48 protein-coding genes (2 of these 48 cut by a window edge) are annotated in these 57,671 nt (G+C 51.1%); 8 read left to right on the top strand and 40 right to left on the bottom strand.

Annotated elements, in window-relative coordinates; genetic code table 11:
• A protein-coding gene (locus tag AC0YNZ_RS24670; RefSeq protein ID WP_110771605.1) for a DUF4956 domain-containing protein crosses the window boundary here: on the top strand, positions 1-400 show its 3' portion. Its footprint begins 317 nt before the window's first position; 400 of the gene's 717 nt are visible here — the last part of the coding sequence; its start codon lies beyond the left edge, outside the window; its stop codon occupies positions 398-400.
• A gap of 18 nt (positions 401-418) precedes the next feature.
• Positions 419-2,368, top strand: coding sequence for a CotH kinase family protein (locus tag AC0YNZ_RS24665; RefSeq protein WP_475829134.1), 1,950 nt, complete (start codon positions 419-421; stop codon positions 2,366-2,368).
• Positions 2,369-2,488: 120 nt separating this feature from the next.
• Here the strand turns inward: AC0YNZ_RS24665 and AC0YNZ_RS24660 are convergent, their stop codons facing one another.
• The 4 genes from AC0YNZ_RS24660 to AC0YNZ_RS24645 all read right to left on the bottom strand — a co-directional run bounded on the left by AC0YNZ_RS24660 (position 2,489) and on the right by AC0YNZ_RS24645 (position 3,897).
• Entirely contained in the window at positions 2,489-3,046 is a 558-nt protein-coding gene (locus AC0YNZ_RS24660) for a DJ-1/PfpI family protein (protein WP_475829133.1), read from the bottom strand.
• A 233-nt stretch (positions 3,047-3,279) separates the two neighbouring features.
• Positions 3,280-3,498 carry a hypothetical protein gene (locus AC0YNZ_RS24655; RefSeq protein ID WP_475829132.1) on the bottom strand — a complete coding sequence of 73 codons (219 nt, stop codon included), beginning with the start codon at positions 3,496-3,498 and terminating at the stop codon, positions 3,280-3,282.
• A gap of 34 nt (positions 3,499-3,532) precedes the next feature.
• Positions 3,533-3,694, bottom strand: a complete 162-nt coding sequence (locus tag AC0YNZ_RS24650; protein WP_200961509.1) for a hypothetical protein — start codon at positions 3,692-3,694, stop codon at positions 3,533-3,535.
• Positions 3,695-3,732: 38 nt separating this feature from the next.
• Positions 3,733-3,897 carry a hypothetical protein gene (locus AC0YNZ_RS24645; protein ID WP_475829131.1) on the bottom strand — a complete coding sequence of 55 codons (165 nt, stop codon included), beginning with the start codon at positions 3,895-3,897 and terminating at the stop codon, positions 3,733-3,735.
• A 128-nt stretch (positions 3,898-4,025) separates the two neighbouring features.
• On the opposite strand from AC0YNZ_RS24645, the gene AC0YNZ_RS24640 reads away from it, so the two are divergent.
• Positions 4,026-4,400, top strand: a complete 375-nt coding sequence (locus AC0YNZ_RS24640; RefSeq protein ID WP_475829130.1) for a hypothetical protein — start codon at positions 4,026-4,028, stop codon at positions 4,398-4,400.
• A gap of 147 nt (positions 4,401-4,547) precedes the next feature.
• On the opposite strand, the gene AC0YNZ_RS24635 is transcribed toward AC0YNZ_RS24640, so the two are convergent.
• The 19 genes from AC0YNZ_RS24635 to AC0YNZ_RS24545 all read right to left on the bottom strand — a co-directional run bounded on the left by AC0YNZ_RS24635 (position 4,548) and on the right by AC0YNZ_RS24545 (position 32,149).
• On the bottom strand, positions 4,548-5,300 hold the full coding sequence (locus AC0YNZ_RS24635) for a cyclase family protein (RefSeq protein ID WP_475829129.1): 753 nt from the start codon (positions 5,298-5,300) through the stop codon (positions 4,548-4,550).
• Between the two features lie 40 nt (positions 5,301-5,340).
• The gene (locus AC0YNZ_RS24630; protein WP_475829128.1) at positions 5,341-10,437 is read right to left on the bottom strand and encodes a GH32 C-terminal domain-containing protein; all 5,097 of its coding nucleotides are present in this window, start codon (positions 10,435-10,437) and stop codon (positions 5,341-5,343) included.
• A 157-nt stretch (positions 10,438-10,594) separates the two neighbouring features.
• A complete protein-coding gene (locus tag AC0YNZ_RS24625; RefSeq protein WP_475829143.1) occupies positions 10,595-11,596 on the bottom strand; it encodes a carbohydrate kinase family protein in 1,002 nt (333 codons plus the stop codon).
• Positions 11,596-13,098 carry a glycoside hydrolase family 32 protein gene (locus tag AC0YNZ_RS24620; protein ID WP_475829127.1) on the bottom strand — a complete coding sequence of 501 codons (1,503 nt, stop codon included), beginning with the start codon at positions 13,096-13,098 and terminating at the stop codon, positions 11,596-11,598. The genes AC0YNZ_RS24625 and AC0YNZ_RS24620 overlap by 1 nt, the downstream gene beginning before the upstream one ends.
• A gap of 21 nt (positions 13,099-13,119) precedes the next feature.
• Positions 13,120-14,577: a glycoside hydrolase family 32 protein gene (locus AC0YNZ_RS24615; RefSeq protein WP_475829126.1), complete on the bottom strand. Its 1,458-nt coding sequence runs from the start codon at positions 14,575-14,577 to the stop codon at positions 13,120-13,122.
• A gap of 25 nt (positions 14,578-14,602) precedes the next feature.
• Positions 14,603-16,177, bottom strand: coding sequence for a hypothetical protein (locus AC0YNZ_RS24610; RefSeq protein WP_475829125.1), 1,575 nt, complete (start codon positions 16,175-16,177; stop codon positions 14,603-14,605).
• A gap of 91 nt (positions 16,178-16,268) precedes the next feature.
• Positions 16,269-17,624 carry an ABC transporter substrate-binding protein gene (locus tag AC0YNZ_RS24605; RefSeq protein ID WP_475829124.1) on the bottom strand — a complete coding sequence of 452 codons (1,356 nt, stop codon included), beginning with the start codon at positions 17,622-17,624 and terminating at the stop codon, positions 16,269-16,271.
• A 139-nt stretch (positions 17,625-17,763) separates the two neighbouring features.
• Positions 17,764-18,723, bottom strand: a complete 960-nt coding sequence (locus AC0YNZ_RS24600) for a carbohydrate ABC transporter permease (protein ID WP_475829123.1) — start codon at positions 18,721-18,723, stop codon at positions 17,764-17,766.
• Between the two features lie 21 nt (positions 18,724-18,744).
• Positions 18,745-19,647, bottom strand: a complete 903-nt coding sequence (locus AC0YNZ_RS24595; protein WP_110771595.1) for a carbohydrate ABC transporter permease — start codon at positions 19,645-19,647, stop codon at positions 18,745-18,747.
• An 11-nt stretch (positions 19,648-19,658) separates the two neighbouring features.
• Positions 19,659-21,881, bottom strand: coding sequence for a DUF5696 domain-containing protein (locus tag AC0YNZ_RS24590; protein WP_475829122.1), 2,223 nt, complete (start codon positions 21,879-21,881; stop codon positions 19,659-19,661).
• A gap of 32 nt (positions 21,882-21,913) precedes the next feature.
• Entirely contained in the window at positions 21,914-22,546 is a 633-nt protein-coding gene (locus AC0YNZ_RS24585) for a Yip1 family protein (RefSeq protein WP_475829121.1), read from the bottom strand.
• Positions 22,543-24,012 carry a hypothetical protein gene (locus AC0YNZ_RS24580; RefSeq protein WP_475829120.1) on the bottom strand — a complete coding sequence of 490 codons (1,470 nt, stop codon included), beginning with the start codon at positions 24,010-24,012 and terminating at the stop codon, positions 22,543-22,545. Before AC0YNZ_RS24580 ends, AC0YNZ_RS24585 begins: the two co-directional genes overlap by 4 nt.
• A gap of 20 nt (positions 24,013-24,032) precedes the next feature.
• The gene (locus tag AC0YNZ_RS24575; protein ID WP_475829119.1) at positions 24,033-24,902 is read right to left on the bottom strand and encodes a carbohydrate ABC transporter permease; all 870 of its coding nucleotides are present in this window, start codon (positions 24,900-24,902) and stop codon (positions 24,033-24,035) included.
• A 16-nt stretch (positions 24,903-24,918) separates the two neighbouring features.
• Positions 24,919-25,818, bottom strand: a complete 900-nt coding sequence (locus tag AC0YNZ_RS24570; RefSeq protein WP_475829118.1) for a carbohydrate ABC transporter permease — start codon at positions 25,816-25,818, stop codon at positions 24,919-24,921.
• Positions 25,815-28,655 carry an extracellular solute-binding protein gene (locus AC0YNZ_RS24565; protein ID WP_475829117.1) on the bottom strand — a complete coding sequence of 947 codons (2,841 nt, stop codon included), beginning with the start codon at positions 28,653-28,655 and terminating at the stop codon, positions 25,815-25,817. The genes AC0YNZ_RS24570 and AC0YNZ_RS24565 overlap by 4 nt, the downstream gene beginning before the upstream one ends.
• A 691-nt stretch (positions 28,656-29,346) precedes the next feature.
• Positions 29,347-29,736: a hypothetical protein gene (locus AC0YNZ_RS24560; protein ID WP_475829116.1), complete on the bottom strand. Its 390-nt coding sequence runs from the start codon at positions 29,734-29,736 to the stop codon at positions 29,347-29,349.
• Positions 29,733-31,157 carry a hypothetical protein gene (locus AC0YNZ_RS24555; RefSeq protein ID WP_475829115.1) on the bottom strand — a complete coding sequence of 475 codons (1,425 nt, stop codon included), beginning with the start codon at positions 31,155-31,157 and terminating at the stop codon, positions 29,733-29,735. The genes AC0YNZ_RS24560 and AC0YNZ_RS24555 overlap by 4 nt, the downstream gene beginning before the upstream one ends.
• A 2-nt stretch (positions 31,158-31,159) precedes the next feature.
• Positions 31,160-31,555 (bottom strand): hypothetical protein, encoded by a 396-nt coding sequence (locus AC0YNZ_RS24550; protein WP_475829114.1) that lies wholly within the window; start codon positions 31,553-31,555, stop codon positions 31,160-31,162.
• 30 nt (positions 31,556-31,585) lie between these two features.
• Positions 31,586-32,149, bottom strand: a complete 564-nt coding sequence (locus tag AC0YNZ_RS24545; protein ID WP_475829113.1) for a hypothetical protein — start codon at positions 32,147-32,149, stop codon at positions 31,586-31,588.
• Positions 32,150-32,632: 483 nt separating this feature from the next.
• Between AC0YNZ_RS24545 and AC0YNZ_RS24540 the strand changes: the two genes are divergently transcribed.
• The 4 genes from AC0YNZ_RS24540 to AC0YNZ_RS24525 all read left to right on the top strand — a co-directional run bounded on the left by AC0YNZ_RS24540 (position 32,633) and on the right by AC0YNZ_RS24525 (position 37,194).
• Positions 32,633-34,594, top strand: coding sequence for a metallophosphoesterase (locus AC0YNZ_RS24540; protein ID WP_475829112.1), 1,962 nt, complete (start codon positions 32,633-32,635; stop codon positions 34,592-34,594).
• A 91-nt stretch (positions 34,595-34,685) separates the two neighbouring features.
• The gene (locus tag AC0YNZ_RS24535; protein WP_475829111.1) at positions 34,686-35,840 is read left to right on the top strand and encodes a HupE/UreJ family protein; all 1,155 of its coding nucleotides are present in this window, start codon (positions 34,686-34,688) and stop codon (positions 35,838-35,840) included.
• A 19-nt stretch (positions 35,841-35,859) separates the two neighbouring features.
• Positions 35,860-36,993, top strand: coding sequence for a tetratricopeptide repeat protein (locus AC0YNZ_RS24530; protein WP_475829110.1), 1,134 nt, complete (start codon positions 35,860-35,862; stop codon positions 36,991-36,993).
• Between the two features lie 42 nt (positions 36,994-37,035).
• On the top strand, positions 37,036-37,194 hold the full coding sequence (locus tag AC0YNZ_RS24525; RefSeq protein ID WP_475829109.1) for a hypothetical protein: 159 nt from the start codon (positions 37,036-37,038) through the stop codon (positions 37,192-37,194).
• A gap of 383 nt (positions 37,195-37,577) precedes the next feature.
• Here AC0YNZ_RS24525 and AC0YNZ_RS24520 read toward each other — a convergent pair whose 3' ends face one another.
• From AC0YNZ_RS24520 to AC0YNZ_RS24500, 5 genes are all read right to left on the bottom strand, one after another.
• On the bottom strand, positions 37,578-38,753 hold the full coding sequence (locus AC0YNZ_RS24520; protein ID WP_475829108.1) for a GGDEF domain-containing protein: 1,176 nt from the start codon (positions 38,751-38,753) through the stop codon (positions 37,578-37,580).
• An 87-nt stretch (positions 38,754-38,840) separates the two neighbouring features.
• Entirely contained in the window at positions 38,841-40,457 is a 1,617-nt protein-coding gene (locus AC0YNZ_RS24515; protein WP_475829107.1) for a response regulator transcription factor, read from the bottom strand.
• Positions 40,458-40,462: 5 nt separating this feature from the next.
• A complete protein-coding gene (locus AC0YNZ_RS24510; protein WP_475829106.1) occupies positions 40,463-42,247 on the bottom strand; it encodes a cache domain-containing sensor histidine kinase in 1,785 nt (594 codons plus the stop codon).
• A gap of 28 nt (positions 42,248-42,275) precedes the next feature.
• Positions 42,276-43,616, bottom strand: a complete 1,341-nt coding sequence (locus tag AC0YNZ_RS24505) for an ABC transporter substrate-binding protein (RefSeq protein WP_475829105.1) — start codon at positions 43,614-43,616, stop codon at positions 42,276-42,278.
• 215 nt (positions 43,617-43,831) lie between these two features.
• Positions 43,832-45,088: an MFS transporter gene (locus AC0YNZ_RS24500; protein WP_475829104.1), complete on the bottom strand. Its 1,257-nt coding sequence runs from the start codon at positions 45,086-45,088 to the stop codon at positions 43,832-43,834.
• 544 nt (positions 45,089-45,632) lie between these two features.
• Between AC0YNZ_RS24500 and AC0YNZ_RS24495 the strand changes: the two genes are divergently transcribed.
• Complete coding sequence (locus tag AC0YNZ_RS24495; RefSeq protein ID WP_475829103.1) at positions 45,633-46,274, top strand: 3'-5' exonuclease; 642 nt, start codon at positions 45,633-45,635, stop codon at positions 46,272-46,274.
• Here the strand turns inward: AC0YNZ_RS24495 and melA are convergent.
• The 12 genes from melA to AC0YNZ_RS24435 form a co-directional block, all read right to left on the bottom strand.
• Positions 46,271-47,767 (bottom strand): alpha-galactosidase, encoded by a 1,497-nt coding sequence (melA, locus tag AC0YNZ_RS24490; RefSeq protein ID WP_475829102.1) that lies wholly within the window; start codon positions 47,765-47,767, stop codon positions 46,271-46,273. The two genes, AC0YNZ_RS24495 and melA, sit on opposite strands and share 4 nt — an antisense overlap.
• 110 nt (positions 47,768-47,877) lie before the next feature.
• Entirely contained in the window at positions 47,878-48,810 is a 933-nt protein-coding gene (locus tag AC0YNZ_RS24485; RefSeq protein ID WP_475829101.1) for an AraC family transcriptional regulator, read from the bottom strand.
• A 25-nt stretch (positions 48,811-48,835) separates the two neighbouring features.
• Entirely contained in the window at positions 48,836-49,567 is a 732-nt protein-coding gene (locus tag AC0YNZ_RS24480; protein WP_475829100.1) for a nucleoside phosphorylase, read from the bottom strand.
• A gap of 3 nt (positions 49,568-49,570) precedes the next feature.
• Positions 49,571-50,245, bottom strand: a complete 675-nt coding sequence (locus tag AC0YNZ_RS24475; protein ID WP_475829099.1) for a sulfite oxidase-like oxidoreductase — start codon at positions 50,243-50,245, stop codon at positions 49,571-49,573.
• Positions 50,246-50,315: 70 nt separating this feature from the next.
• Positions 50,316-51,239, bottom strand: coding sequence for an ABC transporter permease (locus AC0YNZ_RS24470; protein ID WP_475829098.1), 924 nt, complete (start codon positions 51,237-51,239; stop codon positions 50,316-50,318).
• A gap of 1 nt (position 51,240) precedes the next feature.
• Positions 51,241-52,257: an ABC transporter permease gene (locus AC0YNZ_RS24465; protein WP_475829142.1), complete on the bottom strand. Its 1,017-nt coding sequence runs from the start codon at positions 52,255-52,257 to the stop codon at positions 51,241-51,243.
• Positions 52,258-52,282: 25 nt separating this feature from the next.
• Positions 52,283-53,782 carry an ABC transporter ATP-binding protein gene (locus AC0YNZ_RS24460; RefSeq protein WP_475829097.1) on the bottom strand — a complete coding sequence of 500 codons (1,500 nt, stop codon included), beginning with the start codon at positions 53,780-53,782 and terminating at the stop codon, positions 52,283-52,285.
• A 116-nt stretch (positions 53,783-53,898) separates the two neighbouring features.
• On the bottom strand, positions 53,899-54,936 hold the full coding sequence (locus AC0YNZ_RS24455; protein WP_475829141.1) for a BMP family lipoprotein: 1,038 nt from the start codon (positions 54,934-54,936) through the stop codon (positions 53,899-53,901).
• A gap of 144 nt (positions 54,937-55,080) precedes the next feature.
• Complete coding sequence (locus tag AC0YNZ_RS24450; protein ID WP_475829096.1) at positions 55,081-55,539, bottom strand: MarR family winged helix-turn-helix transcriptional regulator; 459 nt, start codon at positions 55,537-55,539, stop codon at positions 55,081-55,083.
• Between the two features lie 246 nt (positions 55,540-55,785).
• Positions 55,786-56,652 (bottom strand): urease accessory protein UreD, encoded by an 867-nt coding sequence (locus AC0YNZ_RS24445; RefSeq protein ID WP_475829095.1) that lies wholly within the window; start codon positions 56,650-56,652, stop codon positions 55,786-55,788.
• Entirely contained in the window at positions 56,652-57,380 is a 729-nt protein-coding gene (ureG, locus tag AC0YNZ_RS24440) for an urease accessory protein UreG (protein ID WP_475829094.1), read from the bottom strand. The genes AC0YNZ_RS24445 and ureG overlap by 1 nt, the downstream gene beginning before the upstream one ends.
• A 22-nt stretch (positions 57,381-57,402) precedes the next feature.
• Positions 57,403-57,671 carry the end of an urease accessory protein UreF gene (locus AC0YNZ_RS24435; RefSeq protein WP_475829093.1) on the bottom strand. It continues 424 nt past the right edge of the window, so 269 of the gene's 693 nt are visible here — the last part of the coding sequence; its start codon lies off the right edge, out of view — the gene reads right to left on this strand; the stop codon is at positions 57,403-57,405.

Genomic DNA, 57,671 nt, shown 5'->3' with positions numbered 1-57,671 from the left:
TAGAACGCCGATCAAGGATCCAACCGATCTGATCTTCCTCTTCTGGGCTGCGGTTGCAGGTATCGTAACGGGCGCGGGCTTCTTCCTGCTTGCGGTAATCGGTTCTGTCGTCGTCGGCCTTATTCTCTTCTTCTTCGTCAAAGGCGGTTCCGTTGAAACGCCATACCTGCTCGTCGTGAACTGCGACAGCGATGCAACCGAGCAGCTGGTTCACAAGCAAGTCGGTACATTAGTGAAGCGTTACAATGTGAAGCAAAAAACGGTGACGCAAGGCAATATTGAAATGACGCTTGAAATTCGTCTGCGCGACGAAACCGGCCGTTTCGTTAACCAATTGACAGAGCTGGCAGGCGTTCGCAATGCGGTGCTCATCAGCTACAGCGGGGATTATGTTTCCTAAAATTCGGGAGGTGCTCAAATGAAAGCGAAGACGCATGCGGTCTTGCTATACTTTTGCTCCATTCTCCTGATTATCGGATTGACCGGATGTGCCGTAGGCGGTACATCCTTCAGTCTCACTAGCTCGGGAATGGCAACGAGCGCAAGCGAGAAATCAGCGGATGAGCAAAAGCTCGATGAAACGGTATTTCCAAAGGATAAAATAGTTGATGTCAAAATCACGATTGATGAATCCGAGTTCCAAGAGCTGCTGGATAATGCCAGCGCCGAGGAATACAAAGAAGCAACCGTTGAATATAACGGGCAAACCTTTAAAAATGTCGGCATACGCGCAAAGGGTAATCTCAGTCTGAGAAGCGTAGTCAATATGCCAGACTCTGACAGATACAGCTTCAAAATATCATTTGACGAATATGTAAGCCAGACGTTAGAAGGAATAACAAAAATCAACTTAAACAATAATTACAGCGATGCATCGTATATGAGAGAGTTCCTTACTTACGAGTTAGCGGAGGAGATGGGGCTTCCGACTCCTAAATATTCATACGTAAACGTTTATGTTAATGATGAACGATGGGGCTTCTATTTGGCTGTTGAGCAAATCGGAGATTCTTATCTGGAGCGTAATTTCGACAATGCGTACGGCGCGCTTTACAAAGCGAACGGCGGAACCGGCAGCGAGCTGAACTGGCTGGAAACAATCAAATCCTATACGGGGCTCGACCTGAAATCCGACAAATCCAATGACGATATTCTGCTCGATTTGTTAGATAAGCTGAACAACGGAACAGAAGTTGCGAGCATACTTGATGTTGATGAAGCATTAAGGTTTATCGCTTTAAATGTGCTTACCGGCAACATGGACAGCTACTTAGGCCAGAATAAGCATAATTACTATTTGTACGAGGATGACGGCATATTCAATGTATTGCCATGGGATTATAATATGGCCTTCGGAGGCTTGGGAGGAACCGGTCTCTTAATCGATGAACCGACTTCCGGCACTTTAACGGATCGCCCTCTCGTGGCAAAGCTGCTGGCAGTAGATGAATATAAGGAAGCTTATCATCAAATCCTTTCAGAAGCCATTGAAGGCTACTTGTCCGATGACGCAATAGCAGCACGGGTGCAGGAAATCCGCGGCATGATTTCGGCCTATGTGAAAGCCGACCCTTCAGCCTTCTACACCTACGACGAGTATGAGAAAGGAATCACTTCCGTTCTAGCGTTTAATACAACGCAAACGACCAGTATCGCACAGCAGCTTGCCGGCACGATTCCTTCCTCCGGCGACGGAACGGGCAGCGGAAGCAGCGGGATGGGCGGCATGGTCGACGGTCGCGGCTTCGGCGGCAATCGTCAAAACGCCCGGCAAAATGCCGGACCAACCGGCGCAGCCGATCAAAATACTGCTGCGCCGGCAGCACAATCCGGCGAGCCGTCTGCGGCGGCTAAAGCGACTGGCGAGCCGGAAGCGCTGAAAAATACAGCTGCGGCTGCCGTTCAGAATGCCGATGACAACGGCATTTCGGCGGCAAATCGCCCAGCGGCTCTGAACGGCAGTGACACAGCGGCGACTAATAAATTGGCAGCCCAAGCCGATGCAGGCACTGCGGCAACTGACGGTCAAAATACGCAAAGCGATGCAGGCAACACGGCTGCTGACGGGCAAAATGCGCAAGGAAATGCAGCAACCGACGGGCAGAATATGCAAGGCGATCCAGGCATGTTCCCTCCTGACGGGCAGATGCCGGACCAGCAGGGCGGCATGCAGGGCGGATTTGGCGGCCAACGGCCAGACGGGCAAGGCGGTATGGGCGGTATGGGCGGCGGAGGCTTCGGGGGACCAGGCACACAAGTTGTTCAAGTCCAAGCCAGTCCTAAGGAAGCGGCGACTACCGGAATCGCGCTCGTGATCTTGCTGTTATCGTGTGCATTCATCGCATTCTATAAGCGCAAACGGCTATAAGGCATTAAAAAACGAAGAGGATCGCTCCATTCCGCTCCTATGGCGGATGGCTGGCGATCCTCTCGTTTTGCCGTCTGGAGTGCGAGCTTGAGCATGCCCTTGGCCATTATCTCCTCCCGCTTAGCGGAGGAGCTTTAGAAACTCTCTCATAAAGCCCGGCAGATCCGGCCACGCGTGTCCGGTTACCAGCTTGCCGTCCACATGAAGCGTATCCGGTGCATAACGGGCACCCAGCTGCTCCACATCGAGCTTGCACGCGGTGTAAGCCGTCATCGTGCGCCCTTCGAAGAAACGATTGTCCTTCAACGCGGCGAACACTTGGGCGGCGTGGCAGATCGCGCCGACCGGCTTGTCCGATTCTAGAAAATGGAGGATAAGACGCGGCAAATGCTCATTTGTCCGAATATACTCCGGCGCCCGGCCGCCCGGGATGATCAGCCCGTCATACTCAGCGGGATCGACGTTCTCAAACGCAATATGGGCCTGCAGTTGATGAGCCGGCTTCTCTGTATACGTCTCCCAGCCGTCCACGAAATCGTGGACAACCGTATGTAGCACTTTCTTCGTCGGTGCCGCTATCACGGCCTCGTAGCCTTCCTCCAGAACGCGGTAATACGGGTAAAAGACTTCCAAAACCTCTGCACCGTCACCAGTCAGAAACAAAATTTTCTTCGGCATGGAATCACTCCTTGGAAATAGTTGGAACCATATTTATTATGATCGCTTGCGCTGTTTCTTGTAAATGGGTACAAATGCATATGAATGTCATAGACCCCTTCGTCCGGGGAATAATCCGAAAATCTAAAATATATTATTTCATTGAAACCTGATCTATATAAAAATGTACATATCATAACTCAAGGCCTCTTCCTATTAAAAAGACACCTGCAAAGGTGTCTTTTTCTGTCTGCTTATTCAAGTTCCCGGCATTGTTCTTCTTTGCCTTTAAGCTCCTCTTCCGAGCCAAATTCCGTTCCTTCCAGGTCCTGCCTCTCAATATGGCCCTTTACTGCAGCGATCGCATCCACGTCAGAATTTTCGATCGGATCCGTGCCGTCTTCGACGATTCGGGATTCATCATATCGATCATTACGTCTAGTTACGTTAGCATAGATTTCCTTGTCATTCATTTGAAATTCAATCCTTTTTATTCAATTGACATTCTTAAAGGCCGCCGCATGATCCCTTGTATCCGTCATTCTCCTGCATCTCCTTGAGATGTTCGCGAATTTCAGGATCCTCCGGCATTTCTGCCACGATCTTTACTTCCGGAACCTGGTCCGTTGTTTCGATTCTCTGATTCTTTGCCTGATTTCGGTCTGCCATAGCACATCTCCTTATCGGGAAAAAATGCCGAGCGGTTATTACTCTTCTTTAGCCTCTGTAGCTCGGTTTTGCTGGAAAGCTTTTGCCGCTTCTTCTGCGGGCTCTGCGGAAAACTCCGTATCTTCTTCGTTTGCCACAGGCATTTTATTCATTTCGGTCGTCTGCACTTCTGCTTTGGACGCTTGGTTATGCTGCCTTGCCATGGATAACACCTCCTTAAAGATAAAAGCAGACCCCTGTAGATTGCGTATTTTCATGGATTATATGCAATTTATGCATAGTTAGATTGATCGAAGTTCAAGCTATTGAGGAATCGAAAGGAGGTCAGATAATGGCAGAGAAAAATATACTTGCTTTCTTTAACAGTCCCGAACAGGCGAAGGACGCGCTGCAGCAGCTAAAGGGGTTGAATCTTATCGATACATCAATAGACCGGGTTAACGCCTACCCCGGAAGCGGAAGCGACCATTTATCAAACCCGATCACCGGAGATATTCCAAGCCTCGGTTATCTCACTTTAGGCGGTGATTTCAACGACCGGAATGCCGGAATTTTAGCCGCCACCAGCGTCAGCGCGAGCGGCATGAGCGCAGGCGGTCCCGACAATACAGTTACCGGAAAAGACACCGTTCTTACGATCGTTGTCGATGAAGCCGATTTCGAGCAAGCATTAAAGACTGTTCAGAAAGCCGGAGCTCTCGTTTAATATTTTTAAATAAAAGAGACGAATGACATGTTTTTCATTTAGAGATAGATGTTCTTGTCCAAGCTAAAGTGTGACATAACAGCCTTGTGCGGAAATTGCCGCGCAAGGCTGTTACATTGTGCCGTTTTCGTCTTTCCCTGCTTATTCCTACACGATAGCGACCGGACGGGTCCATCCTCCGCTCGCCTTTTCCACTTTCACCGGAAAGCAGCAAACTTTAAAGCCGAATGGCCGTGGAATTTGGTCTAAATTGGCCAGTTTCTCGATCTGGCAGTATTCGTGGTCCTTACCGACAAAGTGCGCGGCCCATAGGACGTCATCCCGCGGCACTTGTTTGTATGATTCGGCTTGCAAGTTGAGCGGTATATCCCAGCCCCAGCCATCGGTGCCGACCACCTTGATGCCCTGATTCAGCAGCCAGCGCGTCGCTTCGGCCGATACCCCTGCGTGAAGGAACGCATAATGTTCGTGGTAGAGCCGCTTGTCCGCATCGCACCGGATGAGAACGATATCAAACGGTTTGAGCGTGTATCCGATCCGCTGAAGCTCGGCGATAAGGTCATCCGTTGTAATCTCGTAACCCGGCGTCTTCGCGCTGAAATCGAGCAGTACTCCGTCTGAATAAAACCATTCGAGCGGGAGCTCGTCAATCGTTCTTGACGGTTTCCCTTCCGAAGTCGGCCAGTAGTGCCACGGCGCGTCGATGTGAGTGCCCGTATGTGTACTCAGCGTCACCGTTTCCGTTGCCCATGCCCGGCTTTCCGGGAAATCGTCCGGCTTGAGGCCGAGAATCGCAGCAGCTTGCTGCGCCCCGTCCTCATGGCTCGCATAGTTGATCTTTGCCGGAAGCGGCTCCCGGATGCTAGGACTGAGCGGTACGCTCAAATCGATAAGCTTCATCACTTTCCCTCTCCTTCATACCAGATTCATGCTTATTATATCATTTTGGAGGGATGCCATTTACCGCGATCGCAACTAGCGTATACATCGGGCTGTCGTTCCGATCCGTTACTCTCGCATAATTGCTTCCGTCAATAGACTCTATAACAGTCGGCAAAGGGGAGATCGATCCGTCGGCATAAACAGCTGCCGCAGTCGACAGCTTGGAGACGTCCGTCTGTGCAGGAATCGCTATAAATTTGATTGTTTTCCCTTTCTCCATCACATCGATTTCGCGTCCGCCGTAGCGGAGTGACAGCTTAAAGCTGATCGGATCCACCAGCAGCTCATAGCCGCCTTTATCGGCAGCCGCTTCCGCCAGCTTCCGGATCTGCTCGGATGCTTTGCCGGTCGATACGCTCACTTTAATGTCCGCCGGCGAAGCCTCCTTGCCGAACGGCCGCACGGCAGCCTTCCAATCCTTGCTCCCTGCCACCGGAAATATGCCGTATGCCGTTTGAAGCGTCAAGCTGGACCGGCTGCGGCTAAGCAGCGCCATGTCCAAAACGGATAAGCCTTCAAGCCGGACCTCCCCTGCTGCAGGAGCATGGATAGTCAGCTTATGACTGCTGCCCTGCTCTAGCAAGGACTGCAGCTTGCCGGCATCGACCGTAATGACGGTCAGCTCGCCCGCTTCCGTCAGCTCGGTCGTTCCGTCAGCAAAGTCCGCCTCCGTCCCGTCGATTCGGGCAGTGATAATCACACTGCCGGCAGGGTTTGGACTCGGAATACCGGTTTCGCCGCCATTAGGAGCCTCGCCTGTATTTCCGCCTCCACCTTCACCAGCGCCTTCCTCCGCACTGCCGCCCGAGCCTTCAGCCCCATTGCCGCTGCCGCCCTCCGGCTGCGGGACAATCTCGACAAGCGTCCATTTTTGCGCGGCAAATGCATTGCGTTCCCACAGCTGGACCTGCGTACCGTCTGCCGTACCGCCGTTATCGACATCGAGCGCCTTGCCGCTGTTTACTGCGACAATTGCAACCGTGCCGTCCTCATTCTCAGGCATCGTCCAGCGCTGGTTTTCGTAACCGAAATTGCGCCAAATTTGCAATGGCGAGCCGTTATCCGTGCCCGATGCGTCAAGCGCTTTGCCGCTCACCGCTCCGCGGATGGTAAAACTGCCGGCACCCGCCTCCTCCACATACCATTTTTGGCTGTCGGCTCCTGAATCGGTCCGAATTTTTACATGAGCGCCATTCGCCGCATTATCAGCCTCGAGCACTTTACCGCTGTTTGGATTAACGATTTTGTAGACCGTCTCCTGCACCGGCTCGGTTACTTCAACAAATACGTTTTGATAATAAGCTCTGCCGCCAAACACATTAATCCCAAAATAACCTCTTGCAAAGGTTACATCATTCACATCTATTACAGGCTCGCTGCTGCCGTCCAAATAAATTTTTATATTCGTGCCGTTCGCCGCGATTTTGACATGATACGTCTTGCCGGGCGCAATAAAGGCAGGCACCTTCGCAAGCAGCTGATCGTCCTGGAAAGAGCCGTTATCCTTAAAAAATAACCGCAGAGCCTTCTTGTTCGGATCGATGTTGAAGTAATACCCGCTTGAGCCGTCGCTGTTTGCGCGGAACAGCATCGAAGCGGCGCCTCCGGCGGGATCCAGCTTCACGTCCACCTCATAAATGAAGTTTCGCGCGCTTTCCGCAGACATATAGTTGGCATCCTTATCGAACATGCCGGAAGTACCGTCTGTTGTCGTCAGCCACTGTCCTTTGGATGCCGCATGCCAGCCCGTCAGGTTCGTTTGGAAGCTGCCTACCGTTACGAGCGTCTGACCGACGATATTTCCGTCCTGCGTTGCTGCTGTTATGACTGCTCGCCCCTCAGCGGCCGCTGTCACTGCCCGGCTTCGCGAATTTGCGCCGGACACGGTTGCAACGGCAGCATTGCTTGTAGTCCATGTCAGCTCTTTATTGTCAGCCGTATGCGGAAGCACCGAAGCGTACAGCGTATGCGTCTGGCCGGCAGCAAGCTCAAGCTTGCTAACATCCATCACAACCTTGTCCGGTGATGGTCCATCAATCACATCGTCACGCCATATGTTCGACAGCGGGTAAACGTTCAGCGATACGACATTGACATTTCCGCCCTCGGTGTAGAAGCTCATGCCGTCCCGCGCCGCACCCGGGAAAATCAGGCTCGAAATAACGGCCTCGCCATCGTTGCCGAATACTTCAACCGATGATTCATCAACGAAAATACGCATTTTTACGCGATTATTTCCGCTCTGCGTCAGATTCGCTCCCTGCACCGGACGAAACAACTCCGTAAAATCACTGCGCCCTGCAGCTGTCCGATCTACGAACAGGTTGTCCGCGCCGGTCTCGTAACCGATTACCGTCTGCTCTCCACCAAGCTCCCGCACGGCGAAACCGAACTCGGCTGCAGCATTTTCCGCCGGCAGCTCCACCTCCGCCACGATCTCAAACGCGGTTCCCGTCACACCTTCCAGCAAATTACCGCTTGCAGGGGTTATGGGCTCATTGCTCCAATTTTTCACCGTGCCCCGCAGCGCTTCCAATTCTTCTACAGGCTGCTGGACGAGACGTACGTCGCCGTTATCGTTTGCTTTAAGCAGCAGCTCGCGGGGAACGGACATTTGGCCTTTCCACGGCGAGGTCGGGAAGGAAAACGGATAATCCCAGTTCGCCATCCACCCTATTTCCACGCGGCGCCCGTCAGGCATATCCGCAAACGTCATCGCTGCGTACATATCTCTGCCGCTTTCGTGGCGCAGCACCGTTTCTGCGGGATTGTCGCTTGTAAAGCGCTGTCCGTCAAAGCTGCCGATAAAATATTCCGAATCCGAGCCGTTCGTCTCCGCTCTTGCGCTGGTGCTGATCATCAGCACCCACTTCTTCACTCCGCCGACGTCTAGAGGAAAGAAGTCCGGGCATTCCCATACGCCGCCGTTATGCACATAAGCTCCGTATCCGAACGAATCGATTGCCGTCCAATCCAGCAGATTGACCGATTTGAAGAAGCGGATATGGTCGCCGCCCGACACAACCATGACATATTGGTTATGTTCCTCGTCCCACACGACCTTCGGATCGCGAAAATCCCAGCCCGCTCCCGCTCCGCCAATGTTGTCGATAATCGGATTACCTTCGTGAAACGACCAGCTGCGCCCCTTGTCGCTGCTGTAGGCAATGCCGATCTTCTGATTTCCGTTCCACTTGTCCGGATTGAAGGAGGTATAGTACGCGATTAAGCCTCCTCCCGCCACGCCGTCAAACAATCCTGATTTGTTTGCAGTATCCGCTACCGCCGAGCCGGACCAAGCATGCCCCATTTCGTTCCATTTGATCGCGATCGGCAGCAGCTTCCAATGAACGAGATCCGTGCTCACCGCATGCGCCCACTGTCCGCCGTCCTGATGGAACAGATGATACTCGCCTTGAAAATAAACGAGTCCGTTCGGATCGCTTGCCCAGCCGCGTGTCTGCGTAAAATGATATTGCGGACGATAAAGCTCCGTATGGTCATCCTTCTTGTCCGTTAAGTAAACATTTTGGAAAAATGCCGCTCCGTCCGTCACACTAAGGCCGACATTGCCGCTTGGGGCTTCGCTGCTTTGCAGGGAAATCGCCGGCGCAGCATAGCCGTCCACGTAAACTTTTAGATCAGCCCCGTCCGCCACAACCTCAAGGTGATAGCTTTTTCCCGCTTGAACGGCGATGGGCGCGCTCTGCATTACTGTTTGATCACCCGCTCGCAGCAAGCGGATTTGGTTCGCTGCCGCATTGATTTCCGCAATATAACCGGCAGTGCCGCTTGCGTTTGAACGGAAGAGAAGACCGGCGGCACTGCCGGCACCTGCAACCGTAACATCGCCTTCGAGCATAAAATCGGCAGCGGAGTTTGTCGATAAGCGAGACGACATGCCGCCTCCCGCGCTAACCGCCTTCAAGCCTTCCAGATGCGGATTCCAAGTGCCGGAGGCAGACGACCAGCCGGACATATTCGTTCTAAACCCGGTAACGTTAATGTTCTGAAATACCGCAGATCCATTGTATAGTTGTAAACCTACATATCCCGCAGAATAAGCGGTGTCGCTGACCGAAATTTCCGGAGCATATCCGCTGACCGAAATTTCCGGAGCATATCCGCTGCCGAAATAAACCTCAAGCTTCGACTGCTCCGCCTTTATTCGGGCATGATACACAGTACCCGCAAGAAGGTCCATTGAACTTACGCCCAGCTCCCGGTCGCCGTTCGTGTCGATTAACCGGATGCGGCCGGCATTCGGATCGACCTGCAGCGCATAGGCCTGCGACCCGCTCGCATTGGAGCGGAACAGCATCGTCGCTACAGTGTACGGATCGCGGATTAATATATCCGCTTCATAGGTTAGGTCGTCCGCTTGCGTCTGAGCTATCGCGTAAGCGCTCTCATTTTCCGGCGCGGTTGCTGTCCACCCTTGCGAGGAAGTCGTCCACTGCCCTCCGGCCGTCGTCCAGCCGATAACGTTCGTATGGATTTCATGGGTGCTCACTTCATTAAACTGAACATCGCCGTTATAAATATGCAGCCCGACATTCCCGCTTGAATAAGCGGTGCTTTGCGTGTCGATCGCTAATTGACCGTTCAAATAAATACGCAGGCTCGGGCCATCCGCCGCTATTTTGACATGATAGGCCGTTCCCGGCTCAAGGGTAACCGCGAAAGGCTGGCCAACATCGCTATTCGTCGCATAGTCGAACAACCTGATCCGGTCCATATTAGGATCTAAGCTGAGGACATACCCCTTGCTTCCTTCCGCATTCGACCGGAATACAAGAGAGCCTACTCCATATGGCGAGCTGCCGTCTATCGTAACATTCGCCTCGTACACAAAATTCGAGCCTACCTCCGTCGTTGACATTAGAAAGGCGTTCGAGTCAGCCCCGCTGCTTCCGCTAACCGCCTTATTCCCCTCCGGCGTCCAGCTGCCCGAAATGGGCGTATAGCCCTGCATCACCTTCACGGCTTCACCTGTTTCCGCAGCATTTACGTGCCCGTCCATATTAACCGGCAGCAGCAGCGACCATATCAGCGAAACAGATAATAACGAAACCCATAGCTTTTTTAATCCCATGATGAGCCTCCTTGAATATTTTATACAGCAAACGATATCGTAAGCGCTTTCTCAAATTGGCGAAAAAATATGATCTCCATGATCGCTTCCTGCAGCCCATGAAGAGCAATAAGCGCGAATCCGCGCTTATTGCCGCTTGCCTTTCACTCTCACGAAGCTACGTTAAGCTGATGACCGACGCACCGGCGAGTGCAGTAATCGCCTCGCGCGACGGCATCGATGGAATCGCACCCTTGCCGGTCGCGGCGAGCGCTCCCATAGCATTAGCAAATGCAAGAATCGTACCCAGCTGCTCCTGCGTCCACTCCCTCTGACCGACAGCCAGTCTCGTAAGAAGCCCGTAAAGGATACCGGCCAAGAAGGCATCCCCGGCGCCAGTCGTATCCTTGATCTCGACGCTGTAGCCCGCATGAGCGGCGGTTACCTCGCCTGCACGGCAATAGCTGCCGCTTGCCCCTAGCGTCACCAGCAGCATGGACAGCGACGGAAATTGCTCCAGCAGCTGCTTCGTACCCGTCTCAAGTTCGCTCGTTCCGGTCAAAAATAGCAGCTCCTCCTCCGACAGCTTTACCACATCCGCATACTGCAGACCTTCCAATATACGCTCCTTCGCGATCGCCTCATTGTCCCACAGCGACAAGCGCAAATTCGGATCAAAGGAGATGAGCAGCCCTTTGCTTCTCGCATAGGCGGCTGTACGCAGTGTCGCTGTCCGCGAAGGCTCGTGCGTCATGGAGATGGAGCCGTAATGGAATATTTTCGCCGCATCGATCTGCCCGAGATTAACATCCTCAGCACGAAGCATGTGATCGGCGCCCGGCTGACGGTAGAACGAGAAGGAACGGTCGCCGCTGGCATCCAAATGGACGAAAGCGAGCGTCGTATTAGCCTCTGACGAAAACAACAGCCCTTCCACTTGAATACCGCTTTGCGCAAGCGCTTCGCTCAGATAATAACCAAAAGCATCATCCCCTACCGCTCCAATAAATGCGGTGCTGCAGCCAAGCTTGGCTAAAGCAGCCAGCACATTCGCAGGCGCTCCGCCCGGATTGCGCTCGAGAAGCAGCTGCCCCTGCTCCGAGACACCTTTGGGCGTGAAATCGATCAGCAGCTCGCCAAGCGCGACAACGTCTAATCCGAAGACAGCATTCGCATCCATTACCAAATCGAACTCAACTCCCATGCGTCCAGCGTTTCGATAACCGCCGTTCCTTGGCGGGCGAAGAAGCCGATGCCGACGTTAGCCGGATCCGGATAAATCCGATTCGTAATCGCAACCCGCCCTTCGCCTGCAAATAGTTCAATCGAGGAACGATCGATAAACAGCCTCAGCCGCAAGCGTCCGTCCTCCGCTGGCGCGAGCGGTGCTTCGCTTACTCCGCCATCCCCCGCTCCGCCTAGATTGCGATCCATATAGAGCTTTTGCTCAGCGGCCTTGTAACGGATCTCCGTATACGAGGAGCCGTCCCCGGAGCAGCGGACCCGCAATCCAAGCTCCGATGCACTCGATTTAGATAAATCAAACACGATATCGAGTTCGAGCGAATCACCCTGAACGCTATCTATAGCTGTAAAACCGCCGTCTTCCAAAGCGATATCGGCAGCGGAAATATGCTGTCCGCGCAGGGCGGATAGCTCGGGCACCGGATGGCTCCGCAGCGTCCCGTCCGCTGCGAGTGTCAGCTCGCGCGGCAGCGTCATCGCTCCGAGCCAGCCATGCGCCTGCTCCGGCATTGCAGCTCCCCATATGTTCATCCATGCGATCATAATTCTTCTCCCAAGGTCGTCAATCAGCGTTTGCGGCGCATAGAAATCGAAGCCGTAGTCTATTCGCTCAGCATGCTGCTTCACAAAACGGCAGCTTTCATAATCAAAGGTTCCCGACAAATACAAGTTTTTGACCGGCGCAATGTTCATGGGGGAAATGAGCAGCACATGCCGCTCATCTTTTCCGAGCGGAAACAGGTCCGGACATTCCCACATATCGCCCATCGTTCCGTCGCTCTCGACTGCTACCCCTTGATATTCCCAGCTCAGCAAATCGTTCGACGTGTAAATAATAGCTTTGCCAAGTCCGTCTTTGCCATAACCAACCACCATATACCACTTGTCTCCGCGCTTCCATACCTTCGGATCGCGGAAGCCAAAGCGCACGGCGTCCGGCGAGTCGCCGATAACCGGATTGGCTTCGTGCTTATGGAACGTCACGCCGTCCGCGCTTGTCGCCAGGCATTGAACCTCCTCCGGCGTCTTACCGTCGACATGCCCCGTATAGATCAGAGTCAATACGCCGTTATGCAAAGCGGCGCTGCCTGACCAGCAGCCTTGGCCGCCATCCCCGCCCTTGTCGTAATCCTCGGAAGGCGCAAGCGAAACCGGCATATGCTCCCAGTGCACAAGATCCTTGCTCCGGGCATGCCCCCAGTGCATCGGCCCCTGCTTTGCCTGATAGGGATCATGCTGATAAAACAAATGATAATAGCCGTTAAAATAAATCATCCCGTTCGGATCGTTCATCCAGCCTGCCGGCGGCATCATATGATAATGAAGCCTGAACGTCGTATCCATGGCGCCAATGTTCTCTTTCAGCGCTTCTTCGGCTTGCGCGATGAAAGCTTGATGCCTGCTCTGCTTGCTTGTCGTATTTTCCAACTCACTCACCTATCCTTGCTTGCTATTTTTCTATTTCCAAATAGACTGCATTCTATAGACGTCAACCGTTCGGAACAAGGCAGTCCCGCCGCTCGCGAATAACTCTAGTCCATGACTCCCGGGTGACGGATACAAGAGCGTCGTAAATACCGTTTCCCCGTCATCAACAAACAGCTCAACGACAGACTCATCGACAAAAGCATGCAGCTTAATGCGGTTATGAGCTGCCTGATGAGGCGCGGCAAACCGCTTGCCAAAATGAAACGGTTCGCCTCCGCGATTAATGAAATCGCTCTTGCCGGATTGCATCCGATCCACAAATATCGTCTGATTCGACGGTTCGCAGCCAATAACCGTCGCCTCGGACCCTGTATCCGCGCAAAGCACGCGGAAGCCGAACATATCGGCAGCCTCCCACTCGATCGTCGCGATTAGCTCATATGAGGTGCCTTGAAAGTCCAGCTTTACTGCCTGATCCGCCGCCTCCACGGAAGTTAGCCGCAGCGCATCCATTCTCAGCCTCTTTAGCTCGTCGATCGGCTGCTGGATAATTGTGATCGCGCCGTCAGCTGCGGTCCTCAGCTCAAGCGCGCGGGGGATCGACATGCCGCCCTTCCACGGCTCTGTCGGTCCTGCAAACGGATATTTCCAATTAGACGTCCAGCCGAGCCAAATGGTGCGGCCGTCCTCCTGCGGAATATCCGAGTAGGTGACCGCTGCATAAAAATCTTGGCCGTAATCGGTCCAGCGGATTTGCATGCCTGTCGCATCATCGTTTACGAAGCGGCGTCCGTCAAACTCGCCGATAAAATATTGCGCTGTTGATCCGTCCGTTTCCCCGTTATCGCCAATGCTGACGTGCAGCACCCATTTCCGGCGTCCGGAATCACCCTTTACCGGAAGCTGAAACAGATCGGGGCATTCCCATACGGCGGCCTGAGAGCCTTGACCCTCGCCGAATTCGCTCTCGAAGTGCCACTCTGTCAAATTGCCGGATGAGTAGAAATGAACCCTTTTGTCAACGGAGACGACCATCACCCATTTGCCGCTCGCCTCATGCCACAGCACCTTAGGATCGCGGAAGTCGCGAACACCCGGATTAGGGAGGACGGGATTGCCGGCATATTTGGTCCAGCTGCTTCCATTGTCACGGCTGTAAGCGATACTTTGCGATTGCAAGCCGTCCTTATAATGGGTAAATATCGCGACCAGCCCTGCTTCGCCGCCGAACAAGCCACTCGAATCCTGCTTATCCACGACGCAGGAGCCCGACCATATGTCGCCAAGCTCATCGGCTTCAAGCGCGAGCGGCAGATGCTCCCAATGAATGAGATCGCGGCTGACCGCATGCCCCCATCTTCCCGTAAACTGATAAAACTGATGGTACACACCCTCGTAATACACCATGCCGTTCGGATCGCTCATCGGTCCATGCGGCGGCGTTAGATGGTACTGCGGCCGGTACGGCTCCTTGAATAACTCGGTCACGCTGATCCCCCCGTGTAACGTTTTCTTAAGCCGCCGGAACGTAGAGCGCAAGCTTCGAAAGCGTTGTTTTACCGCCTCTTGAGTACCAGCCCCAGGCCTGCCCCGGCATTTTGTAAATTCTAGTCGTAAGCGCGCTATCGCCGATATAAAAAACGGCCACATCGTTTTCGATCACGATCGTGAACGGGTAATCCACACCCGGCTCAAAGTCAACCGGCACCTGTACATCCGGCTCTATCGAGGGAAGCGTTTCGCCGTTCGCCGCATCATAGCGAATCCGATCCTTGGCAGGCTCGATCTGAATGCCGTATGCCTTCTCAGGCTCTTCGCCTACGCCAGCAACAAGGCCGCTGTAAACGACCTTCTCATCGAACCGGACTGTTCCGGTAATCTTCGCCGTTTGCGGCATTTGGCCGAAAATAATGCCTCCTGCGCCTGCCTCTCCGTCAAGCAGCGTCTCGTCGCCATTTTCGGTTACACTGCCAAGCTGGCGAGCAGCTCCAAGCTCCGCCTTCTTCGACAATAAGCGGTCCACCTCATCCGGCACCTTTACGCCAAGACTGCCATCCTTGCCAAGCGTCAACTCATGCGCGACCATATTGCCGGCCCAGTCCCATTTCATATAATCCTTCTCCAGCTGGCGCGTAGGCACCCAACCGAACAGGAACCGCCTCTCTCCAAGGCTCCCGGTTTTTCCCGCATAAAACGCTCTGCCGTCAAACACATCCTTATCCGGCTTCAGCCAAGGACCGTTAAGCGAATCGCTTATGCGGTAATGCGTTGCCTTCTTGTCGCTGAATTCGGAGAAGACGAGAACCCATTTGCCGTTCATCCGGAAAACATCCGGACATTCCAGCATGAAGAAAGAGGATGCTGCCTCGACCGAGAGCGGCTCGCGAAGCTCCCACTTGCTGAGGTCCTTGGAAGCGAATACCGCGATGACGCCGCCTGCGCCTTCCTTCCTTGCGCTAACCAGCATCCAATACTCGCTCTGCGCCTCGTTAAACAGGACATACGGATCCCTGAAATCGTCTCTTTCATAGCCCGCAGGCGCGTAAAAGGTATCTTCTTCCACCTTCGTCCAGGTTTTCAAATCTTTACTGACCGCATGCATCATGGCTTCCTTTGGCTTGCCCTCCTGCGGGAATTTCCAATTGTGGCCGGTATAATAAGCATGATACGTATCACCCGCTTTAATGACGCTGCCCGTGCCAAGCGCGAGGTCCTGCTCCTGCTCTTCTCCGAACGGGATCGACTCCCCGGCGTACGTATAGTCCGTCAAATTAGCCGTCGAAGCAAGATGCCACGGATGAAAGCCCGGCGCGCCGTCACGCCAGTCCTGCAAATAAAATAAATGGATTTGACCGTTATCGTTAAACGGCATCACATCGCCGACCCAGCCCTCGGGCGGCTTCCAGAACAACCGGTCCTCCGCTTGCTTTGCCTCAGCTGCCGGCGCTGCCGTAGCGGCAGACTCCGCAGCAGCCGTCGCGTTAGGTGACGCCGTCACGCCAGGCTTTCTCGTCTCTTCTCCGCTGCATGAGCTAACCAAGGCAGCAGCGGCCAAGCAAATCGCGGCAACCATAAGCGCCTTCGGCATTCTAGTAAAAATATCATTCTCCTCCTGTCTATGCGCTTATAACGATACCCGCCGCCATGCGTGCATGACGGCGGATAAAGTGCTGTTCTACTTATTGAGTCAGCGTAATTTTAATGCCTTCCTCCAGCATCGCTTTGGCTGTAGCCGCGAACGTCCCTACCGGCGTGCCGTCCTTGATGCCTGTCAAAGCAGCTGTGTTGGCATCCCAGTACTTCTCTACTCCGATCGGCGTGAATAGGATTTTGCCGCCAAGCTCGTTCATTTGATCAACCTTCTCTTGGCCAAACTGCTTCACATTATTTTCTGTAGCCACCTTCATTTCGTTCTCGGATATCATCTTGATGAAAACGGCAGCGCCCTGCGGGTTTTTCGATACCGTCGGGATCGACCAGCCGGACATGCCGCCCGGACCAACATCCTTCGTGCCTTTTGGACCTGTCGGAACCGGTACAAAATCGATTTCGTAGTCGCTTTTAAAGACGGTGAAGCCGCCGAAGCCGTATTCTGCCGTCATAGCCAGCTTGCCGTTTTTGAACTCCGCATTGAAGTAGTCGCCTTCTTTGTCCTTATCGATAAATTTGTCCTTAAGCAGCGCATCCTGCGTGAACTGCATCGCTTCCTTCATGTTGTCAGACTCATAATTCGACGTAATCGAGCCGTCCTCATTGTAAGAAAGAGATGTCACGCCGTTCGACGCAACCATCAGCGGATAGCCTGCATCCCACCAGCCAAAGCCGAATTGGTCGTTTTTGCCGTCGCCGTCCGTATCCTGCGTAAGCTCAAGAGCAGTCGTGCGGAACGTATCCCAGTTCCAGTTGCCTTCGCTGTAAAGCTCGCCTGGCGATTTCACGCCATTGTTGTCAAACAGCGTTTTGTTGTAGTAGATGACGATTGGAGCAGCGCCTGCGCCTGCCGCATACGGCTTGCCGCCGAATGTGAACGCTTTCGTAACCGATGCGTTCCAGAGCGGATCTGCCAAATCCATATATTGATCAAGCGGCTGAACGATCTTTTTCAAAGGATATACAGGGAAGTTTTGGTCGTTTGCCTGCGCTACGTCAACTTGATCGCCTGCGTTGACCATCGAGATAAGCGTCGACTTTTGGTCGCCCCATGGTACCGTGATTACGTTTACTTTACCGCCGTATGCCTGCTCGAACTGCGGTACTGTCTCCCATACCGCGTCATAGGCAGCCGGGTTTGCCGCTTTATTCTGTTCATACTGCTCTTTGGATGTGTGGTATAAAATCGTAATATTGCCGTTGTCGAGCTTAGCCGCTTCTTCTTTTGTCTCTTCCGTTGCTTCCGGCTTGCTGCCGCCGCTATTTGCAGCGCCTTCATTTGTTTTTGCATTGCCGCCGTTATTGGCGGAGCAGCCGGCCATTACCGTGACGATCATCATAATAGCTGCCAGCATCAGCGCGAGTGATTTCATATTTTTGACCATTTAAAAAAACCTCCCCTTATTTGAGTAAACTTGTTTGCGTGCCTGACATTTTTGTTTTTAACGCGGATTGTTCTTAATCTGGGCGTCAACTTCCGGGCCTCGCCTCCCTTCATGAACAGTTCTAACCGGCTCACTTTCATTATTTAATCGCAACATGCTCGATGCTGTCCGTGAAGTAGCGCTGCGTGACCAAATAAAGAATGAACAGCGGCAGGATCGCGAGCAAAGCGCCTGCCTGAATTCGCGTGACGATAACAAGCGGATCGCTGATCGTCTGCACATTGACGACGGACTGCAAATCAACCCGCAGCGAGGATAAGGCGATCGCAAAGTTTTTCTTCAAGTTGCCAAGCAGCAGGTTCGACATGTAGAACTCGTTCCAATGCCAGACGAAGGAGAATAGAAAGACGGTAATGATCGCGTTCTTCGCATTCGGAAGCATGACGGTAAAGAAGGTTTTGAACGGTCCGCAGCCGTCCATATAAGCCGCATCTTCCAGCTCGTTTGGCATCCCTTTGAAAAACTGCCGGAAGATGAAAATATATAATCCGGAGCGGAGACCCATGCCGAGCATCGACGGCAGGTAGAACGCCCAGTAGCTGCCGACAAGACTGATGGAATCAGGGCCGCCCGTCACCGCCGATGTCAGCTTCATGATGCCAAAGGCATCGAAGTACTTCATGTCCGCGTAGAGCGGCAATATAATGGTTTGCACCGGCACGACCAGCGTCAAGATGACGAGCGTGAACAAAAGTCCCGAAAACCGGAATTTAAATCTCGCGAATCCATAAGCGACGAAGGCGCAGGACAATACATCCAGAAGCCCGCAGCCGATGCCGATGATCATGCTGTTTTGCAGCGCGTCCCAGAAGTCCATGACGCGCAGCGCGTCGGTGAAATTGCTTAATGTAAAATTTTTCGGCACCCAGATGACGCTCGGGTCCATCGCCTCCTCCGGACGGCGGAGCGCCATGCTGAGCATGTAAAGCAGCGGATAGAGCAGTTGATATGCCAGTGCCGCAAGAAGAGCGAAGCGAATGACGGAAGAGAAAATCTTCCTGCCCCGTTTCAGCTGCTTTTTCTGAATGATTGCCTTCAATTCGGGTTCCCCGCTTTCCGTTTAATCCTGCATGTAGACGATGCGTTTCTTGAGCAGCATATAGACAGCGCCAAGGAACACGGCAATCAGCAGGCAATACAGCCACGCGAGCGCACTGCTGTAACCGAACCTGACCTGCGAGAAAGCCGTATTGTAAATCATCAGAATGACGCTGTTGCCGTAATCCGTGAACGTGTCGATAATCGTATAGATGATATTCAGCATCATCATCGGCGTCAGCATCGGCAGCGTTATTTTCCAAAACTGCTCCCAAGGCCTCGCCCCTTCGATCGAAGAAGCTTCGTACAAATATCCCGGAATGGCATGCAGCCCTGCCAGAAAGAGCAGCACCTGCACGCCGGACCGCCATGTCAGGTCAAAAATGCGGGCGATCACGTTATTGAAAATTTCAATCAGCTGCGCCCCCAGCCCAAGCTCCTGCAGGATGCCGTTAATACCGGCTCCCGTGAACAAATACACGCTTCCCGCTCCGCCCCGCATCCCTTCCGAGAACACATCCTCCTTCAAAATTTGCATCAGTACGCCCGAGGCGATAATGACTGGAAGGAAGGATACAGCGCGCATGAACCCTCTGCCGCGAAACTTTTTTTTCAAGAGCACGGCCACAAACAGGCTGTACACGAGGATCAGCGGAACGCCGTAAAGCATGTTGATGAATGAATTAGCCGCTTCTCTGATGAAAGCCGGGTCCTTGAACAAGGCGTACTCGAAATTGTCCCAGCCGATAAATACACCGCGCAGCCCTTCTGGCGTCATCTCCATGTTTTGAAACGAATAAAGAAGCGACGTGAACAACGGCTTTGCGAAAAACAAGATAAAGCCGAGCACCCAGGGAAGCACGAATAGAAAGCCGTACAGTTCTTTTTTCTTCGTATACGGCAAAGCTCGTAGTTGTTTAATCATGCGTTCACCTCCTAACGGATGAGGTAGCTGAGCGCCGGAATTTGATCAGCGCCAACGGCAGCTCCCTCATTGTTGTAATTAACGACAGCTGTTTTGCCGTTTTCGAACGTTGTGCGGTATACGCCGTCCTGCAGCTTCTCATGGTTCGTAATCGCTATTCCCGCTACTTCGCCAAGCGCTTTGTTCAAGTGATTATATTGCACCTTCATATCCTCATAAAGCAGATTGAAATCGGCGCTGTACAGGGAATCGTATTCAGTTCCTGTCAGCAGCGCGGAGTCTCTTGCGATAAACTTAAAGGCAGGATATGTGCCGGTTTCGATCAATTTCAGCATATAGCGCTGCGGCATGCTCGAGAGATTAACAGGCTCGCTGTAGGCAGGCAGCAGTCCGCTTAGCGCAATGCTGTAGAACGGAACCTCCTCATCCTCCGAGTCAAAGCCGCTTGAGAACAGCGGAACGTCGGACAAGCTTTGCGCATACGGGAAGGTGTACGCATTCGGCTGATCGAACATCAAGCCGCCAAGATTCCTTTGCCCCTTCTGCAGGCCGCTTTCCCATACGGCGCCCGTCACATTCTTCGGCTGGCTGTCGCGCCGGAAGTCCGAATAGATAATCGAGCCGACCGTTTGCAGCGAAGCATGCTTCAGGCCGCCCTTTGCCGCGGCAGCGGTAAAGCGGTCAACCGCCTCATTCACCGATGTCGGCTTCAGCAAATACCAAAGCTTCAAATCCTTGTTTTTCGTTTGATCGCTCAAACGGTAATCATATTTCAGCACCGGAGCACGGCTGATGCCTTTGGCAGCATCCCAAAACTTGCTGAAGCCGTTGCCGCCTTCATACATTTTGACCGGATCCGCAGCGGGGTAGAAAGCAACGCCCTTCGACTCCAGATTTTTAGCCAGCGCTTTGAATCCTTTGTTCCCGCCAAGCTTTCCTTCCGCATCAAGCGAGACTGGAATTTCATCCTTCGCGCCGCCCGCCGCCCAGCCCTCAAGCCGGACCGATAAGTTCGAGATCCCGTCCGCCAGCAAGCGATCCGCCGCCTTGCCGGCATCCTTAAAGGACGTAAGCACTTCTACCGTGTTGTAAGGTACACCTAGAAACGTTGCTTTCTTCTTTACGCCGCCGACAAAGTCCACGAGCACCGGAAGCTGCTTCCCGTCCGCTGCAGCTTGCAAGGACGCAGGCTTTACGCCAAGCTCATGTTGCAAATAGCTGCGATACTTGCCTGCCATCCCCGCGTAATTCGCGTCCTTTCCGTTTAGGAAGTAATACATGACCTCGTAATCTACGCCGCCCGTCATCGACTGCGAAGCACGGGTAACCTGCTTCTCGTTCAAGGTTCCTTCCAGCAGCAGATTCGTTTCGAATTCGATCAGGTTCAAATAGCTGAAGACGTTATTGTACGAATTGTTCTTGCCGCTCACCTCGGCCGTAATGCCCGCCTGGTAAGCGCCTTTATGAATGACCGCGATAAAGGCCGCGTCATCCTTCTTCATGCCGAACACGGGCAGCCTGACCGTCTCCTTCTGATCCGTTTTACTCGGATAATCCAGCGCCTGGTCCCCGCCGTAAACCCGTTCGTTATAGCTTTTGTAGCTGCTTTTGCTGTTGTTGAAGTTGATTAGCGCTCCGCTGCCATCCGGTACGAACAAATAACCTTCATTCGCACTGCCGGCCGCCCCGAAGAACGGAAGCAGACTAATGCTGACAAGTTTGAACTTATCCTCCTGCTTAACGCCTTCCGTTATGATCGCCGCCGACAATGCATCGCCGCTAAGCGTATACCGGACGGGCACCGTGAAGCCTGCTTTCGGAAACTGATACGTCACTTCAATGCCGCCCTGCACCTTGCTCCATGCCGGTGCCGCTTCCTTGACGCTTCCCGTAAAGCTGTTGAGTTGAAACGGCTTATTTTGGTTATCCACGTAATCGAGCAGCAGCTGTGCGGACAGATCCATTTTTTTGGCGCCCTTGGCCAGCTTATCCGCTTCCCGGCCGGCCGGATTGCTCGTCCAGACAGCTCCCGATGCCGTATCCGTCACGATAATCTCGGCTGTGGCCGGCACATAATCGAGCGTAAGCCTGCCGGTATCTGCAGCCCGAATCTTATCGCCGCTTTGCTCCGCTTTTTTCGTCTGGCCCGCCGCAAAATTAACTTCTACGCCGCCCGTTACGGCTGTAACAAGCAGCATTGCCGCCATGATAGCCGTCCATATTCGCAATTTCATGCTGCCTTCCCCTTTCTGATCAACGTTCTGCCTCATAAGCGGAACAGCATTTCGTTATATACCGTGTAGATGAACACATACACCTGCTGGAACAGCGTATAGAACAGCACCGCCAGGAAAATAACGATTCCCATTGCCGCGAACGTCATAGCGAACGATTGAAGCGTCTTAACCGCTCCGTAATCATGAATGGTTAGCATGCCGATAAACATCAGAACCGCGCTCCATATCATCGCTAATGTCGTTATATAGCCGAGGAACATGCCCTCCTCTTGTACAAGCACCCTGCTGAGCAGCGTCGAAACGATAACCGCCGCCACATAAGGAACGATGGCGTACGCGCTGATGATCGCGATTTGCTTCGCTTTGCCCTCGCCGTCCATCCACGTTGCAACCGCCCAGTTGCCCGCAACCCAAAGCGCATACAGCACGATCGTTTTGGCCGCGATCAGCCATACGTTCAAGGCGCTTAGATCGGACAGGTTAAACGTGTAGCCCGTGCTCTGCCGCTTGAAGATCGAAGCGATGAAAAAGACAAGCACGATCATACCCGATGCAAGCAGCGAGCCTTTGCCCTCCTCCTTGACAGCATTAAAGCTGTCAAAAGGATGAAGCAAAGCGCTGAACGGATTTAGTTTTTTTGGCGATACAGCCGCAGCTATCATCGGCTAACCTCCCTTCGTCTCTTGTTCCTTGCTGCGCTAACGGCCTTAAAGCCGTAATAGCCGGCAAGCGCGAAGATGAAAATCGTCATGATGAGCGGCAGATTGTCGCGCACCGTTTGCATCCGGATTTGTCCGAACGTATCGGAATAGCCGGACCGGTCCGTTCCTTGCCGGTAATAGGAAAGCGCCTCGTCATAGCTCCCTTCCTTATCGAGCGCCTTAGCAATGCCTACATAGGCTATACTGTTATAGGCATTTCTCTTCGCCACGGACTGCCAGATTACGGCGGCTTCCTCGTATAGCCCCTGGTTGTAAAGCACCGTCGCTTTGCGCACCAGAGCGCCGTACTCCGAAAGCGCAAACCTTGTTATATTGCGCTTCGCCGTGTCGAGCACCAGCACCTCGCCCTTCCAATAAGCCACCGCCGAAGGCTGGAGAAACGTTCCCTTCTGATTGCCGAGCGAGCCGAATACCGCGATCGGATTGCCTTCGGAATCGTATTCGAATACGCGTCCCCTCGTCCGGTCAAGCCCGGCGATGAAGCCGTCCGCATCGACGCTGAGATCGACGAACGACGTATCCTGCTTCACCCCCTGCTTGAAGGAAAATTCCTTGTCGCCGAAATCGGCCGCTCCCAGCTGGCCCATCAGAACGTTGTTGCCAAGCGGGTTCAGCTTCTTGATCTCTTCCCGCGAGTTTTTGGATATAATCGTCGTCGTATAGACGAAGTTGTCATAACCGATGTCAAGGTTCGAGTACTCAATCGGCAGCAGTTTCATCATCGCCGAGCGCTGCTCCTTCGAGAGCAGGTTTTTCCAGAACGTCTCGAGCACGACGGCCGGCGTCACTTCCACCCGGTTACTTCCGAAGTAGCCTGTAAATTTCCCCTCGCTGTTAAACTGCATAAGGCCGTAGAACTGTCCTTCCGACAGCACATAAATCCGCCCTGCATTGTCCACGGCCACTTTTGTCGGCTTGAATTGAAAACCTTCCGGGATGAGCGGATCAGCCGGCTTCTCAATGACAAGCTGCACCTTCTTATCCGCTCCTACACGAAGGATTCGGCCGCTATCCTTATCCGCGATATACATTGTGCCTTCATTTGCAACAAACAGTCCCATAGGGGAGGCAAGCGTCGTTTCTTTGCCGTTCCATTCGAGCTTGTCGATAATGTCAACCGTCTCGAAGCGGTCATTCAGCTTCACAATTCGTTTATTGCCGGTGTCCGCGATATAGATCGCGTTGCTCTTGTCCACGAACAGATCCTGCGGCTCGCTGAACGCTCCGGCTCCTGCCTGGATTCCCGAATACGTACGCTCAGGCAAATAGCTGGCCGGGGCCGCTTTCGATTTATCCCATTCGTCGTATACATAAGACTGGTAAGGCGCTTCGGCCTTTACGGTTAACGGCGCTGCGGCGAGTATCGGGAGAAGCAGCGCAGCAGCCAGCACAATTTTGATTTTCATGGCTCCACCTCTAATCTCCATCATTTGATCCCCGCGAAGGTCATCGTCTCCACGACCTTCCTTTGCAGCAATATAAATACGATAATGGGCGGGATCATCAGAATGACCGCTGCGGCAGACCCGGCACCCATCCTCGCGATAGGGTCGCCTGCCACGATTTGCTCAAGCGCCATCCGGAACACCTTGAGTGATTCATCGAAAATAAGCTCCTTCGGCGCGTAGTTCCAAAGATTAATGAATTGAAAGATGACAACCGTCATTATTGCAGGCGTCGAATTCGGCCAGATGATCGAGAAAAACGTTTTAAACTCGCTTGCGCCGTCAATGCGCGCCGCCTCCAGGATCGCATCGGGCAGCTGCTCGATAAACTGCTTCATGAGGAACAGCCCGAGTGAAGCGCCGATCCATGGCAGAATCAATGCCGAGTAGGTGTTCACGATGTCAAGCTGCGACATGAGCACGAATTGCGGAATGAATGTCACCTGAGGGACAAACATGAGCGCCATGACAATAATGGAGAACAAAATATTTTTTCCCGGGAACTTGTGCTTCGCAAGCGGGTAAGCCGCCATGGCCGCAAACAGCACATGCAGCACCGTACCGACGATAGATATAAGCGCCGTATTAAAAATGTACCGGGACAACGGCACCCACATATTGGATGCCAGCTGGAATAAATCCGTAAAGTTATTGAATGTCGGCCTCATGACGATCAGGCTCGGCGGAAATTGCAGCAGCTCGTCAATCGGCTTCAGCGACGTAATAACAGCGAAGATGAACGGAAACGCGGAGAAAAGACCGAGAAGCGCCACGAATCCGAATATCGCGATGTTGCCGGCTAATGACCGCCTTGCTTTCATGCCGGATTTTTTGGTAGTTATCGTGAACATGGATGTCCTCCTGCGATCAAATTCCAACCTTTTGCAATATTTTCGTTACGAGCCGGTTCGTGAACACCATCATGAAGAACAGCACGACCGCCATGGCGGAGGCATATCCCATCTCGTAACGGATACTGCCGTAATCCATAACGTGGGTAACCATCGTTTCGCCCGCATAGTCCGTACTCGGAAACCCTGCAAGCTGGATGGATACATCCGCTACGCTGAAGGAGATGACGATCTGCATGACCGCTCCGAAGATCAACTGCGGAATCATGGACGGCAGCGTAATGTACCACAGCTCCTGAAACCGGTTTTTAATGCCGTCCACTACGCCCGCTTCATACAAGCTGCGGTCTACCGTTTGCAAACCTGCCACGAAGGCGAGGAAGCTTATGCCTAGACTCATCCATAGCTGAACGACGATCAGAATGAGCAAAATGTATTCCTTATCCAGCAGCCATGCGATAGGATCGCTTATGATTCCCAGCCCCATCAGCATGCCGTTCAAATAGCCGTAAGCATCCGGGCTGAAAATGAGCCGCCACATCGGGAACACGGATATTCCGATAATCGTCGGGATATAGAACACGGTCGTCGCAATGGAGCGCAGCGTTTTGGACAGATCGTTGATCATCCAAGCGACCAGGAAGCTGAGCACATAACTGACAGGCCCGGTGACAAAGGCGAAAAACAACGTGTTCTTGACGGCAATGATAAAGATGTCGTCATCCAGAAACAGCCGGATGTAGTTGTACCAGCCGATGAAGCGCGGCGGCTCGATCATGTTGTAATACGTAAAACCGAGTACAATCGACAGCACGACAGGAAGGATCGTGAAGAGCAGAAAGAAAATCATGTACGGCGTCATCAGTAAATAGCTTTCCTTATGTCTGCCGATCGTTTGGGTTATCGATTTTTTCATTGCTCCACCCCGAATTCATACCTTTTTCGTTTAATTTCTTCATTGATGTCCTTGTTCCAATAGAAGAGGCTTTCCCTTGCATTGCCCATTTGGAACACGACCTCACGGAACGCGTTATCGATGTTTCTTGACGTATAATAGCCGCCCGGAAGCTCTGGAATTTCTTTAACCTGCTTCCACTGCGCGATTAGATTCGCCTGCTCGGCGCGGCTCCAGTTTGTCGATTCGAACGAGATCAGATTGGCCGGCACTCTTCTGCCCAGCACGCCCATCTCATTTTCCAGCTGGCTGACGAATTGGCTTTGAATTTCCGGCCGGTTGAACCACTGCATGAAAGCCCATGCGTCATCCGCATTTTTGGCATCCTTCAAAATAATGGATGCTGTGCCCGTCGCGCCCGTCGAGCGGTCAATCTTTCCGCCTTCTTGTTTCATGCCCGGAATCGGCACCATGTCCCAAGTGCCGGTTATTTCCGGCGCCGCTGCCGCTAAGCGGGTATAAAGCTTGTAGGTCGAGACGACGATCGGCATCTCGCCGGTGCGGAACCGGTTGAAATCATCCTTATAGAGCGGATAATCGTACAGGTTGTAGAAATCCGTCCAATGCTTGAAGGCTGTGAACGCCTGCGGCTCGTCGAAACGGGTTCCGTCTTCTTTGGCATTGTAGATGCCGCTTCCGCTTTGCATGAGAAGCGTCGGGAACAAATTCAGCGATCCGATACCTTTGGTCAACAGTTGGAATGCATCCAGATTCTCGTATGGCAAGCCGATTTGCATATTATTGTTTTGCAGCACGGGAGCGATCTTGAGAAGCTCCTCCCATGTTTGCGGAGGTTCGATGCCAAGCTCCTTCAGCACATCTTTCCGGTAGAACAGCATAAAAAATTCTTGATCATCCGGAATGGCGAAGGTGCTGCCTTTGTACTGGTATGGAACGAATGCGGAGTCCATATATTCCTTCTTCATGGATTCAAACTCGCTGAACTGATCCAGCGGAGTCAGCGCTCCGCGCACAGCTAAGTTCATCGTATCGCCGCGGCTTGTAAATAGATTGACGTCCGGCCCTTCGCCCGCCATGACGGCCGTTACAAGGGAGGTGCCGACGAGATTCAGATTGACGCTAATTCCTGTCTCGGGGATGAAGGATTCATCGATTAACCGCTTTAACACGAACGCTTGGTCACGGCCGAGACCCGTCCAGACTTGAATGGAGCGCTCTGCCTCCTCGCTGCCTTCCATCGAATCGTAATTTTGCAGGAACGAGCCTGCGAACGCGCGAATCTCATGGACGCTTTGCGCAAGAAGCCCCGCTTCCGCCTTCGGCCGTTCGTTATCTTTAGCGGCAATATACAAATAATCTAGCTCCAGCGGCTGCTTCATGGCGCTCAGCATCCAATCTGCTAAAGCGGTAATATTCGTTTTGTAATTTTCGAGCCGCTTCGGAATTTGGTCCGGCCGGTCGATGAAGCCGTTAAGCTGAAGAGCAAGCAGTTTTAACGTTCTGGAGCCTGCATTCGCTTGTCCGGACATTTCATCGAGTCTAACTGCCTCTTCTTTCATTTGAGCGGAAAGCTTCTGGAACTGCCCGATCAGGCCGGGTACGCTTTTATCAATATCGTAATCGCGGTAGACGTCAGGCTTAACGCCTGTTATCATCACGATTTTGCGATAAATTTGATTGAGGTCGTATACCATTTGCTGAATATTTTTCACTGCGCCGGCCATATCGCCAAGCGTGACTTCCAGCTTAAGCTCATGCTCGCCCTTCGCGAGGTAATAAAGGTAAGGCTCCCCCGTTTCTTCACCCAGCTCCATGATGTCCCACTTCAATTCATAAGGAAAACGGACAGCGTTCATTTCCTTAAACGGCACGCTGCCGTCCAGCTCGATCTTCCTGGAAACGAATGATCCCTTAACCTCGTTCTGGTGATAACGAATGCCGATTTTGTACCAGCCATCCTCCGGCACCTCGAATTTATAACTGATCCACTGGCCTGGGCTGTCCCAGTTGCTGCCGCCGATCGTATTGATTCGGAGCAGCGTCGGACTATACGGCGTCGTTAACGGCGACGTTCTGTCGGTCGTCGGGAACAAGCCTGAAGCCGACTTGGCATAAGCGTGCTCCGCTTGAACCGTAATGAACGCTTTGCTGTTTTCAGCAGCGGCGCCGGCATTCTGCGAAGCTTTGTAACCCGCATAATCGCGTGCATTCGCCACCTTTGTCAGCTGGAGATAATCAACGGCTGCACTCTCTCTCTCATTTTCAAGCCTGATGACATGCTCGCCCTTTTTCAGTGAGAGGCGCAAAGGTCCATCTTCCATCTCTCCTGCAGCAGCCACTTTCGTGTGAAGCCAAACTTCACCTTCAAGCTGCTTGGGCCTCAGCTCGTTTCCGCCGCTTTTCCTGAGCGCGCCCGGCTCATCGTAGAACAATCGGTTAAGTTCAAACGGCGCATACGGATCTGAGATCGCTTCACCATCTACATAGAGCATGAACTCGATCGGCTGTCCGTTCCCTTTTAGCGGATAATAGCCAAGGGATAGCTCATAATCGCCCTCATCCGCTGCGTTAACCGTCCATTCGAGCGTATCGCCTTCCTTCCACTGCGCGATGCGCTGTCTTCCTTTCCACTCTGGAACAATGCTCGCGCTCGTATGCGGGGCGTTCAGGCTGCCGGCATCCAGCAGGATGCCTTCTGTCGGACGCTTGGCATCCGTCAGCTTGTATGCTACCGCGTCGGCGGTTTTTTCCTCGGAGTAGGAGAATACTGCTGCCGCGCCTATCGTTGCAATGAGAAGCGAGAACATCACGGTGTAAAAGATCCAATTTTTATTCACGGCCAACCCCCGAATTCGTTTTTTCCGCTTTCCCGCCCTGTTGGAACGAGGAGAAAGCACTTTGAATTGCTGCTGCATGATCAATATATCAAAAAGAAATGCGCACTAATTTCACAATGCTCGGGTCCTGACTTTCAAAGTTTTTGGGACTAATGATCGAGGTGAGGATTTCACGATGAAGTAGACATAAAAAAAGATGACCCCGGATTTTGGGTCATCTTTTTGAATTTGGAACGCGAAACAGCAACCATATCGTTTATTTATATCCTCTATGCTAAACCTAAATCATTTATCAATCGTTTATAATCGGTTTCATCTTCTTCATCATAATGTTTTTTCCGGTATTCTTTCAATTTCCTCAGGGCTTAAATAATTATTAATATCCCCCATGTTTAAGAACTCAGCTAATCTCATTGAATTTGGAAGAGAGGATGTTAGCTTTTATTGAATAAACAGTCAAGATGATGCGGCCTGTGCTGATAGATGAATGAGTGGCTTGATAAATTAGATGGAATGAGAAAGAGGTTCTAGATTTAGGTAGAATTTAATATGCAAAATTATGGCTTGAATTTTCTCAATAACCGCTCTTAAGAGAGGCAGGCAGGGGACCCTGTAAATGTTGGGTTGGATCATAGAGCACCTGCCTGCCAATGGGCTGTATTACGACCCTATGTTTTCTCCTTGCCGCGATTTACCAACGATAGTACTCTTTGCCTTCATTATTGTCCGGGATATAGACTATCACATTGCGGACGTTCAACAGCCCGGGTTTGTAACGATTGCCCTGATCATCAACGAATTCGGTTAATGGATGGCTGGATTTACCAAGTGGCAGCACATCCGCTACATATGTGTACTTTTCGTCAATGGTGATTTTCACATCGTACCGAACATCTCCGCTCCGGTTCTGGACAATCAGATCATTTTTCGTAAAGGCAATGTCGGTAAAAGGAATCGTGCCGGATGGAACGGGGACGCCGCATCCGGTCGTGAAGACAGCAAGGCAAACGATCAGCAAAAATGATGCAACGTTTCTCCACGCCGGTTTTCTCATGCAATTCATCAGATCTGTCCGCATCATCTACATTCCTTTCCATCTGATTCAATAGACAAGGCAAGGTCAAAGAACAGATTTGGCGAGCCGGGATGGCTGCGGTGCAATTCAACGGCGATGATATTAGGTCCCTTCACAAGCTTGTTCAAATGCGCTTTCAGATCAATTCTTCGATAGAAGGAAAATTCATTCGGATACGCCAGCGACGATCTGGTTAAGAGACCGGTTCGAATGGAGTCCCGGGATACTTCCTGGCCGTTCAGATAAACGACGTAACCGTCCTCATAGGCGATATTTAAATATAAACCGGACAGCCCCCCCGGATCGCCATCCAATTCAAACGAATTGCGAAAATAATAAGTTGGGGACTTCGCGGCCTTCAGGCTTGTTTGAACATAAGCCTGCCGCTCCCAGTTATTCGTATGTCCCAAAGGAGCCCTGCCGATCTTCCAGGCGGAATCGTCGTATTCCGGACTGCGCCAATCATAAGCAGGCAGTGGAACAGTTTCCGTGTGCAAAGTTTCAATGATCGGACCTTCTCCCGTCACATCTAACCCTTTCGGTATGGAGAATTTGATCTCCTTGCTGCCCGGATGGTAGCGCCATAAGGATTGTATGCCCACAAGCGGAATTTCCTGCTTTTGTTTCAACGTAGCCAAGTTCCACGAAGCCAGATTCAGCGCATCCTGTTCCAGTTGATCCAGCACTTGTCCCTGTTTATTCTCGGCCTTAATGAACAGCGCGTCATTATTCGCTTCAATGACCGTAATGAAGGGCGTTTCCTTCAGCCTGGACAAATCCCACATTCCCCAGCCCTTATATTCGGCGGGCACATAACCGGAAGGCTTTTGTTCAACGGCCAATTCAAGAGTATAGACGGAATCGCGGATGAAAACCGCGTTAATTCCGGCGGCTCTGAACGCGTTCCATATCTCGGGAAGCTTCGGATCTTCGCTCAGCCATGCAACGTTGAACGTTGGCTTAGATTCGTCAACCGACTGACGGATCCATTCCAACTGACGGTCTCCCGCATCCGATAACCGGTCGGCGTTCAGAAAAAAAAATCTGGCATTTCCGTGACTTACCGTATAGAAAGATTTCCCGTAACCCGGAAGCGTCTCTGCAGGCAGATGAGGATAAGCTTGGTTGAAACGGTTTTCCGTCGTAGAACCGTCATATATGGGATAAAGTTGAAACGTTTGCGCTTCCGGATGACGCTGCAGCAGCTGATAGGGCGCAACAAAAAACGAAATGTCCCCGAATTGCTTGGTCCACTCCCCGAGTTCCCCTTCATGTTGGCTGAAATAACCGAATCGAAACGACATGGACGACGGGGCGGATGACTTGAATCCTTCCGTCGGCACGTTTGTCCAATAGTAGGAAAAAAACAGAAGACAAAAGGACACCCACAGCAACAAAGAAAGTTTATATTTGGATATGATGGACATGATTAGCCCCCTCCTCCTCCCGGCAAAGTGTTCGGCATGTTCGGCCAGCCTAGTAAGGCGTGGTAAACCGTCGGCCAGATGACTATCAGATTGACGAAAAAGGCAACTGCAAATACGATCGTCCATGGTTTCAGAGCAACCTCTTTCCGTCCGATCGTCCAGTGGAATATTGCCCATGCGGCCAACCAGACGAGCAGTCCTGCCGTTTCTTTGCCGGCATAGGGACCGATGCCCCACCAACTGGGTATCCAGGAGCCGATCTTCAGCAAAACCGGATTGGCTCTGACCGGATTGTAAACGCTCCATATGTGACAGACAGTTGTAGTTGCGATACCGAGCCATACCGAAAGCAGAACGGCAGCGATTTCACCTGTTTTTCGATGTTTGTGCACTTGCACGATTTTCTCCCCTTTCAACCGTGTTGAAAATCATACCATTCTAAGTCTAGCCAAGCTGATGCCAAGCACAAATCCGATCAGCAAACAGATCCAGAATAGCGTGATTAATAAAGCGATGATCCCGCTTGCCGCCGAGCCTGGTTCGAGAGCATGGCGAAACCGGCGCAATAAAACGGCCGCCCCAATTCCCAAAGGGAGCGGGTACAGCGAGACGAATTCTTTATATTCCATCACGATCAAATGTACCGAGGGGCTATGGTACATCAGCCACTCCTGGGGACCGTCCGGCCCCCGGTAAGCGATGTAGAGCAAGTTTCCGAACACGATCGTGAGCAGAACCATAAGATTCGTCAGCCAGAGCGACCATTCCAGGCTGGCCGCGGCCCCATTCTTGCCCCGTAGCATGGGATAGGTCAGATGCATCGTATAGCAGCTCATGATGACGGTGACGGTCGCGCCCAATCCGTGCAGGACGGCCGTCAGCTTATGGTTGCTGAAACCAATGACATTGAACAAAGGAATTGATAAAAAAAGGAGTGCGGCTACGCTCGCTTGCGTAATCGCAAAATCTCTTGCAGTGAACAATGATCTCATCGGCTGTCCATCTCTCTCTTTCGGGATTTACTTGATTCTTATTCGATTGATATGACTTGTCATATCGATTAAGCATAGAGAAGAATTGTAACAGGTATGTTTTGGCGAGTTTAAATAATTGTTAATTTGAGAGTAAGTTTTAAATAGTTTTTTCATTATTTTTTATATTTTTTTATATTTTTTATAGAACTTCTATTATTTAATTAACAAAAAAATAAAACAATCTATCAAATTTAACCAGTATAATTAGCATTGGCAGTTTGGTTCCGGGAATATCTGCTAACCGCAAACTCTTTCGTGGGGATAAGAGGAAAGAAAGATGGAAGCAAATCAGCCGGGGTGGTAGCGGTGTGCCGCCGGCTGGGATGCCAGTAGTGAAAGGAGGGAAAGAAGATTTTTTTTAGTTTCAGCTTTAGACAGCACGGTGCGGTGGTTTCCCGTGATTCCGACTCCTAATCAAAGAGAAGAGAAGGGAAGAAAAAGATGAAAGCTAAGTGGAAAGGTTTATTGGTTCTTTGTGTTATTAGTATTCTTCTCACCATTGGTATGTACAGCGCGTCAGCTGCAGGCAACCTCATAAAAGGGCCGTATCTGCTGTTCGAAGGTTCCAACACCTCGATGAGCGTTCTTTGGCAGACGAGCGTGACTGAGTCGAACGTCATCAAATGGGGTACCGACACCACTTATTCGATGGGGCAAGCGACCGTCGGGACGTACGGTTCCGCCAACCAGCACAAGTACACCATCACCGGGCTGCAGCCGGGCACCAAGTATTACTATGATGTAGACGGTCAGGCTGGTTCTTTCCGCACCGCGCCGGCGGCTACCGCTACCTCCGTGAAGTTCCTCGCCTACGGCGACAGCCGCAGCACCCCAAGTAATCATGAGCAGGTAGCATCCCGTGCACGTTCGGCTTATACCGCCGACCCAGCCTACCAGACCCTTATCCTGCACAGCGGGGATTTTGTCGCAACCGAAACCGAGAGCGACTGGACTTCTCAATACTTCGTATCCGGGTCCACGTACCCGCAGATGCACGCCCTCCAGGCCGAGGTCCCAATGATCGGGGCAAGAGGCAACCATGAGGGTGCAGGCGCGGTCTACAATAAGTACTTCCCCTATCCGTACGTGGCTAACTACTACTGGTCCTTCGATTACGGCCCGGTCCATTTCGTAGTGCTTGACGAGTATGCGACCTTTACCTCCGGCTCGGCCCAGTACAACTGGCTGGTCAACGACCTTGCTTCCACCACCAAGCCGTGGAAGATTGTAATGGCCCATCAGCCGGGATGGGGCGCCGGCACTCATGCGAATAATGCCACTGTCCAGAGCGCCATCCATCCAGTCCTGAAGCAGTACGGGGTACAAATGTACTTAAATGGACACAACCATAACTATGCACGTGCGGTCGTCGAAGGCATCCAGTACGTTACCTCTGGCGGCGGCGGCGCTTCCTTGTATGTTCCTAACCCAAGCAATCCGAACATCGTCAAAACAGATCAGTCGTTCCACTACGCCGAGTTCAACGTTGCAGGAAGCACAATGGCAATGACCGCCCGCAGGGCAGACGGCACGGTAATTGAGACCATATCGGTTCCCCAAGGCGGTGGCGGCGGCAACCAGCCTCCAGTCGCTAATGCCGGCCCTGACCAGACTGTAACCGACACCGACGGTAACGGCTCCGAAACGGTTACCCTGAACGGGACCGGAAGCAGTGATCCGGACGGAACGATCTCTTCCTATGTCTGGAAAGAGGGGGCAACCCAGATTGCCACCGGCGCCACTCCGAGCGTCAGCCTGGCTGTTGGCACCCATACATTAACCCTTACGGTGACAGATAACGGCGGGGCCACTGCCACTGACACGGTAGTCGTCACCGTCAATGCTGCCGGCGGCGGCACTCCTACTACGGTCACTTCCCAAGTCAGCGCTGGCAGCGATGATGCCGAACAGCGTCAGACCGGCGGCACCATGTCCCTCACAAGTTCCGACTTGGAGTTGGTGTACGACACCGCGACCACTGGCAACCAGTACGTCGGAATGCGCTTCAACAACGTCAACGTGCCGCAAGGCAAAATCATTACTAACGCCTACATCCAGTTCACCGTGGATGAGACGAACTCCGGCGCCACTAACCTGACTGTCAAGGGGCAGGCAGACGATAACCCGGGCACCTTCACCACGTCGGCTAACAACATCTCCTCCCGCGCCACCACGACAGCTTCCGTCTCTTGGAGCCCTGTCGCTTGGAACACGGTGGGTGCTGCCGGGGTTGACCAGAGGACCCCAGACCTGAAGAGCATTGTCCAAGAAACCGTCAACCGCACCGGCTGGGCCCAGAACAATTCCATGGTCTTCATCGTCACAGGTACCGGTGAGCGGACCGCGTCGGCATACGAAGTCGCAGCTGCGAAAGCTCCCAAGCTTGTAGTGACTTACCAGTAAGATTTGTTTGTTCGCAGTATAATAAAACAGGCGGTCGCAGGGTTTTCCCTGCGACCGCTCAATAACTCAAAGAAGAAACGAGGATATCGTCATGCCTGTACAATGGTTCAGAAGACTAGCGTCATTGATCCTGATCGCTTCATTTCTTTTAATAGCAACCCCTGTCTTCGCTCACGACTTGAATCTGGGAGGATCAAAATGGGCCATTGGCAAGGATCGAATTCTGTTCACCATTGAGCTCGGCCCCTCCCTGTTTTCGCAAATAAGAGGGATCAAGGAACTCGGCCATGACCTTGACAGTCTCACCGGTGAGCAGCTCCGGGAAATGGCAACCGGCATTATTCAACCTTACATCAACGAGAAGCTGTCGGTTTCCGTCAATGACCGCTCTTACCCGGTAACGGTAGACAGAATAGAGCGAGAAGGAACATTGTGGAAAATATGGCTGAGGGTAAGCGATATCAATTTTGACTGGCAAGACAAAAAGATAAAGATTGATTACCGGTTGTTATTTGAAGAAACTAAAAATGACCATGTGAATATTGGTGTGATCTATTTTTCCGATGCCGATGACGACTCGGTGCAGAAGGTCTTCGATTATACCCAGCCGGATTTGCAGTATACATTCGAATCCAACAAAACCGTGTGGGAATTCTCCGTTAAATCTAAAGCCGCCGCTTTACGGTCGGAAATATTTACCTTTTTATCACTTGGAATCAAACATATCCTAACCGGATATGACCATATATTATTCCTGGTCGCTTTAATTTTGATAGGTTTATCTACTAGGGAAGCCATAAAAATTATCACTTCCTTTACTGTGGCGCACAGCATTACTTTGCTGCTGGCGGCAATGCAGGCTGTCACTCTGAACTCCAGGATTGTCGAAAGCGTGATCGCCCTCTCCATCTGCTATATCGCTCTTGAAAACATATTGTCAAAACAGGCCATTGATCGCTGGCTGGTAACATTCGCCTTCGGTTTAATTCACGGATTCGGCTTTGCCAGCGTACTTCAGGAGTACATCGCAAGAAAATCGGATCTTGTTCTCTCGGTAGTCTCGTTTAACGTCGGCGTGGAAGTGGGACAGCTGATGATCGTTTTAATCCTGTTGCCCGTTCTGCAGCTGATGAGGAAAAAGTTCGATACAAGAAGAATAATCGCTGGAGCGTCCATAGCCATCTTTATTCTTGGTTTAATCTGGTTCGTCGAGCGGGCATTCAATCTGCAACTGGTACCGTTCTAATCATGTGAGGGGGAAGTACATGAAGAAAAATAAATCACCATATTTTTTTTCAATTATGATTGCTTTAATTATCTTCATTACAAGTCCTGGCACAAGCATGGCTCAAAACAGTTCTCAGGACCTTGAACAGGAATACAGCAATAAAGCGAATCAATTTTTTGTTGACAAAAATTATGATCAGGCTGCTTTAGTTTTGGAAGAACTTCTGGCAAAGAATCCGGATCTGAATAATGAAACGGTCTACAGGCAATTGACCCATCTCTATGATAATTACCTTTTTAATTTTGAAAAAGCTTTGTCCTTTTATGAAATGTATCTTGTCCAATTCCCTGAGGGGAAATTTACCAGTACTTTTCGGGAAAGAGTTGCTTATCTAAATGAAAGGCGTTCTGAATGGCAAGCATTGCGAGATTTTAGAAAAATCCAGTTAGAAGAAGGCAATATTCGCATCAAAGAAAGCCTGAAGGAAGTCGAAACCATTCTTTCAAAGAGTAAGAACGCATTAATTGCGCCCGAAATGCACATCTATTTGGCTAACAAATATTTTGAAACTACTCAATATCAAGAGGCGAGAATGCATGCGGAAAAATACATAAACAGCTTTGACAAGGCCGGCATGTCAAGTATAGACAAAGCCCTGGCCCTGAATTTGTATTCCGACATTCTCATTAAGCAACATCGTTTCGGCAAGGCGATCAGGGCCTTGGATCAGGTAATGGCGCTGGGAAATCCGGGAGAAAACTTTAATTATGCAGTGAAAAAAAACAATATTATAAACCAAAGGAACATGTGGTATGGATTCATGCTTTCCCTTTTATATTTTATATCGGTGGTAATATTGCTAATTCCCATAAAGTTTTGGCAGCATTTCAATTTACAAAATTATGCCAGGCAGCTTGTTGCGCCTTTATTACTCCTTGCCCTAATATCACTAGGCCCTGTCTTGATCCTAATAATAACTGAAGAGCAGGTAGTCGACCTTAGGTTTTTCTTTAGCCTGTTGGGCTTATCAATCCTCTCGCTTATGATAATAAGGCTTCTTGCCCCGCTGTCATTGAAAACAGGCAGATTGGTTTATGTTTTGATAAGTTGTTTGCATATGGTTGCCGCTTCTTTCATGACTTATTACATGATTGTTTACACACCGGTGTAAATGCCGTCAGCCCTTATTTTTCCAAAAAGGAGGGAGATAGAAATGAACACTGTAATAGGGGCTGATATAGATCCTGTGGCTGCCTTAATTATGATGTTATTTTGGAGTTCGGCCGCTGCAGCCATATTGATAAACACCATTTATGCCTTTATTTTTTCAGAAAAGAAAAATATATTAAATGAAAAATGTAATGAAGACTGATCCAGACAATTTGAATTTAAGAGCCGAACATTTCGGTGGAATCATAGGAATTAGAATCCCCCCGCTTGTTTTAGTGGACAGGCATTTATGAGAGATTTGAGAGTGAATGATTCACCTCTCTGGCATAAAAATAGAAATTACCTGTCTGCTCCGACTGAAGTACATTTTAACGTTACGGAGTTTTGTCCTCTAAGATGTAACCACTGTACCAGCAATTCGGGAAAAGATCAGGGCAAATATTCTTTGATACCGGCAACATCAAGATGGCGGGCACGTTACATATAGAGGGAATAACTGAAATTCAAGCTTCAAAAGGGGCAATCTCAGAAGTCATCCCTGATGACTTCTGAAATTGCCCCTTTCCCGTCTAGATTACGACTATATTAACCCGCCATTGTAACCGACCGGCTCCGCGCAGCGACGTTGCGGCCGTTATCCTTCGCATCGTACAGCGCCCTGTCGCACAGCTCGTACAGCGTTTCAAGTCTAGTATGCTGGTCGGGAACGAGTGTAACCACGCCCAGACTGATCGAGAGATCGTTTAGCATTTCCGGAATATGAACCTGCATCGTAGCCTTTCTTAGACCTTCTACGATTCGGTCTGATTCAATTTCGTTCGCCCCCGGCAGCAAAACGGCAAATTCGTCGCCGCCATACCGGCCGAAGCAGCCATTGCCGTTAAGCTCGGCGCGGATATGCTTAGCAAGCTCCTGCAGCGCACAATCTCCAATGTGGTGTCCATACGTGTCGTTGATCTTTTTGAAATGATCAATATCGAACAACACCAGTGAAAGATGCGCATGTTTTTTCGCATGCTCACCAATCATTTGTTTTGACTGCAACACAAACGTCCTTCGATTTAATACACCCGTCAAATCATCGTAATTCGCTAACCGTACAAGTTCTTGGTCGACTTGTTCTTTCAACAAAAGTACGAATCCAATATTTCCGATGAACATAATTAAAAATAGCGCTAGAAATGATAACGTCTGGTAAATGCCAGCTGTAAACAGCCCGATCGGCAGATGTGATTCCAACGCAGTCATTGCTCTTCCAATCAGGGAAACGAAGGCAGAAACATACAATAATCCGATGATTTTCAAAATGAACGATGGGTTTTTGGTCCGAATCATCGAATAAGCCGGAATGACCATAAATGCAGCTGTGCCTAGCGATGCTGCGGCTATTCTTATATTTTCTTCATTTCTAAAGAAAATAACCATATGAAACGCTGCAATAGCGGCGAAGGTTAACGCGATATACAGTATTTTCGTAGAACGATGAAAAGCCTGCTGCAGCTTAAGCATTGCGACCGTTTCCAGCGAAAATCCAATAAACAGCAAGGAATTGGCTGCCGATATCGTAAACACATCAGGAATGCCATTGCGCACGATAAGCAGCAGCCAAGCGAGCCCTTGTGTACATTTTGCAAGTAAGAACATACTCAAAATACGATCTTTCGTATGCGTACGCCAATATGCGCTAATGAGAACGACAGATAATAGATGTCCTAATACGATCAAGATCAAAACCGTCTTCAAATCCAGCAGCAATGTCAAGATGAGCACCAACTTATGTTAAAAATAACTAATTGGTTTGATTATACTAGATGCTCATTCTTTTTTCATTTTCTTTTTGCATCGGCTTCATGCTTTCTCGTGCTGCCATTCCCGGTATTCCTTAGGACTCATTCCATAATATTTTTTGAAAGAGGTACTGAAATAGCTGGAACTGGATATGCCGACGAGCATCGCGATATCCGTAAGCTTAAGCTCGCTTTGCGCAAGAAGCTCGCCCGCCTTGTTCATCCGCAAGCTCGTAACGTACTCGCTGAACGTCACGCCTGCATGCTGCTTGAACAGACCTGACAAATACGTCTCGTTAAGGTGGAACATCCCTGCAAGCGAGGTCAACGTCAGCTCATAGGCAAAATTATCATCCACATATTTTTGAACGGCCTTCACGATAGATTGACCGCTTGAACTCCGCGTTTTCAGCGCTTCCTTCATGACCAGACACGCAAGCTCCTCCAGCTGCCCGAGCACCTGCTCCCGCGAATGAAAGTCGCCGATCGTCATTTGACAATCCCAAAGCCGCTTCTGCAGCACTGCTTCCCCCGCTTCATACTTTTTGGCGATAGAATGAAAAAGGAGCAGGATGCGCGAGGCGATAAAGGTGAAAGTAAACATCGGATAATCGATCCCGCGCGGAATAATGCGCTCAATCAGCGCCGAATAGGACTTATAGTCGCCGTTCTCCACGGACACGACAAGCTGCCTCTCTATTTCCGGTGAGAACGCCGCTATCAAATCCTGTACATATTGGTCGCCCGCTCCATTCGTTCCGTGAATCGTGCTGCGGCTCCACGAGAGCATGCTGGACGAATAGCCGTTTTTGAATTGCCGCACGCCGTTAACCTTTTCTCCCACTCCGATAACGGAGTCGAGCCTCAAATACTTTTGTATATTTTGTTTAATTTGGCGTATAAACCGTTCCGTACAATCGGCCCCTGCCTCAGCTCCCGCATTTTCAACTAAAAAATGCATCATCGAAGGATGGCTGGCATCATAGAAAGGATGAATGCCCGAATATCCGCTTGCCGTCTCCCGGCACAGCATCTGGAAAGCCATATGCAGCAGATCAATATGTTCACGTTCATCGCCAAGCCTGCCGGGCGGCACTCTCATTTCGACCGCAATGAACCGGGCTTGAAGCTGCTCATCAATAAGTGCCGACAAATGCAGCTGCTCCAGTCTCTCCTTAATAATCAAGAGGCTGTAAAATTCCTCCTTGACCAGCCTTAGCAGCATTTGCTCCTGCAGGGAAAGCAGCTGCTGCTCTCTCTGCAGCTGCTCAGCCTTCTGCATCTGTTCGCCGGTCTGCTCTAAAGCAATTTCTGCTGACAGCTTCGCTAGCAAATCGGACAGCTCCTTGCGGCCAACCGGCTTCAGCAAATAATCTTTAACGCCGGCCTGAATGGCTGCCTGCATATAAGCGTAATCGGAATAACCGGATAATACGACGAGTTTGAGCGACGGGTACAACCGCTTGCAAGCCGTAATCAGCCCGATGCCATCCATCTGCGGCATGCGGATATCGGTTATGAGCACATCCGGAAGTTGACGCTCCTGCAGAAGCTGTAGAGCCTCCTCGCCGTTCGACGCTTCAGCCTCGATTTGAAAACCTGCGGCGTTCCAATCAATTTTTGCCTTTATGCTGTTCCGTACACCCGCTTCATCATCGACTATAATAATGCTGTACACGTCTCTCACCCCTTAACCGCGGGAATGCTAATCCGAATTTCAGTCCCTTCACCGCGCCTCGATTCAATGCTGACCTTAAGCTGTTCCCCGTAATAAAGACGGCAGCGCGACAGCACATTTCGCAGACCGATGCTGTCCCCGCCGCTGTTCAAAATATCGACCGAATCCGTATTGCTCAGCTCTCCCATTAAATGCGCGATTAAAGCAGCATCCATGCCTATCCCGTTGTCTGCCACGCTAATGTGAAGACGGTCCTGGTCCGTTCTCACTTGGAGCGAAATTTTCGCAACGCCGCTCTCCTCCAAGCTGTATTTAACAGCATTCTCTACAATAGGCTGTAATATAAATTTCGCAATCATCAGTTGACTGGACGCCATATCCTCTTCAATCTCGACATGCAGCCGTTCCTCGTAACGCAGCTGCAGGATGAACAAATAATCGCGGATATAGTTCATCTCTTCCTTCACCTTAACCAAATCGCTATTTAAATTAAGCGAGTATCGCATCATTTGTCCAAGCGCCTCCGTCGCGTCCATCAATACATCATTTTTTTTCATTGCGGCAAGCCCGCCAATTATTTCTAGCGTGTTGTTAAAAAAATGCGGATTGATCTGCAGCAGCAGCGCTTTATACTCCGCATTTTTGCGGCGCAGATTCGTCTCGAACTCCGTCTCGATTAAATACCGCAGCCGTGTCGTCATATTTTCGAATACCCTCGTCACGTAGCCGACCTCGGTATGACCGGTTCGAACGGACGGCATCATGCTGAAGGCCTGTGCAAATTCTCCCCGCTCAACATGCTTCATCGCTCTGGCCATTGACGTAAGCGGCCTTGTAATGCCGTAGGAGAACCAGAATGCGACAAGAATAATAAGCATAAGCAATATCAGGCTAATAAACAACATCGTCCGGCGGATTTGATCGATCTTTACGAACAGCTCCTTCTCGGGAACCTCTCCGATTACATACCAGTCCTGCTCTTCAAAATAACGATAAAACAATAAATAGCTGTCATCTTCTCTCTTAATCGGAAAGACGCCGCTTGCCGCATTGCTCTGCGCCGCTTTAATTTCTGCAAGGCCTGCTGACAATATCGACACACTTTCCTCCGGCAGCTGCTGGTTAAGCACGCTGCTGCCGTCCGAGGTCAGCAGGTAGGCCCGTCCGGTTTCACCAAAACGGATTTTCTCGATTGCATCACGCAGCACGGAGGTCGGATAATTGATTTTTACAAACCCTGATTTTGTAAACGATTGCAATTGTACTAAGGGGAGCATATAACTGTTAACTAATCTGGCTTTCATAATCGTATCCGCCTGGTCGGGGTCCGAATGCGCCTTCGTCCAGCGCTTGTCCTCTTCGATAAACCGCTCATACCAATCCTGCTCCAAATACGACCGGTCCTGCGTCCAAACGCCGCCTCCGAAGTCAGAGAAGACTCCGATGGAGATACCGCTGGAATTGTTTATCGAATATGACGATACATATTCGAGCATCTTTTGCTTTGCGAGAAGACGCTCCTCTACCGAGCTTTCCCGGCTCATTTGAGCCGTGATCCATTCCTGCGTCACGCGGTTGCTCATCACTTGATTGCCGATTTCTTCAACCTGCGTCATAGACGTATTGACATGTGAGGCAAATTGCTCGATCGTCTGTGACGTCGACGTTTCAATCGATTGACGAATAAGCTTGGACGACTCTTGGCTGAGTACGAGCACGAGCGTAATGAACGGGACGATAAGCAGCAAAGAGAAAGCCGCCATCAGCCGGCTTCTAAGCGAGAAAAACATCGGGCAGCCCCCTCTCCATTCATCATCTTCATTTCGAAATGGCCTGTGAATCAGCATACGCCTTATCGATCGTGCTGATCGCAGCCTGAACCGCTTCATCCAAGTTCCGCTTCTCCAGCGTCACTTCCTCGAACAATTTTTTGACGGCCTCCGATACTTGCGGAAACACCGGCGTAATGGGACGAGGTCTGCCGTACTTCTGGTTTTGGATAACGAAAATATTTTTCGGATATTCATTCAGCTCCGCAAATTCCTTAGCGACCGAATACCTTGCCGGAATATCCCGCGTAATGCTCGTATACAATTTCATGCCCTCATAGCTGGTCATCCAATTGACGAACATCCAGGCTTCTTCCGGATGCCTGCTCTTCGTCGATATGCCCAGTCCCCAGCTGCCATTGGCAACAGCTTGTCTGCTTCCCTTTGGCAGAGGAGCAACATCAAAGTCTTCGCCCAGCTTAAAGTCCGGGAAGTTTTCCGCTATATGAGAAAGAGACCATGTGCCGTCAATCGTAATGCCCAGCTTGCGGTTAGGAAAAGCATCAACAGGATATTCGAACGAAGCAACTTTATATTTCGTGAACAGCTCGGCATAAAACGTCAGAGCCCGCTTCGTTTCGGGCGAGTCCAGATAGCCCTTCGCCGTAGTCCCTTCCGGATTCATCACTTCTCCGCCGAATTGCCAGATGATCGGATATTTGAAATAAGCGGTCGCTCCCGCGTTTTGAAAGCCCTGCGCCGGATCAATGCCATAAATGCCATTAGCCGGATCGTTGATTTTTTTCGCTGCCTCAAGCACCTGCTCCCATGTCCAGGCTTCGTCCGGATTGCGTGAGGGCAGAGGGAGGCCGGCAGCCTCAAACATTTTTTTATTATAAAACATCGCAATCGATGACTCCGTCAATGGCGCCAAATAAATATCTTGCCGGTACGTGTAGCCGTCGATCGTCGTTTGCGGAATATCCTCGATATATCCGTTTCTCTTGAAGTTACCGGTGAGCGGCAGCAGCGCGCCCGCTTCCGCGTAGGATGCCAGATTCGGTGCGTCGATCGCCATAATATCAGGCGGATTGCCTGCTGCGACTGAGGTTCTAAGCTTCGTATCGTAATCACTGTACGGAAAAGGCATCATTTCTATATTTATCAACGGATGCTTCTCCATAAACGAAGCGATCAAATGATCATAGGCGGAATTTTCGGCTTTATTACCTGAATTTCTCCAAAAGGTAAGGGTTACCGGTCTTTCGATCGCGACTTTTTCCTGCTGACTGTCATTTTCCGCAGGAGCGCTGTTATCTTTCATGCAGCCTGTTATAAGCATAATTCCTAACGTAATCAATAAACCGGCTGTATAATTATTTCTTCTCACGGCTGGTGCTCCCCCTTTACTCATCGCGATCTGCTGCGGCATTTCATCCATTCAGAATAACAGAATCAGGAGCAGCCGCGCTTATAATTTTCTCTGTTTTTTTATTTAAATATTCTCAGGTTGCCCCGTCAATCCCTCAAACGAGTAAAGGACTGCCCGCCAGGTCTAATCAAACCTGACGGGCAGTCCCTTGAGCTATTTGATATATTTTCCCGTTATTCCTGCTCCGCGCACTGCTTCTCCTTTATCAAAAATACGGATATGTATTGCAGTACGGCCATCGTGAACAAAACAACCGGCAGCCAGATGGATTGCAAACCGCCTGCCAGCAGGATGAGTAAAGAAATAGACAGTACCCTTCCCGCGTTAAGGAAAAGCTCCCTCATGACGACCGATTCTACCCGGAGCTGCCCTTTAAGCGGCAGCGTGCCGATTAACCGATAGTAATAGGAGGTTAGCGTATTGACCGCCAGCGGATTACAGATCGAGAACAAAATCATAAAGACGGCGACCGACCAAAACGCAACTTGGAATAGCAGCAGCGCTGAACCGATCACAACGCCTGTCGTTGAAAGCAGAACATATTTGCGCACTTGCTCCTTTTGCGCTTTTCTGGAAATGACGTAGCCGGTAGCGACGGTAAGCGAAGAGAAGAAAACGCCCAAGTACCCTACCCAATCCTCACGGCCGACCGTTTGATACAGCATAATGTTCGGCAGAAACAGCATGATACCCTGGAAAAGACCAAGCACGAAGAAGCTGTACAACGCCTTCAGCCAGCGCCGGTTTTTGTTCATCACAAGTCCCATAAACTTTAAATAATAAGCTTTGTGATGGGAGGGGACCATCGGAATGCGAAAACTGACGACCGCAGCAATAAGGAACATAACAAACGCGAGCGTGAAAATAAAAACATAACCCTGCAGCCCCTCATTGCGTTGAATGATGAATCCGGCAAGCGCCGGTCCGGCAAGCCCCGATGCATTGAATACGATCATATTGATCGCGAGAAACCTTATCCGGTTTGCTTCAGTCGAAACATCGTATTGAATAACTAAGTAACCGGTCCAGTAAAGTCCTGCCGCAACCCCGTTAAAAATGGCAAACCATATGTAATATTGTGCAACATGCTCCTGGGCAATGACGACCATTAAATAAAAGACGGCTATCATAACGATGCCCAGCCGGTAGGTAACCATTCGGTCACTCCGCTTCGCGATCCAGCCTCCGAGCGCGAAAGCAGGCGGCGTCAGTAAAAAGACAACGATGTTATACATCCCGTTAACCGTTAAATCCTGTGTCAGCCTCCACAAATATAAATTGAGGAACAAGCCTGACATCGATGCGCCGAACTGAAAACAGCAGTGAATAATTAATGCAGTGACAGCTTCCTTGCCCAGCCTGCTTTCAGCTGGAAGCGGCGTACTCTTCATCAGATTCAATCTGGTCCAAAATCTCGTCTCCGTCCGCATTTGCTGCATCCCCCGTTGTTTCTCAACTGGATAACGTTTTCTTTTTATTTATTTTATCATACGGAAACCTTATATCCGCGACTCAAGAAAGCGCTCTCTCCTTCAAAATAGCCGCTATCCTCTCATATGAAGCAGCCAAGTAAACGTATTCTTTGTTTTTGGCCTTTGTTCGCATGATTAGACTTACAAGCTCGACTTGAAAATGTTAGGGTGAAGGGCTTTATCGCTTTAAACGAACAAATAACTAAAATACATACGTATAGCAAGCTGCCCTCTCATCACAAACTACAGTCATCACTTCGAAAAGGAGGGAATTGCACCATGGCAAAGCAGCAAGGTCACGCGACAAAAAACACGACGACAAAATCATCCGATAAAAAAAGCAACGGTTCCGGCAATAACCACTAACCGAACAAGGCAGTCCGGCATAAACGCAAATGACCCATTACCCGCTTATTAAGCTGCGGTAATGGGTTATTTCTTATGGGCAATAAAAGGTTATTTTTATTTTTTATCGAATTATTAGCGTAAGAGACAACATATTATGACTAGAAAAAGTGGTGAATCATCTATGACTTCTTATTCCTATACCGTAATCGATTTTGAGACGAGCGGACTCGATCCAAAGAAGGATCGTGTCATTGAAATGGCGGCAATCCGCTGTGTTAACGGCGAAATCGCGAGTGAATTCAGCACGCTTGTCCGTTATGACGGCAAGCTGTCCGCCAAAATAACGGAGCTGACCGGCATTACCGACGAAATGACCGCTGCAGGTATGGACGAGGATACCGCATTCCGTATTTTAAACCGGATGCTTGGCGATAACATCTTGATCGCTCACAATGCTGCATTCGACCTTGGCTTCCTGCACCATTCCCTGCTTCGAATCGCCGGCCGATCGTTTACCAACAGCTTTATTGATACGCTGACAATTAGTCGCGCGCGGCATGTCTATCCGCATACGCTGAAGGATATGTCGGATCGCTACGGCATCCCTCTGATCGGCGGCCACCGTGCGCTGAACGACGTCATCGCCTGCTGGGAAATATTCCGCAAAATGGACGAGGAGAAGCCGGTAGACGGTTATTTGAACACGCTCGGCTATCTCAAAAAATTTGGGCCTCCCGCTTGGAGTCCGCCAGCAACGAGACTCGAGCCCATCGAGCTCAAATACGCTGCTCGTTAAACGCGTTCCTTCCCTTTATCCGATTCGCCCGCATTTTTGTTCGCGGCTTCCCGGTCCTGCTGCATCTCCTCTACCGTCTTCACCTTAAGACGGGCTGCGCCTTCGTAATCTCGCGTTGGAAGCAGCGGACCTTCAGCTAAACGCTTCTTGGCTGCGGCGATGGACTCCGTATATTGCGGCAGCCACTGCTCCTGCGCCACAAGCATTTCATCGACCATTTGCCAAATTTCATTCGGATTGCATACGGCGCCGACGAGCGGATCCATCATAAACGCCTGCCGCAGCAGCTTATCGTCGCCATGAATGGCTGCCTCTACAGCAAGGCGCTGTACGGAAATGCTTACATTGCACACGGCTGCTGCACCAAGAGGCAGCTCGCCAACGGTTGGCATCGAAATGCCGTTGCGGTCGACGTAGCCCGGCGCTTCGATGATGGCGTCGTTAGGCAGGTTGGCGATGACCCCTTTATTTTCCACGTTAAAGTGTCCGCGGTAAATTCTGCCGGTTTCCAGCCCTTCGATAATATAAGAGCCATGCTCATGGCTGCGCAGCTCGCTCTTGAATTCATTTGCCGGATCCTTCATCCAGTTTGGAAAATCGGTCTCGAACCAATTGCGCCCCTCCGTGCATACGCGCAAATAGCCGCCTGTTTCTCCGTTTATCCATGAGCTCAAATCGATCCAGTCGTTAATTTCCTCCGGACGCTTGCGGTACCAAGGCACATATTCGCTCAGATGTCCGTTCGATTCGGTGCTGTAATAGCCGAAGCGGCGCAGCATGTCGATGCGCACCTTCTCGGTGCGGCTAAAGTCCGGATGCTTCTCGAATGCGTCCAGCAGCTTGCCGGTCAGGTCCTCGCCGTTATCTTTAATTTGAATATACCACGTTTGATGGTTAATGCCCGCGCAAACAATATCGACTTCCTCCTGCTTCAGCCCGAATGCCTCGGCAATTTGCCAATGCCCGCCCTGCACGCCGTGACATAATCCAATCGTCCGCACGCCGCCATACTTGTTGCAGGCCCAAGTCATCATTGCCATCGGGTTTGCATAGTTGAGCAGCATCACATCCTCCGCAGCAACCTCCCGAATGTCACGGCAAATGTTCATCATCTCGGCGATGCCCCGCTGCCCGTACATGATGCCGCCGGCGCTCAGCGTATCGCCTACGCATTGGTCAACGCCGTATTTGAGCGGAATATCCACATCGGTTGCGAACGCTTCAAGACCGCCTACGCGAATTGTACAAATTACGTACTTCGCATCCTTTAGAGCCTCGCGCCGGTCGGTTGTCGATTGGATCCGGATAGACAAGCCATTCTCATGAATATCGCGCTGGCAAAGTGCGGTTACCATCTCCAGGTTATGCGCATTAATATCCGTAAAAGCAACTTCGATGGTTTGAAATTCAGGTACCGCAAGTAGGTCGCGCAGCAAGCCGCGCGTAAACCCGATCGAGCCGGCGCCTATAAACGTAATTTTAAAAGTAGACATGCCAATCAGCCTCCGCTTATCGTCAGATAGAGTCGTTTAATCTCTTCTACATTGTAGCAACGATAAATCGGAAGCGTTATCAATATAGTGACCAACTGTCTTTCACAGTGTCAGAAATCGTCACTTTTGTTGATCTCGGTTTGGCCGCGGCTGTCCAAAGTTTGCGTATCAACCGAGTTACGGTAAGCAATCGGAGTCTGGCTCGTATACTTTTTGAACATGGCGTGGAAATATTGCCGGCTCCCGACGCCGACATAATCACAAATGTCGGCGATTGCGATATCCGTCTCGCGCAGCAGCATTTTCGCCTTCTCCATTCGCAGCTCCGTTAAATAACTCGTTATCGTTTTGCCCAGCTGAGCGCGGAATACACGGTGCAAATAACCTGGATGCAGGCTAACGGCCGCCGCAATATCCTTCACCTGAATGTCGCGGTCATAGTTATGATGCATAAATTCGATGGTTTGCTTCACATAGAGATCTGCGGGATTTACGCCATGTGCGCAAGACTCATAGTGTAAACGCGCAATGGCCAAAATCAGCTGGGCAAACAGCAGCTCCGCCTTAATATTGATGCGTTTGCCGCGGCTATCCAGCTCAAGCACTAAGCTTTTAAGCACCTGATACACCTCGCTGGGATCGCGCAATAACAAATAAGAGGACGGCTCTGTGATCAATCCAGCCACAAATTCGTCCTCCAAGGCAAGCTGCCGCATAGAAGGAAACGCTGCCCGGCGCTCCCTAAAATCAAATTCAACGTTAAGCATCCGGCAAGGGCCCCGCTCGTCAACGGTAAGCCGATGAGGAACATTCGCATCCAGAATAATAAAATCACCCTTCTTAAGCGTCATTTCGCAAGCTGCTGCAGTTGCAGTCGCCTCCAGCCCGATGCCGCAGGCCCCGGATATGACATACATAATTTCTATCGAATCATGTGTGTGAGAGGTCATCGTATAATCTGCCCACTGCTTAAAGTAACAAGCAAACACATGCGGGTACAAATCTCCCTCCAGCCACTCTTGCTTGAACAGCGTTCCGCTCACGAGCTGTCTCCCCCTTGCTCAGCAACTAGTTGTGTGACACGGATGCGAGCTTAGCCACTGCGCGCAGTGCCGTCTCGATTTCCCGCTCAACCGCTTTGGCGACAACATCCGTATGCGGATCGTACTCGCCTGCCAAATCAGCATCGGCATAGCCATCCAGCGCCAAAATCGCTCCGGCGCGTACTCCGCGCAGCGACGCAATGACATACAATGCCGCAATCTCCATCTCAACGGCAAGCGCTCCCGCCTGCTTGTATTGACGATGCGGAATGTCCACAACGCCGGAGAAAAACACGTCCAGCGTTACCGTAATACCTTTTTTCACGATGCCTTCGCTCTCCAGAGCAGTCTCGTACAGCGCTTCGGTAACCTCGCTGTCCGCAACGGCCGGAAAGCCCGCCGGCACGAGCTGATGCGTAAGGCCTTCCGCACGCACGGCAGCGGTGCTTACGATAAGGCTTCCCGCCGGGTGCTCGGCCGAATAAGAGCCGGCCGTACCGACGCGAATGAGTGTCTTGACGCCTCCGCGAATAAGCTCCTCAAAGCAAACGGCCGCTCCGGGCGAGCCTACGCCATGGCTTACTATCGCAATATGCACCCCTTCAAAATCACCTACGAACGTCCGGTATTCGCGGGCAAACGCAAGCTCTCTTACATTATTCAACCGGTGTGAAATGGCTTCTGCACGCCGCGGATCGCCGCACACGATTGCATAAGCCGGCAAATCTTCCGGATTTACTTGTAGTATAGGCAGCATCTGTTAATCAAACTCCTTCTTCATCCATTCATCCTCAGGCATCGAATTCTCATCGCTGCTGAAGCGCTGCTCCTTAAACGGATCCGCATAGTTATGAAAGCCATTGCGCTCCCAGAAGCCTTCGCGGTCCTCCTTCATGAATTCAATGCCCGTAATCCACTTCGCGCTCTTCCAAAAATATAAATGCGGAACGAGCAGGCGCATCGGCCAGCCATGCTTATCGGTCAATGGCTCTCCGTCAAATCGATGCGCGAGCAGCACATTATCATACAGCATATCCTCTAACGGCAAATTCGTATCATAATCCTCATCTGCGTGAATCATCACATATTTAGCTTCCGGCTTTACTCCAAGCAAAGGCAGTAAATCCTTGAACTTTATGCCTTCCCACTCCGTATCCAGCTTCGACCAGCGGGTAACGCAGTGGATATCGCATACGGTCTTCGTTTGCGGCAGAGCGAGCAGCTCCCCGAAGCTGAACGCGCGCTCCTCCTCCACCTCGCCGAACACCCGCAGCGACCAGCTGTTTATATCATAAAGAGGCACATCCCCTTCATGCAGGATCGGAAACCGTTCCGTCACCGTTTGACCCGGCGGCACCCGGAGCGCAAGCTCAGGGGCAACCTCCGCCTGTCTAACCGCAGCCGCTTTCTTCAGACGCTCTGCTTTTTTATGCATGCTGTATACCTCCAAATTCCATCTAATTTCGCTGTAAATGAAAAGCAATTGTTACCCGGCCTTCGATGCTTTATCTGGAGCTTTCGTTCGATTTGCGTGCTTCCTGCATATACCCTTTGTCCTTAAAAAATAACATAGCGGCAATCGTTACGATATACGGCAGCATCATCGTAAAATGAGTCGGCAGGGCAAAGCCCTGCAGCCTGATGCTGAGCGCGTCCATAAAACCGAATAGCAGGCTGGAAGCGGCAACGCCAATCGGATTGGATTGGCCGAGCATCGTCGCAACGAGCGCGATGAACCCTCTTCCCGATGTCATGCCTTCGGTAAACATCGTAACATTGCCAAGCGACAGCTGCGCGCCCGCCAGCCCGCATAATACGCCGCACATCAGCACTGCGCCATATTGGATGCGGGACACTTTAATGCCAAGGCTCTTCGCGGCCGTCGGATTCTCGCCGGCAGCAAGCAATCGGAAGCCGGTAACCGTTTTGAATAGAAACAGCTGCAGTGCAATTACAAGCAATAGAGATAAATAAACGAGCGGCGAATGGCCTGACAGCACCTCTCCAAGCCATGGAATATCCTTAAGCACCGGGATATCCCATTTCGGAAGTCCAACCATATCCTTATTGTAGTATGCGCCTTTGACATCAAAGATCGCGCGCAGCGAGAAGGTCGTTAGTCCAAGCGCCAGAAAGTTGAGCGCAATACCTACGACGATAACATTTGCTTTCAGATGAATACTCATATAGCCGAACAAGATAGAAAATAATAGCGAACACAACACCGCAAATAAAACCGCGGCAAACACATTTCCCGAAAAGTGGTTACCCACGATGGCAGAGAAAGCTCCGATCAGCACTAAGCCTTCCAGGCCTACGTTAAACAAGCCGACTCGCGCGCATATCGCGCCGCCGAGTGCCGCAAGCAAAATTGGCGTAACCATGCGAAGCGTCGAGGCAAACAGCGAGACATCCAATAAAAATTCCATATTATGACCTCGCCTTCCTGCGTTTAATGAACGAATAAGTGAATTTAGCCGAGACGAACAAAATGAGCACCGCTTGAATAATGCTCGATACCTCCAGCGGAACCTCCGTGTTTCGCTCCATGCCCATTCCGCCGGTTTGCAGTGCAGCCAGCAGAATAGCGGCGAATGCCGTACCGAGCGGATGCGATCCGGCAAGCAGCGTCGCCATAATGCCCGACCACGCATAACCCGGTGTCGTTAACGCCCCGTCCAAATAACGGTACTGCGTGCCGAGCACCTCGACGGAGCCTGCCAGTCCGGCAAAGCCGCCGCTTGCGAACATGCTCAGCAGCATCATTTTGCCCCGCTGCACGCCTCCGTAGCTTGCGAATAACGGATTGCCGCCCAGCATTCTGATTTCATAGCCTTTTACGGTGTAGCGCATAAACAAGAACAGCAGCACCGCACAAACCGCAGCAATAATAAATCCGCCGTGAAGGCTCATCCCTTTAAACAGCTTAGGCAGCCAAACGCTTTGATCGATCATGACGGTTTGCGCCATCGCAGCAGAGCCTGTCCGATCCTTAAGCGGGTACGATACGGTGTAGCCTGCGAAGAGCACAGCAATGTAATTGAGCAATAACGTTGTGATGAGTAAATTCATTCGGAACCTGGCATCCAGCCAGCCTGCGAAGGCCGACCATATCCCCCCGGAAATAATGCCGGCAATTATAGCCGCAATAAGTTTAAACGAGCCGGGTCCTGGCAGATAGATGGCCGTTACAGCGGCACTAAGCGCGCCTAATACCATTTGTCCTTCCGAGCCCATATTAAAAAATCCGGCGCGAAAGGCAAGAGCTACTCCAAGCCCGATCAAAATAATAGGTGTAGCCCGGCTTAACGTATTCGTAAAGAAGTAAAAACTGCCGAAGGCACCCTTCCACATTTCCGCGTACGTATCTACGACGGATCCCCCGACGATTACGATGGCGATCGCTCCGGCTGCCAGGCCTACGATGACAGCCAAGAGCGGCTGCATCAGCGAACGTCCGAATTGTATCAGCTTATCCAACCGCTTTTCCTCCCGCCATTAGCAAACTAATTTGTTCCTCTGTAGCCGTGTCCGAGTCCAGCTCGCCTACGATCTGCCCCTCGTACATGACTAAAATCCGATCCGACAGCTTCAATATTTCCGTCAGCTCCGAGGAAATGAGCAAAATCGCGCCTCGTTCATCCCGCTTCTTCAAAAGCTCGCCATGTATAATTTCCATCGCACCGACATCGACTCCCCGCGTCGGCTCTGCGGCAATAAGAAACGGCGACTTCTGCGCAAGCTCGCGGGCAACGATCAGCTTCTGAAGATTTCCACCGGACAAAAACTGAGCCTTTGTAGACAAGGAGCCCGTTTTTATACCGAATCGGGTTACCCATTCGCCTATCATTTGACGGATGCTCTTTCCGTTCAGAACGCCGAATTTCTGATGCTCTCCTGCATGTCCCATCAAGCCGTTCTCAGTGACCGTCGCATCCTTAGCAACGCCCCATTGATAGCGGTCCTCTGGAATATGAGCAAGACCGCGCTCGCGTATGGCTCCAACCGGCGCGCCGGTTACATCCTGTCCAAGCAGCATAATCCTGCCTGAATCCGGCTTCATAAGACCGGAAATCGTTTGAATAAGCTCCGATTGGCCGTTCCCCGATATGCCGGCGACGCCGACAATTTCCCCTTCATTCACCTGAAGGCTGACGCCGTTCAGCAGCGGCTTCGTTTTGCCGCCTTTCATTGACAAATTCGATACCTCAAGCACAGGCTTGCCTGCTCTGGCCTCATTCCGAGATATATGTACCAAATCCCGGCCAACCATGAGCCGCGACAACTGTTCCGCATTCGTGTTCTTCGCGTCGACGGTTCCTGTCACCTTGCCGTCCCTCAGCACGGTAATCCGGTCGGCGACTTCCATAATTTCCTGCAGCTTGTGACTGATAAGGACAAAGCTCTTGCCCTGCGCCGCTAATCCTTTGATCGCGGCCAGCAGTTCCTTCACCTCCAGCGGCGTTAAGACGCCGGTTGGTTCATCCAAAATGATAACCTCGGCTCCCTGATACAGCACCTTTAATATTTCAACGCGCTGCTGCATGCCTAATGAGCAATCCGCAACCTTTTTCCAAGGATCTACCGGCATGCCGTATAGCTTGCCAAGCCGTTCCGCTTGCCCGGCAGCAGCCTTTCGATCGAAGCCTGCTCCTTTGGAGGGCTCGCGTCCGATCACAATATTTTCGGCGATTGTAAACGTCGGGAACAGCATAAAATGCTGGTGTACCATTCCGATTTTATGCTTGATCGCATCGGCAGGGCTCGCAAACGCAACCGGCTTGCCATCCAGTCGGATCTCGCCGCTTGTCGGACTTTCCATTCCGTATAAAATGCGCATCAGCGTCGTTTTTCCAGCGCCGTTTTCGCCGACTAAGGCATGAATTTCTCCTCTTTGCAGCGAAAACTGTACCTGGCTGTTCGCCGTTACGCTTCCGTATGATTTCGTAATGCTGTCCATTTGCAGCAACATACAAACGCTCCTCTCCTTTTATTGCCGTATAACAAAAAAAACGACTTCCTCCAAAGCAGAGGAAGCTTCCATGCAACAAGCAAACCGGCTGCATGGGTAGCAGCCGGCCTGTCATTCTATTGGGCTAGCGGGTTTACTACAACGATTTTACCAGATTTAATATCTTCGGCAATAGCTTTTACTTTATCGACATTTTCTTGGCCGATGAACGGGTTAAGCGTCGTATCCGTGTCTTTTGTTACGAATGTTAAGCCTACGCCGCCTTCCTTCAAGCCGTAGTCTGCTACACCGTATGCGAAGCTGCCTTCAACAAAGCTTTTTACCGTTTCGTAAGCTACTGCATCCGTACCTTTCAATTGCGAAAGAACGATATGCTCCGGATCCTCGTCTGTACGGTCCGTATCTTGGCCGGAAGTGAAGAAGCCTTTTTCCTTCGCCGCTTCGAATACGCCGTTATCGCCGACTGCCGCCATACCTGCGATATAGTCAGCTCCTTTGGATTGCTGAAGCAGTGCAAGCTCTTTGCCTTTAACCGGATCCGTAAAGCTTCCTACATAGTTGATAAGGAATTGAGCGTCCGGATTTGTGCTTTTCAAGCCCTGCTCGAAGCCGGAAGTATATTTGCTAAGCAGCGGAGCGTCCATAGCCACGACAGCTCCAACGATGTTCGTTTTTGTGGCAAGGCCGGCAAGTGCTCCCATCAGGTAGGAAGCTTCTTGCTCACGGAAGTTTACGCTGCGAACGTTCGGCAGATCAACGACAGTATCAATGATCGCGAAAGGCTTGTCCGGATTTTCGGCTGCTACTTTTTTTAGCGCATCCTCTGCTTGGAAGGTTGCCGTAATTATCAAATCATAATCTTCCGCTACCGTTGCGCGCAGGTTTTGTTCAAAACCGGCAGGATCGGTCGATTCGATCGTTTTCACTTCAGCGCCGAATTCCGCGCCGGCCTTTTTGAAGCCTTCATCCATCAATACGAAAAACTTGTTAACGCCGATTTTTTCAGGCAGCACAAGCGCGATTTTTTTCTTTTCAGCTTTATCGCCTGCTGCGTTATTTGCCGCGTTCCCTGCGTTATTTTTGTTAGATCCGCAAGCTGCGACAATCGCAACCATCAAAATCAACGAAACCGCTAAAGCAATTGCTTTTTTCATCATGATCTCCCCTAAACAATAATATGCATAAATCCCCTTTAATCCTAGTTGTTTTATCGGAATTTGTCAACCTGTTTTGCGAAGTCAAATTTCATGTTTATTCTACACCATATTTATTTCATTAAAAATAAATTGTATAAAAGGTCACGAATTTGTAACATCCAATTCCATATTTCTGCTCATCTGCTCAAAGAGCTTAAGCCCAATCTCCATATCCGCGACCGACATCCCGTCGAAGAGCTTATGCATCATTTTCGAGCGTATCGTCTCGATGAGTTTTACGATCTTTAATCCTTCTTCCGTTATATCCAGCATTACCACACGCCGGTCCTGTTCGCCCCGCTCCCGCTTCACATAGCCAAGCTCGATAAGTCGGTCCGCAATGCCGGTAACGCCTCCGCTCGTAATTTGCAGCTGGTCGGCCATTGCCGATGCCTTCTGCGCGCCCGTTTCCTCTAAAATAATAAGCATTTTTCCATGCGTCATCCCCAGGCCATGCACGTTATAGGTGTTCCATTCGGCATTTATTTGTCTGCGCACCTGGCGAAACGATTCGTCCAGACGCCTCATTAACTCCAGCCTTTCCGTACTTGAAGCTTCCAAGCGATCACCAACCTTAACTTTTATTTCTGATAACCTCAGCTTTCATATTATAACGTTCATTCAAAAGTTTAACTAATTTTCTTCTGTAGAAATATGCAATTCCCCGCAGTATGCAGCTCAAAAAGGCCAACCACTGGATGTTGGTTGACCTTTTCGCCCCATAAATCCGTCACTTTGACAAGCGCCAAGAGCTGGATTTTGTTTGATTAGGAAGCGCTTAGCCTACGATGCACCACGCTGCTGCCGTCATCCCTGCAAAAAGCGCAGCGGAGGCTTGTCGAGCAAGCCTTTGCGCGCCGTCTGCCACAGCTCCTTCATAAGCTGCTGCAGCGGCCAAGCGGCTGTCGATGCAGCGGACACCGCAATCCCGAACCGGTGCGTCAGCGACGCTCCTGCAACAATGGGGTGCTCAGGAGAGGAGAAGCCGTCCAGCTTCTCCTGAAGCTGCTCCAGATGAGCGCCATTCACGCGGTCAGAAAAGATATAAAAGGTTGCCCAGTGAGTCATTTCGTCCCAGCAGCCCGGGGCAGGAATAGCTTGCTTAACCGGCTCGATCCGCTGCCGCTGCGAGAAAATGAGCTCCCCGCCGTAATAAACCTTAAGCATATTACAATAAGAGCGGTAATCGAACCGCTCGCCTCGGAGCGTACGGCCGGGACAAAGCACATCGGCCTGCAGCCATGCAGAGCCTGCCTTCAAATGCACCAGCGTCTCGTTCCGAAACGAAGCATCCTTGTAAAGCATAACCGGTTCCGGCATATGCTCGACGACCGCATTCTCCTCAAGCGTGAACGTCTGCTGCACCCGGGAGCCTCCGCCCGGCATGCTCGGATGCACCTTCATGTACGATTGGTTCGTAATCATGACATGGGAGCCTTGCTCCGACGTCCATTCCAGCTCATAGCTGTCGCCGTCCAGCAGACCCGGCGATACGTCCATGACGATGACACCGAGCTGACCGTCCAGCGGAAAAGCTTTTGCTATTTTGACCGGTGCGGTATGGTATTTATTTTCGAGTATCGTTTGCCCGCGCCGGCTTGCGAAGGAAGCGCGCAGCACGGAAATTTTTGCTTGCGGCCCGTTTCCGTACTCTACAGTTCGCGTACGCTCCATTAAGAAGCGGAGTGACGGTGCTCAGGAGGGATGCTGGACAGCTGGATGACATGCGAATGTTCTGTACCGCGCGCATGAGCTACCTCATGCGTAAGCCAGCTTACGATCTCGTCCACGCCGTCGCCGCCGAACAAGTTGGAAAATACAAAAGGACGGCCGCCGCGCATCTTCACCGTATCAGCCTCCATCACCTCAAGGCTCGCACCCACATAAGGCGCCAGATCGATTTTGTTAATGACGAGCAAGTCCGAGCGCATGATGCCAGGGCCGCCCTTACGCGGAATTTTCTCTCCCTGGGCCACGTCGATAATATAAATAAACCGGTCGACGAGCTCGGGGCTGAACGCTGCAGCCAAGTTGTCGCCGCCGCTCTCGATAAAGATCAAATCCAAGTTGTCGAAACGGCGCTCCAGCTCCTCAATGGCTTCAAAGTTCATCGAGGCATCCTCGCGAATTGCCGTATGCGGACAGCCGCCCGTCTCCACCCCGATAATGCGTTCCTCAGGCAGCACACCTGTGTTGAACAAAATCCGGGCGTCTTCCTTCGTATAAATGTCGTTTGTAATGACGGCTACGCTGTACTTCGTATGAAGCTCGCGCGTCAACCGCTCAACAAGCGCCGTCTTGCCGGAGCCGACCGGACCGCCTATCCCGATGCGGATCGGTCTCGTGCTATCTATCGTCTTACATTCCCACTCCTGATGTGAATGCCCTTGTCCTTGGCACATTGTCATTCCTCCATTTCAATAGTTAAGACATAAATAATCTCGAATATAAGCGTTCGTGGCGCATCATCGCCATCTCCGCCATCGGCATATTGGAGTATGCGTCTTCCGGCTCCAGCTCCTCCGCGACCTTAAGCGCTTCTTCCGTTAAAGGCATAAGTCTTGCAATTAGTGATTGTCCCTCCGTCTGTCCCATCGACATCAGACGAAGCGCGCTATTCACGCAGGTTACGATACATGTATAAAAATAACCCTGTATCGCCCGCTCCTCCGATACGCCCAGCAGCCAGCAGG

It is taken from the genome of Paenibacillus sp. J2L1-98 (genome assembly GCF_056269405.1).
Note: the sequence above shows the minus strand (reverse complement) of the source record. Positions and strands in the feature narration are given on the sequence as shown.

What these genes read in the sequence shown, in the direction of transcription:
- AC0YNZ_RS24665 (WP_475829134.1), top strand. Translation starts at nt 419, where the DNA reads ATGAAAGCGAAGACGCATGCGGTCTTGCTATACTTTTGCTCCATTCTC.
- AC0YNZ_RS24660 (WP_475829133.1), bottom strand. Translation starts at nt 3,046, where the DNA reads ATGCCGAAGAAAATTTTGTTTCTGACTGGTGACGGTGCAGAGGTTTTG.
- AC0YNZ_RS24655 (WP_475829132.1), bottom strand. Translation starts at nt 3,498, where the DNA reads ATGAATGACAAGGAAATCTATGCTAACGTAACTAGACGTAATGATCGA.
- AC0YNZ_RS24650 (WP_200961509.1), bottom strand. Translation starts at nt 3,694, where the DNA reads ATGGCAGACCGAAATCAGGCAAAGAATCAGAGAATCGAAACAACGGAC.
- AC0YNZ_RS24645 (WP_475829131.1), bottom strand. Translation starts at nt 3,897, where the DNA reads ATGGCAAGGCAGCATAACCAAGCGTCCAAAGCAGAAGTGCAGACGACC.
- AC0YNZ_RS24640 (WP_475829130.1), top strand. Translation starts at nt 4,026, where the DNA reads ATGGCAGAGAAAAATATACTTGCTTTCTTTAACAGTCCCGAACAGGCG.
- AC0YNZ_RS24635 (WP_475829129.1), bottom strand. Translation starts at nt 5,300, where the DNA reads ATGAAGCTTATCGATTTGAGCGTACCGCTCAGTCCTAGCATCCGGGAG.
- AC0YNZ_RS24630 (WP_475829128.1), bottom strand. Translation starts at nt 10,437, where the DNA reads ATGGGATTAAAAAAGCTATGGGTTTCGTTATTATCTGTTTCGCTGATA.
- AC0YNZ_RS24625 (WP_475829143.1), bottom strand. Translation starts at nt 11,596, where the DNA reads ATGGATGCGAATGCTGTCTTCGGATTAGACGTTGTCGCGCTTGGCGAG.
- AC0YNZ_RS24610 (WP_475829125.1), bottom strand. Translation starts at nt 16,177, where the DNA reads ATGCCGAAGGCGCTTATGGTTGCCGCGATTTGCTTGGCCGCTGCTGCC.
- AC0YNZ_RS24605 (WP_475829124.1), bottom strand. Translation starts at nt 17,624, where the DNA reads ATGGTCAAAAATATGAAATCACTCGCGCTGATGCTGGCAGCTATTATG.
- AC0YNZ_RS24595 (WP_110771595.1), bottom strand. Translation starts at nt 19,647, where the DNA reads ATGATTAAACAACTACGAGCTTTGCCGTATACGAAGAAAAAAGAACTG.
- AC0YNZ_RS24590 (WP_475829122.1), bottom strand. Translation starts at nt 21,881, where the DNA reads ATGAAATTGCGAATATGGACGGCTATCATGGCGGCAATGCTGCTTGTT.
- AC0YNZ_RS24585 (WP_475829121.1), bottom strand. Translation starts at nt 22,546, where the DNA reads ATGATAGCTGCGGCTGTATCGCCAAAAAAACTAAATCCGTTCAGCGCT.
- AC0YNZ_RS24580 (WP_475829120.1), bottom strand. Translation starts at nt 24,012, where the DNA reads ATGAAAATCAAAATTGTGCTGGCTGCTGCGCTGCTTCTCCCGATACTC.
- AC0YNZ_RS24575 (WP_475829119.1), bottom strand. Translation starts at nt 24,902, where the DNA reads ATGTTCACGATAACTACCAAAAAATCCGGCATGAAAGCAAGGCGGTCA.
- AC0YNZ_RS24570 (WP_475829118.1), bottom strand. Translation starts at nt 25,818, where the DNA reads ATGAAAAAATCGATAACCCAAACGATCGGCAGACATAAGGAAAGCTAT.
- AC0YNZ_RS24560 (WP_475829116.1), bottom strand. Translation starts at nt 29,736, where the DNA reads ATGATGCGGACAGATCTGATGAATTGCATGAGAAAACCGGCGTGGAGA.
- AC0YNZ_RS24555 (WP_475829115.1), bottom strand. Translation starts at nt 31,157, where the DNA reads ATGTCCATCATATCCAAATATAAACTTTCTTTGTTGCTGTGGGTGTCC.
- AC0YNZ_RS24545 (WP_475829113.1), bottom strand. Translation starts at nt 32,149, where the DNA reads ATGAGATCATTGTTCACTGCAAGAGATTTTGCGATTACGCAAGCGAGC.
- AC0YNZ_RS24540 (WP_475829112.1), top strand. Translation starts at nt 32,633, where the DNA reads ATGAAAGCTAAGTGGAAAGGTTTATTGGTTCTTTGTGTTATTAGTATT.
- AC0YNZ_RS24535 (WP_475829111.1), top strand. Translation starts at nt 34,686, where the DNA reads ATGCCTGTACAATGGTTCAGAAGACTAGCGTCATTGATCCTGATCGCT.
- AC0YNZ_RS24530 (WP_475829110.1), top strand. Translation starts at nt 35,860, where the DNA reads ATGAAGAAAAATAAATCACCATATTTTTTTTCAATTATGATTGCTTTA.
- AC0YNZ_RS24525 (WP_475829109.1), top strand. Translation starts at nt 37,036, where the DNA reads ATGAACACTGTAATAGGGGCTGATATAGATCCTGTGGCTGCCTTAATT.
- AC0YNZ_RS24510 (WP_475829106.1), bottom strand. Translation starts at nt 42,247, where the DNA reads ATGTTTTTCTCGCTTAGAAGCCGGCTGATGGCGGCTTTCTCTTTGCTG.
- AC0YNZ_RS24500 (WP_475829104.1), bottom strand. Translation starts at nt 45,088, where the DNA reads ATGCGGACGGAGACGAGATTTTGGACCAGATTGAATCTGATGAAGAGT.
- AC0YNZ_RS24495 (WP_475829103.1), top strand. Translation starts at nt 45,633, where the DNA reads ATGACTAGAAAAAGTGGTGAATCATCTATGACTTCTTATTCCTATACC.
- melA (WP_475829102.1), bottom strand. Translation starts at nt 47,767, where the DNA reads ATGTCTACTTTTAAAATTACGTTTATAGGCGCCGGCTCGATCGGGTTT.
- AC0YNZ_RS24480 (WP_475829100.1), bottom strand. Translation starts at nt 49,567, where the DNA reads ATGCTGCCTATACTACAAGTAAATCCGGAAGATTTGCCGGCTTATGCA.
- AC0YNZ_RS24475 (WP_475829099.1), bottom strand. Translation starts at nt 50,245, where the DNA reads ATGCATAAAAAAGCAGAGCGTCTGAAGAAAGCGGCTGCGGTTAGACAG.
- AC0YNZ_RS24470 (WP_475829098.1), bottom strand. Translation starts at nt 51,239, where the DNA reads ATGGAATTTTTATTGGATGTCTCGCTGTTTGCCTCGACGCTTCGCATG.
- AC0YNZ_RS24465 (WP_475829142.1), bottom strand. Translation starts at nt 52,257, where the DNA reads ATGCAGCCGCTCTTGGCTGTCATCGTAGGCCTGGCAGCCGGAGCGATC.
- AC0YNZ_RS24460 (WP_475829097.1), bottom strand. Translation starts at nt 53,782, where the DNA reads ATGTTGCTGCAAATGGACAGCATTACGAAATCATACGGAAGCGTAACG.
- AC0YNZ_RS24455 (WP_475829141.1), bottom strand. Translation starts at nt 54,936, where the DNA reads ATGAAAAAAGCAATTGCTTTAGCGGTTTCGTTGATTTTGATGGTTGCG.
- AC0YNZ_RS24445 (WP_475829095.1), bottom strand. Translation starts at nt 56,652, where the DNA reads ATGGAGCGTACGCGAACTGTAGAGTACGGAAACGGGCCGCAAGCAAAA.
- ureG (WP_475829094.1), bottom strand. Translation starts at nt 57,380, where the DNA reads ATGTGCCAAGGACAAGGGCATTCACATCAGGAGTGGGAATGTAAGACG.